The sequence below is a fragment of the Psychrobacter sp. APC 3279 genome (assembly GCF_030407795.1).
GTDB lineage: Bacteria > Pseudomonadota > Gammaproteobacteria > Pseudomonadales > Moraxellaceae > Psychrobacter.
Genome location: NZ_JASDCR010000005.1, coordinates 1 through 57671, shown reverse-complemented (window position 1 = coordinate 57671; position 57671 = coordinate 1). Strand labels below are relative to the sequence as shown.

The following is a 57671-nucleotide window of genomic DNA, read 5'->3' as shown; positions in this document are numbered from 1 at the left end:
TTTTGGCGGCACTTCCTGCAATTAGAGTCATGACCGTTAAGATAAGTAGTACTTCATACCATTGTTCACGTGCAAAAATCCACGCCAGTATCAGCCCAATAAAGCTAAGCTGTATAATCGTACGAAATGCCGCTATCAAAAGGGTCTTGCTGAGCTTTAAACGTAAGCGCCAAGAGATGAGCAGTACGATGATAATTAGGCTGCTAGCAAGAGCGATATCACCATAAGTGAGAAAAATTTGCATATCATTCGTACCACTCGTATGAGCTTATTTAGGAAGTAATTATGGTAATAATACAAGGTGAGGATTAAGGTTATTAACGTGCTAAATTGTCTGAGCAACTAAGCGACGACTTAATTATTTAATTAAGTATTCTTGAATAAAAGTTCTTCAAGAGTCTACGGTGAGTACACCTACTTGCATATGCCAATGTCTATTTGCCAAAGGCATGATATCTTTTGTGTCGTGGGTCACCCATAAGAGTGTGCGCTGTGCATCTGCGTGCAACCAGTTGATGAGCAAGTTGACTAGCTGTGCTGAAGTGTCCATGTCCAAAGCAGCAGTTGGTTCATCTAGCAATAACACTTGTGGACTGAGTTGCAATAGGCGCAATGTATTGACCAGTTGGCGCTCGCCACCAGATAAATGCTTGGCGTCTTGTTGCAAAAAATCTGCACTTCTATCTAAGTGTTCAAGTTGAGCGATATGCCAGTCTCTATCAAAAGTCTGCGATTGGTGAGCGTGTAATTGATAAGGCATTTGTAAGTTTTCAAGGACACTGCCATCTAACAACTGTGGATGCTGAGCGAGTAGGGCGACCTGCTTGCGCCACCGTATAGATGCAGTCTCATGCATATCGTGATAAACATTACTCGACGTGCCATCATCCAAACGAACAGTACCGCTGCTCATTGGCAATAATCCTGCCAATATTCGCAATAGTACTGATTTACCGCTACCAGACGCTCCTGTCAAAACAGTAACTTGCCCTGACAATAGCGTACCGCTTGCACCGCTTATTAGCGTTCGATCAGGAGTTGATAGCTCTTTATCCAGTGAAGCGTCTGCGGTTAGCGTGCTTGCCCATTTTTGATAAATACTAGACGGCATAGAGATTTTATTCGAGGCTTCTTTGCTATTTTTAATGCTTTGAGCATTTATCGTCCGTTGGCTATGTACCCATAGGTTATCAAATTCAAGCAACACGCTATCCGTATCTATGCTCATAGCAGTTCTACTGCTGACCATGCATTTGCTCGTCGATAGCTTGTTCGATCGTAACGCGCAGTTTTTTTGGTACGCGAATAGGACGCATTGGTGGCGTTGTCGCGGCAGTATTTGGTTTATCGCTGTCTATTTCGTCATTACTCATTGGCTCTGGTTTGACAAGGTTTTGTACGCAGGCAATAACGATTTTGGTGCTGCTTAGTAGCTGGCTATCATCTGTTTCGGTAGTGCCATGATTTGGTAGATTGCGATATATACTTTGATAAAATATGATGCTGGCAGGTTTTAGCTCAACTTTATCAATACGTACGCTAATTACCTCATCTAATAGAATGGCTCTTTTGTACTGCAAGTCCGCCTGACTCACGACAAAATGCTGTACTTCACCACTGTCAGTCTGTAAAAAGTACCCATTTAAGCCCAGTTCAGTAAACCAGTCGCGTCGGCAGTTTTCAAAAAACACCAAGTGATTGGCGTGATAGACTATACCGCCAGCATCAGTATGGTTAATATAGACGTTATAATCTTTAGCAAATAATGGTTTGGTGTCATCATTCATGGCTGATGTCGTATTTTTTTGCTTAATTGTTGTCATAGCGATGCTCGATATTTTTAATAAGTATTGTTGAATAAAAGTGTTTCAGATAGACCAATAATAGATAGTGCTTACAATATAGTTACTCTAGCTCAAGATATCAGGCCATGCAACCGCTAGAACCGCTTACATTTGTTATCATAGTCGTTTATATTTCACCCATTTATAGAGCGCTATATTCTAACCAATCAGTATAGGACAGTTTATGACCCGTTTTGTCAGTTTTAACATTAATGGTATCCGTGCACGTCAGCATCAGCTCGAGGCGGTGCGCGAGGTAATCGATCCTGATGTCATGGGCCTACAAGAAACCAAGGTTCATGATGATCAATTTCCGCTTAGCGATATAGAAAGCCTAGGCTACCACGTCGAGTATTTTGGGCAAAAAGGGCATTACGGCGTCGCACTATTATCCAAAGCTGCACCTGTATTTGTACAAAAAGGCTTTCCTGGCGAAGATGAAGAAGCCCAAAAGCGCTTTATCCATGCACGTTATGAGTTTGAAGGTCGTGAAGTAGATGTACTTAACGGGTATTTTCCGCAAGGAGAGAGCCAAGATCACCCGACCAAATTTCCAATGAAGCGCGCTTATTATGCCAATTTGATGGCTTATATTGATACGCTAAAAGCGGAAGGTCGTTCGATTATCGTCATGGGTGATATGAATATTGCACCAGAAGATATCGATATTGGTATTGGTGAAGTTAATGCTAAGCGTTGGCTGAAAAATAGAAAAACCTCATTTCTGCCAGAAGAGCGTGAATGGTATTCAGCATTGATGTCACGTGAGCTGACAGATACTTACCGTCTGCATTATCCAGAGAGCACCGAGTTATACAGCTGGTTTGATTATCGCAGTCGCGGCTTCAATGATGAACCTAAGCGCGGGTTACGTATTGATCATATCCTATGTACCTCAGACTTAATCGATAAATGTATCGATGCTGGTATCAGTTATGAGCTACGTGCTATGGAAAAACCATCTGACCATGCACCGATTTGGTCAGCATTTGACCTAAAGAAACCGTGATACTTATATACGGTGATACCTATATATAGTCAATCTCATGTCAATTAGATACGATGCTGAGTTCGCTAATTCTGTTGGTTGTAGTGCTGTAGCTAGTTCTTCTTGTATCTGAACTGTCTTGAACTGACTATAGTATTTATTACTTCGTATTTCATAAATAACGATAAAAATTGAGAAATAAGGATTTTATTATGGCTGTTGGAAATGTATCAGTACCTGACGTTATCTATCCTATCGATGGTATCAAGCTCAGTGCCACAGCGGCAGGCGTTCGCTACAAAGACCGCGATGATCTAGTAGTTATCGAAATATCGGATAAAGCTACTACTGCGGTTGTCACCACTAAAAATACCTTTTGTGCCGCGCCAGTGCGAGTATTGCGTGAGCACTTTGTTAAGGTTAGTCCGCGCTATTTAGTCACCAATACGGGTAACGCAAATGCAGGTACGGGCGCTGATGGCAAGCGCCGCGCTATTGATATCTGTACAGCATTGGCTGACAAGGCCGGTGTAGATACCAATACGATATTGCCATTCTCTACTGGCGTGATTGGTGAGCCGTTAAATAGTGATGCCGTCATCGCAGGTTTGGATAATGCATTGGCTAATCTAGCGTCTGATAGCTGGCTAGCCGCTGCTAATGGCATTCGCACGACAGATACTATTCCTAAATTAGCCAGCCAAAAAATTGATGTAGCAGGTACTAGCTATCATGTCACTGGTATGTCTAAAGGCTCAGGAATGATACGCCCAAATATGGCGACCATGCTAGGCTATGTGGCGACAGATGCCAATATCACCGCTGACTTACTGCAAGAAATGCTAAGCGCTATCAATGAGCAGTCTTTCAACCGAATTACTGTCGATGGCGATACCTCAACCAATGATTGTTGTGTGTTGATTGCAACAGGTGCTGCTAGCTCAGAGGTGATTGATAGTCCAGAGCATCCACATTATCAGCCTGTACTTGATGCATTAGCTGATGTGTTTGTTCGTCTGGCACAACTGATTGTGCGTGATGGCGAAGGCGCTACTAAATTCATGACGGTCAAGGTGACTGGTGGTCAAACCACGCAAGAATGCTGCGATGTGGCTTATGCAGTCGCACATTCACCCTTAGTAAAAACGGCATTCTTTGCCAGTGATGCTAACTGGGGACGCATATTAGCAGCAGTGGGCTATGCTGGTATTGAAGACCTAGATACAGAGCAAGTCGATGTGTATCTAGATGAGGTAATGATTTGCCAAAATGGTGGGGTTGCACCTGACTATACAGAAGAGGCGGGCAAAACAGTCATGAGTCGACCTGAGATTACCATTCATGTTGACCTTGCACGTGGCGATGCCAGTGATACCGTATATACCTGCGATTTATCATACGATTACGTCAAAATAAACGCTGATTATCGTAGCTGATCATTCTTAAAAAACAGAATTTGCATAGTTGTATAAGAGCCAGAACAATATTTGTTTTGGCTTTTTAATGTCAAACTTCTGCTCAGTAGCAAATAACTCTGCTATTCAATACGCTTCATTAACATCAGTTGCAAAAGCTGACGTTACTTTACAAAGCAGTTATAGAGGGTAAGACGAATAGCGGCCTATACTGGTTTCAGTAAAAAGCAAACAACCTTATTAGCTTGTAGCAAAGCAAGATAAGGTGTTCAAAACAATAAGTTTATCTAAGTAGCAATGAATTATTAGCTAAATCAATAAATAAGCCAGTAACTAAGCTATCAATAAAGAATCAATAACAATTATCTGAGGATTGAATAATGAAGAAATTAGCACTTGCAGTATTGATGACGACTTTTGCCCTTTCTGGTTGCTCTACGATGAGTATGGATGATGAGCGCACGATGGTTGTTGAAGGACAACCTATGAATGTAAAAGTAGTTAATATTCCAAGTTTTGAAGTGGAAATTGCACCGCGTAAAGCAGTATGTGACTTAACTGCTACTGATGGCAGCATGGTCGAATCACAGTGTTTGCAGTATCGTCAGACCTATCAGAAAAACTACACTACGCTGAATGGTAATATTCAAGGTTTTACCTATGAGCCGAACTATCGTTATGTCCTAGATGTACGCCAAGAAGCAGTAACAGCAGAAGGCTCAAATGTAGTGCAGCCAGTTTGGATTCTAAACGAAGTGGTATCAAAAACTGCTGAATAATATTAGTAATATATAGACGATAAAACAGTTATAGAAGCAGTTATACATGACAAAAAGGCCTCTAGTTCGTTAGAGGCCTTTTTGTTGTTTTTATTATCAGTAAATTATTTCTCGAGAAGTCAAATTAGCATTGACTGTAGTTTACACTGACGCCGCGCGTTGCCGTAGGAATTCTATTATCAGCATAGACTGCCAGACCGCCTCGTGCCGTCTCTTTATACTTATCAGACATATCGGCACCTGTTTGCTTCATCGTCTCTATCGCTTTGTCTAAAGAGACGAAGTGCTGACCATTACCTCTACAGGCTAGACGTGCTGCATTGATTGCTTTAACTGCACCCATCGCATTACGCTCGATACAAGGCACTTGTACCAAGCCGCCAATAGGATCACAAGTAAGGCCTAGATTATGCTCAATGCCAATCTCAGCTGCATTTAAGCATTTGGCTGGCGTGCCATTCATGATTTCTGCCAGTGCAGAGCCTGCCATTGCACATGCAGAACCAACTTCACCTTGGCAACCAACTTCAGCACCAGAGATTGAAGCATTTTGCTTGATAAGGCTACCGATAGCAGTGGCGTTTAGCAAAAACTTACGAACGCCATCTTGGCTGTAGTTAGGCAAAAAGTCACGATAGTAGTGCAGTACGGCAGGAATGATACCTGCTGCGCCATTGGTCGGCGCTGTGACTACTTTGCCGCCATTGGCGTTTTCTTCATTGACGGCGAGCGCGTACAAATCGACCCAGTCCATAGCTGCTAACTTATCAGTCTTGGTGATAGGTTGGTCTTTTTCCGCACACAGCTGCGTATGCAAATCTTGGGCACGGCGTTTTACATCTAATCCGCCCGGCAAGATACCGCCATTTTCACAGCCTTGTTTGACGCAGTCTTGCATCACTTCCCAAATGCTATCTAGATAAGCAAATACTTCTTCTTTGGCATGGAAGTGACATTCGTTTGCCAGTACCAATTCGCTGATGCTCAAGTCATGCTCACGACATTGCTCTAATAGCTCTGCTGCGTTATTGAATGGGTAGGGAACTCTATCGATGGTCGGGCTGGCATGATCTTCGTCTGGGTTAGTTGCATCTTCTTCATTGATGACAAAACCGCCACCGACTGAATAATAAGTCTGCTGATAGCGAACGCCTTCAGTTGAGATAGCGCGTAGCGTCAATGCATTAGGGTGATAAGGTAGCACAGTATCGTCATACCAGTAGATGTCTTGTTCTGTATCAAAAGTAATCGTATGCGTGCCTGATACATTGAGAATCTTGTCAGAGAAGATAGGAGATAGGTAGCTACTGGTCATACGTGTATCTATCGTGCTAGGCGTATGTCCAAGCAGTCCTAACAAGATAGCGGTATCTGTTGCATGGCCTTTTCCAGTCGCCGCCAAAGAACCATACAGTTCAATCTCAATGGTCTTAACAGCAGTCAGTTCCATCTGCTCAGTTAGCGAGGTCAAAAATAAGTTTGCAGCGACCATCGGTCCGACTGTATGCGAACTGGATGGGCCGATGCCGATTTTAAACAAATCGAAAACACTGATCATAATAAGTCACCAAAAATTTTAAGCGCTTTAGCCTATTTTATCTATGGCATTGGGCGCTTTTATGAAAAATATAATAGACAGCCATCGCTCCTAGTCACCATTGATAGGTGGGCGCGAGACACTATTTATGAAGGTTATAAGGTAAATGAGCACTGAGGGCAGTTGAATAATAACTTTTATTTATTTTGAAACTCCGTTATCATGCTCGCAGTCAACAACTATGTAACATCCTGTAAGTTGGTTATCATCGTAAAATAAGACGGATTAAAAAAGACTGAATTTTTTAGTCAGACACATCCGTATTCATACATCTAGCAAGATATGGCTATCATACCAAATAATACTTTTGGTTTGTCATATTACAACATAAATGAATGAATTAGGATGACATATTATAGATAGAAAGACTTAACGTTCTGCTATTTATACAAGTCCTTAGAAATATGTCCATTTATTAATATTCTTATTTTATCAGTTATTCTAGCCTATTACTTTAGCTTAGCTCACATAGGACAAGCGCGCATGCCATCTCAAAAAGACCCTTCATCAGCGTCAGACAATAGCGCTCAAGATCTATCGACTCAAAATGCCTTGGAGTCTGCAGGCGTTGATTCAGCCGCTATCAATTATCCGCATAATCCAGATTTTGAAAATGGCCGTTGGTTCCCGACATGGCGTCCTTATAAGGGCGACTTGGATCGTGATCCAGTCGGTATCAACGATTATCTACCTCCGTCAAAAAGCGTATTGCTCGGTATACAGCATACCTTTGCGATGTTTGGTGCAACCGTGCTTGCGCCTTTATTGATGGGGTTTGATCCTAACTTAGCTATCTTGATGTCCGGTATCTGTACGGTAATGTTCTTTATGATTACCGGGGGGCGCATGCCGAGCTACTTGGGATCAAGCTTTGCTTTTATCGGCCCAGTCATCGCGGTGACCGCTTACGCAGGCGCAGGATTCAATGACAATCTAAATGTTGCGCTAGGCGGTATTATGGCCTGCGGTATTATTTATGCATTGATTGGTCTGCTAGTGATGAAGACAGGTACAGGTTGGATTGAGCGTTTGATGCCGCCTATCGTGACGGGTGCGATTGTCATGATTATCGGTCTTAACTTGGCGCCAGTGACCATTCAAGGCGTGTCTGCCAATCAGTTCGATGCCTGGATGGCTACCTTGACCGTACTGCTCATTAGTGGTGTGGCAGTATTTACTCGCGGTATGTTGCGTCGTCTGTTGCTACTCGTCGGTCTGGTGCTGTCGTACGTTGCTTACTTTGTCATGACCAATATTCTAGGCTTTGGTACAGCGATTGATTTTAGTACAGTAGCTGCCGCTTCATGGTTTGGACTACCAAGCATTCATACGCCGCGCTTTGAGATGAGCGCTATTATTCTAATTGCACCTGTGGCCTTTATTTTGGTGGCTGAAAACCTAGGGCATTTTAAGGCAGTAGAGGGCATGACCAAGGCTCGTGTGACCCCTTATATGGGCCGAGCATTTTTGGCGGACGGTTTAGCCACGACCTTTTCGGCAGGATTTGGTGGTACAGGTGTTACTACTTATGCTGAAAACATCGGTGTCATGGCGGTTACCAAAGTATATAGCACGACGATATTTGTCGTAGCAGGATTGGTTGCTATCATATTGGGACTGTCACCAAAGTTTGGTGCGATCATTCAGACCATCCCAGCGGCTCTATTGGGCGGTGCTTCTATTGTTGTCTTTGGTCTTATCACGGTTGCTGGGATAAAAATCTGGATCGATAACCATATTGATTTTAGTAAAAACAGCAATCTAATCATCGCGGCAGTGACGGTCATTATGGGTACTGGTAACTTTAGCTTGCATTTAGGTGGCTTTGATTTAGGCGGTATCGGTACTGCTACTTTAGCTGCTATCGTGTTAAATGCCTTGTTTAACCAAAGTTCTGAGGCGAAATAAGTAATGCTTATGAGATTGAAGTTTGAGTCTGTCAAATAAAGATGGTCAAAGCATATCTCATCTAACAAAAAGCGCCCATGCTATCGATAGTATGGGCGCTTTTTATTGGATGAAATTGCCAAGATTATTTATATTTACGTTTATAAAAGCGTGCAAAAAACCGATAGCGGCGAAGGGCACGTGGTTTTGGTTTCAATGAGCCTAAGTAAATAGCAAACATCGTTAGTAGTGCGCCACTCCACTGCAAAGTATTAATCGGCTTGTCCAGCCAACTATAGTCAATGACAAGGGCTGCAATAGGTTCAGTCAATAATAGCAGTCCAGTCAGTGCCAGAGAAAGCTTAGGAATAGAGTAGGCAATCAGGCCCCATGCTAAACACTGCATCACTGTGCCGTAGATAAGAACCCAACCAATCTCCGACCATGTGTTGGGTAGGATATTACCTGTGTCAAATACAAACATCGGTATAATCATGGCTAAGACGCCACCGATACTGATTAGCTGCATTAGCATAAATATAGGTGTCGGTTCAGTGTCATGCGTTTTGCGGATAAATGTCATTGATGCAGCTAACATGGCACCCGATACAATACCAGTGACAAAGCCCCAAGTCGCCGCGTTGTTGTGTGCGAATTCAGGGCTACCTATCATCGCTACGCCTATCATGGCTAAAAACAAACTAATAAGCTGTACGATAGACTGACGCTCATTGAAATACATAAACCCAATCGCGGCCAAGAAAAATATTTGCAGACTATTAAGCAGCGTCGAAATACCAGGCCCAACCGCATAAATACTCTCATGCCACAGCGCCAAATCTAATCCTAAAAACGCCCCCGATAATAGCGCATAAAAAATAGCACGTCTTGATTTGGGCATACGTTGGCCCATTAGCTTAGCCAATACCGCAAATACAATACCAGAAACAGCCAATCGCCAAAACGACATGGCCCAACCACCAATATCGACGTGAGCGACAATTAAGCTGCCCAATCCAAAAATGATACAACCAATGACTAAGCCAATAGGTGCAGATCGCGTTGAAGCAATAGCCATAATTTGTCCTTATAACAGTATTTGAATAACAGCATTTTGAATAACAGCATTCTTATTATCATTGCATCATGTCAGAACTTATGTTGACATAGAGCCATATTGTCGTGGTTTTAAACGCAAAATGAAATGGTAAAACCACAATTTATTATGCTGAATACAAATACTATCGCTATGCGGAAAATTATTGGGCATGTTAGACGCAAATAAACAATCAAAGTATTTGATATGGCTGCGTTTTTAGAAATAGACTTATGACAGTTGGGTAATAGTACTTATATCAAAAAATTTGTATCAGGGCGACGATTCGTAGGAGTAGGAAAGCGCATAATGTATACAAGTGATATTTCTGCACGGAGGATATGTGTGTAGCACTTTAAGCGACATTAACGCTGCAACACATGTATAGTAGATTGACGATATAATGTACTCAACGTCTGATTTGTTATACCAAACAATCTATATTATTTGTCTAGGTTTATTTATGCTTCAACGATTGCTATCAAAAAAACAGCCACATACATTGTCTGGCTTGCTACCAAAAATATCGCGATACAGTGTCGTCGTGACGATGCTATCTAGCGCATTGTTTTTGATGCCTAGCGCACACGCCGCCAGTTGTAAAATCCCAAAAAGTTATTACAAAAACGTCTCCTGCACGGCCAGTAGCAGTTACTTTTTGGCGATCAAAGATTTTGGTGCGCCAGTGGCGTTAATCGATAAAAAAGGCAAACGAGTCGTTGATTTGTCACGTTATCAAAAAGTCGATGCCGATAAACTGTCAGGCGGTCTGTTGCCTGTACTGCGCAACAGTCGCGTCGGTTATCTCAATATGCAGGGCCGTGAAGTGGTGCCTGCCATGTACGATATATTGACAGAGAGTCAAGGTTGGGCGCGCCCTGTATCGGATGGACGTATCGTGGTAAAAAAAGAGGGTAACTATGGTGTGATTAACACAGCCAATAGTACTGTTGTCTCGTTTTCTGCAGCGATTGATGATATCGACAATTATCGTAATGGGGTGGCGCGTGTACGCAAAGGCCGTGCAACCAGTTGGGTAGATAAAAACGGCAATGCAGCGAATGACCCAAATGCCCAGACTGACGCTCAGGCAGTAAATAAATCTACTTCTTCTAACGAAAAATCTAGCAAAGCATCACAGTCTGTACCAGCGCGTTTTACGACGCTTCAATCGCGTCAGCAAGATGGCAAATGGGGTTTCGTCGATGACAATAATGTCACTATGATTACCTACTCATTTGACGAAGTGCGTCCGTTCTCTGAGGAATATGCTGGTGTGCGTATCGGTGAAGAGTGGGGCTTTGTCAATTTAGGCGGTGAGCTGGTGATTCCTTTTCGCTTTGCTAATAGTGGTGTGAACGCTAACGATAGCTATCAGGGTAAACCATCCTTTGTATTTACAGGTGGTAAGGCGTGGATTGGTAACCTAAAGAACGGGAATAAAATGTGTATTGATAAAGAAGGGGCTGGTGTTGCTTGTGATTGATACAATTACTAGGGCGTGTCCTCATTTTAAAAATGGTGATAAAAATGAGATAAATCGCAGTCAAACAAGGAAAATAGCGCAGATAATATCGAGATATTAGTCAGCTATTTGACGCCATTTGGCAAGATTTAGTCATTTTTAACCCATTTAGATAACTATCGATTGAATTGAGGACACGCCCTAGGATTAAATAGGCAATAAAAAAGAGTGTAAAACCTGTGAGTTAGCGATAGGTTTTACACTCTTTTTTTTGACATTGATGTTTTTAAAGCTAGTTGCTCGATAAATGATTACTGATTAAGTCAACCATATAAGGCTGATAATACTCTGGAATATCGTGTGCCATGCCTTCAATGAGATGGAACGTAGCATTAGGGATGGTCTTGGCAACGACTCGACCCTGCGAGGCAGGCAGGAGTCCGTCAGCGCTACCATGTAATACAATCGTCGGTGCTTTGACCTGCTTACTAAACCGACTGATAGATCCTGATGCCAAGATAGCATTGAGCTGCTGTACTGTACCAAGTGGGTGAAAATTGCGCTGATAGCGAATCTTGGCGATTTCACGCACCATACGCACATTCACATGACCTGGTGTACCAACGGTCTTCATAAACCAAACGCTATGACGCACGATATCACGCTCAGAGTGGCTCTCTGGACGATTAATAAGGGTATATAGCTGTTTAGGCTTGGGCGGCTTCAAAAACGCACGATTGGTCGTGGTAAACATAAGCGCCATTCGCTGCACTAAGCTCGGATAACGTGCTGCCACGATTTGTGCAATCATACCGCCCATCGAAGCCCCAAGCAGATGTGTCTTACCGAGCTTTAGTGCTTTAATCAAACGTGCTGTGTCTTCAGCCATATCCGTCAAGTTATAAGCAACCTGCGTGCTTTTGTTAGACAGCCCTGTCTGTAGACGTACCATCATTTTAAGCTGGCTAATACGCGGCAAGCCTTCTATCTGTACTTTAGAAGACAAGCCGATATCACGATTATCAAAACGAATCACAAAAAAACCAGCATCGATAAAGCGCTTAATAAAATTGTCTGGCCAAAATATCATTTGTGAGCCTAGCCCCATGATCATCAGCAGCGGCGGATTATTGGGGTTACCGCCAGCTTCGACACACAACTCAATACCATCACCGATGTCGATCATTGCTTGACGAAGGTGTTTACTCAAGTCAGAGTCGCGCCATTGATGCTCCCCAAATTTGCGCCACTCAGGAGTAGGGTAGTTATTCAGATGATCTTCTAGATTGTTATCTAGCGTTTCAGGCAATTTGGCACTATTGATGTCATTTGATTTTGTCATGAAGTGTCCTAATTAGAGGGTCATCTACTACAGCTCAAGCATCTCAAAATCAAGCTTGCCGACACCGCACTCAGGGCAAGTCCAGTCATCAGGGATGTCTTCCCATTTAGTACCAGGTGCGATACCTTCTTCTGGGCAGCCAAGCGCCTCATCATATATCCAGCCGCAGACAATACATTCATAACGTTTCATAAATAGTCCTATCGATCATTACCAGTATTACAGTTACAGCGTGCTATAAACGCTCATTTTTAATATTACAGCTATTATATTAGACTGCAAAAACGCACGTAGTTTAGCATATAACCGCAATTTTCATAGTTAAGTTTACACTTGTATATTGAGATGACTTTTCTTTTATCAAGTCAATCACATACGCGACCTTATTAGCGCTTAATAACAAGACTGGACGCCAGCCCGCCATACGAAAACCAATTATGCTATAATAATCGCCGCTAAATTCACAGTAATGCTTAGCATTTATCGCTAATATATCATTCAGTTGTTGTCTTATCTAAACTAACTAAACCATCTAAATACATAAGCTAAGGGTCATCATGAGTACCAATGCCGCCGCCACATCCGCTACCAACAATGAGACGTCACATATGCTCAATACTGATCATCCGTTTTGGCAGATTATTCGCACAGTACCAGACTTTCCAAAAGCTGGCATTGATTTTTATGACATTACCCCGTTACTGCGCAGTCATGTTGACGCTGTTATCGATGCGCTACTTGCCGCTTTGCCAGAAGGGCTTATGGACGAGGTAGATTGTCTGGGTGCAGTGGAAGCGCGCGGTTTTGTATTTGCCAGTATGCTAGCAGGTCGTCTGGGCAAAGGCATGATCTTGCTACGTAAACCAGGTAAGCTGCCGCCACCTGTTGCCAACAAAGCCTATGCACTGGAGTATGGTAAAGACACGCTTGAGATGCAAAACAATCTACCGCCTGAGCGCGTACTATTGGTCGATGATATCTTGGCGACTGGTGGTACGTTGACTACCGCTTACGAGCTGTGTCAATCGGCTGACCATACTGTGGTCGGTGCGCTAGTGTTATTGGACTTGGTCGATTTGCATGGCGAGTTCCCAGTACCTGTCTATACGGTACTAAAAGCTTAAAATGAATTGCTATTTCTTTGACTACTAGACACGTTGTATTGTCGATATAGTTAAACGATTCTCCAAATAATAAAGCGCCCTGATACTATGTCAGGGCGCTTTTTTGGTACTGTACTGATGTTTTTTAGTACTGTGTTAAGTAGGCTGTATTTATTGCTCTTCGTCTTGTTCGTAGTCCTTACAAGACTGCTCTATCACTGTACGACCGACTGTCTTTGGTGTGGTGACTTTAAAGTCTTTTGTGGTCAATATTGGTTTTTCTGACTGCCATGATTTGGTTACTTTGCCTTCAGCATCGTAGTTAACAAAGGCTCGTCTATAGTAACTGGCATCTTTACATGAAATGAGTAGTTGCTGCTCACTATGGTCAATATTGCTTTTTTCTTCCTTCTGGTCATCGGACTTGGTGTCTTTGTCTTTAGGATAGGTTCTAAGGATAGATACCGTGATATTTTCGACGTCTTTTTCATCTATGATATTGATGTCAGAGCTTTCAATAGAATCCAAATCTATACTAAAAATTGATCCAGAGCTGCTCTCGGACACCTCTACCCAGTTGACTGCCTGGGCGCTGATCGCTAAAGCACTGCCTGCCAATAATATTGATAGCCGTTTCATATAAGCCTTGCTTCTTGTCATTTGAAGTAGGTAATGATAGCCAACTTACTATTAGTAGGCAAATATCTTTTGTGCCAGCCCAGTATCCGTCGTGCTCTGTCGTGTGGCTATTATTGTCCGCGGATGGCTGCTAATGTCTTAGCCAGCTCGTCACGCGCCCCGATAAAACCGTCAATACCCTTAGGCAACAAGTCCTGTGTAACCTTGTCTTGCTGATACGCAGCGTTAAACTCTTCGTGCGTTAAGCTTACCTGAGTCATCGCCTTCATATCCATCGACATGCTTGGAGACAGTTGGCGAGTTACCTCGGTATCCATGGTTGCCAACTCATCAATGAGGTTGGGAGCTATAGTCAGTAAGTCACAACCTGCCAATGCCAAAATCTGCTCGGTAGAGCGGAAACTGGCGCCCATTACTTGCGTCTGGTAACCGTGCTGTTTGTAATACTGATAAATGAGCTTGACTGACTGTACGCCCATGTCATCAGAAGCCGGTACGTTTTGACGGCTTTGTTGGCGTTTTTGCCAATCTAGAATACGGCCAACGAAAGGCGATATCAGGGTCACACCAGCATCTGCACAGGCAATCGCTTGGTGTTGTCCAAACAGTAAGGTCAGGTTGCAGTGGATATTTTGAGTCTCAAGATAGCGCGCCGCCTCGATGCCTTGCCAAGTTGCCGCCATTTTGATCAATACTCGCTCTGAATCGACGCCCGCTTTTTGGTAAGCATCCATAAAAGCCAGTGCCTTATCTATCGTCGCTTGAGTATCATAAGATAAGCGAGCGTCCACTTCAGTAGAGACTCGGCCTTCAATCAGCTCTAAAATATCGCAGCCAACCTGAATGGTCAGCGCATCGATCACGGCATCCACGTCACCATTGTGACGACTCATGGTCTCTGACAGCATGCCTTGGTTGTCAGGATGAATCAGAGCCTTAGTGATAAGGCTTGGGTTGGTGGTCGCATCGATAGGTTTTAAACGGGCGATAGCGGCAAGGTCACCAGTATCAGCAACAATCGTGGTCATAGTACGTAGCTGTTGTAATGCGCTCATCAGGTATCCTTTTTCTTATTAATCACATGATGCTCCTCTTATATATAACAGGGTAGGGAGCTGAACTGGAACTGTAACACAGTTTTGGGCAGGTGTTGCCTCATAGTTATGCTATGCGTCACTGTTATCTGGCTCAACTGTGCTAATATTAATAACAGTTGGTATATTTATACGCATTTACGAATGGGCACTGACCTTAGTTTTTGCTATAGTAGAGCCGGCTATGTATCAAGCTGCTGTATTTGGCAGTAAATATAGCATTAACGCTAAATGGCACTAGCAATATAGGGTGTTTTTGATAGACTGTTTTGAGGTTGGTTTTGAATATGGTTTCTACTATCAGGCTTAGCCTTTAACTAAAAACAGAAAACAGTCAGATTTGGCAATAGTGCTACCCTACGTAATAGCAATATAGCAATGTAATAGCAATATTTAAATAATAGTAATATCTAACAGCGATAAAATCTAAAAAGGATGGGCGGTAATGAGCGAGCAGTCACCAGAGCAAACAATGGATAATCTAAATCAAACCACTACAGGCGCTAGCGATACCGCAACTGAAAAAGAGTTTTTAGACAATATTCGCCAAAATATTGACGCAGTAGACTGTGAGATCCAAACGTTAATCAACAACCGTGCAAAGTTGGCTCAGCAAGTAGCCATGGTAAAGAAAAATCATACCGCTGCTGATGACAATAGCAATCCTATCTTTTACCGCCCTGAGCGTGAAGCACAGGTACTAAAAGCTGTCATGGAGCGTAATGCAGGTCCCATCGCTGATGAAAAAATGGCGCGCTTGTTCCGTGAAATCATGTCAGTATGCTTGGATTTAGAAGCGCCGCAGCGTATTGCCTTCTTGGGCCCTGTCGGTACCTTTACGCATGCCGCTGCGCTCAAGCACTTTGGTAAAGCCGCGGATACCGTACCGATGACAACCATTACTGATGTCTTCCGCGAAGTCGAAGCGGGTACAGCGATGTACGGCGTGGTTCCTGTCGAAAACTCTTCAGAAGGCGTCGTCAACCATACTCTGGATGGCTTCTTATCTTCTACTTTGAAAATCATTGGCGAAGTTGAATTGCCAATTCATCAAAACTTCTTGGTCGCTGAGCATACTAAGATTGATGGCTTGAGCCGTATTTATTCGCACCAGCAGTCGCTTGCTCAGTGCCGTCATTGGCTAGATGTAAACTTCCCTAATGTCGAACGCGTTGCAGTATCAAGTAATGGAGAAGCTGCTCGCCGCCTTAAAAACGAATGGCATTCAGCTGCAATTGCAGGTGACGTCGCTGTTGCAGAGTACGGCTTGCATAAGCTTTACTCAAATATCGAAGACAATCCAAGTAACACCACACGCTTCCTTATTATTGGTCATGAAGCAATTGCGCCATCTGGTCAAGACAAAACTTCTATCGTCGTCTCAGCTCACGACAAAGCAGGCGCACTGATCGAGATCTTGAAACCTCTGTCATATCATGGCGTATCGATGACCAGTATTGAAACGCGTCCTGAGCGTCCTAACAAGTGGGCATACGTATTCTTTATCGATATGAATGGTCATGTTAATGATCCAAACGTTAGCGCCGCCATCAATGATATTCGTCCATTGGTCAAAGATTTGCGCATATTGGGCTCATATCCAAAAGCTGTCTTATAGACAACTACCTATAGGCAACTACAGGCTTACTCACTGGTATTCATACATAATAGATGGGTCTTAGCTTTTGCAGATAGCATTAAAAAAAGCATTTACAGATACCATCTAAGGATAAACCATGCAGACTACTCAATTGACCGCGTCAGATCTATCGCCGTTAACGCCAGCTTACGACAGTATTTTGGCATTGGCACCTTATCAAACCGGTAAGCCAATTGAGGAGCTGACACGTGAGTATGGTGTTTCAGATGTGGTCAAGCTGGCTAGCAATGAGAATCCAATGGGATGCTCACCACGAGTGACGCTAGCAGTGACTGAGCAGCTAGGGCAATTGTCGCGCTATCCTGATGGCAATGGCTACTATCTAAAGCAAGCGCTGGCTGATTTTAACGATGTCAATGCCAATCAAATTACCTTGGGTAATGGCTCTGATGATTTGCTCGATATTTTAGCACGTAGTTTTGTGGGTGCTGATGATGCTATCGTTTATAGCCAGTATGCTTTCGTGGTATATCCTATGCTAGCGAAGATGCAAGGTGCCACAGGAATTGAAGTACCTGCTCAGCGCTTCGGCCATAATCTAAAAGCCATGAGCCAAGCGGTACAAGATAATCCGAATACCAAAATCGTCTTTATTGCCAACCCGAACAATCCAACGGGTACGCAGCTAGAGCAAAGAGAGCTGCGCCAGTTCGTTGCCAGTGTGCCAAGCTCAGTCTTGGTGGTATTAGATGAAGCTTATATCGAGTATAGTCCTGAGAGTAACAACCGCGCCTTACTAGATGAGTTCGATAATGTCATTATTGTCCGTACTTTTTCTAAAGCTTATGGGCTGGCAGGTTTACGCGTCGGTTATGCTCTAAGCTCGGTGGCAGTGGCGGATTTACTAAACCGAATTCGTCAGCCATTTAACGTCAGCCGTGTCGGTTTAGCTGCTGCTGCTGCTGCACTTGCCGATCAAGACTTTATCGAAAAAACTCGTCTGATAAACGATGAGCAAATGCGTTGGTTAGAAAAGCAGTTTGACGCGCTAGGATTGGGTTTTGTGAAGTCGCATGCCAATTTTATTATGGTCGAAGTGCAGGTTGAGATGGAAGATATAACTGCTGCTTCGATTCATCAGGCACTACTTGAACAAGGCGTTATCGTCCGTCCGCTGGATGCTTATGGATTACCTAACTGGCTGCGTATCACAGTAGGTTTGGCTGAAGATAATCTGCGTTTGATTGATACTTTGCGTTCTATTTTGACTGAAGACTAAGCGCATCTATAAGTGCTTTGTAATTTAAAAATTGTTCTTAATCAGCCATTAAAATTTATAACACTAAGACTGGCTCTATCTATGTCTTAGTGTGTCCAACGAGAAAAGCCGTGAGTAGTCAGAAAAATAATAAACTTCAATCGTCTCTAAATACTACGCCGCCTATATTTAAACAAGTTTGTGTGATTGGACTTGGGCTGATTGGTGCCAGTTTTGCGCAAGCTATTAAAGATAATGGCTTGAGCGAGCGTTTAGTAGCAGTCGATAGACATGCGCCAAGTATTACAGAAGCTATTGAGCATGGTCTGCTAGATGCAGGTAGTGCAAACTTACAGGACGTCATCGCTGGCAGTGATTTAATCATTATTGCAGTGCCAGTACAGGCTGTTCAAGCAGTGTTTGTTGATATCAAACAGGCAATGGATAATGGACAGCTTGGCAGTGATTGCATCATGACGGATGTCTGTAGTACTAAAGTCAATATCATTGATGCCGCTAAAGCAGTGTTCGGTTCGCTGCCAATAGGTCTAGTGCCAGCGCATCCAATTGCTGGGGCTGAAAATTCAGGGTATCATGCGCGCCGCGCCAGTTTATTTGTCAATCATAGCGTCATTATTTGCGAGTTACCGACAACCAGTGCAACTGCTATTGTAAAGTTGCGACTATTATGGGAATCAGTAGGCGCAAATGTCATGTCAATGGATGCTGAGCATCATGACCGCATATTAGCGCACACCAGCCATTTGCCACATTTGCTTGCCTTTAATTTGGTTGAGCAACTGGCAAGCCATGATGATAATTTAGATATGTTTCGTTATGCCGCTGGTGGGTTCCGCGATTTTACGCGTATCGCTGCCAGTGACCCTAAAATGTGGCATGATATATTTTTTGCCAACCAAAGCGCGATTGTCAGCGCTCTTGATGAGTATGGTGTCTATTTACAGACCATGCGCCAGCTTATCATTGATAAAGATTCAACTGCCCTGATGGGACTTTTGGGCCGCGCGCAAGCCGCACGGCGACATTTCGGCCATATGTTAGCCAGCACCCCTTATACGGATACTTCTGCTATGTCAGCTTCTTATAATATTACCCCTAGCAATACTGTTTCTGGCACCATCGCGATTCCTGGTGACAAATCTATCTCGCATCGCAGCATTATGCTCGGCAGTCTTGCCACAGGCGTGACAAATGTGACTGGGTTTTTGGAAGGGGAAGATGCGCTAGCAACGCTACAAGCATTCCGTGATATGGGTGTGACTATCGAAGGCCCTGACAATGGCAACTTGACCATTCATGGCGTCGGTATGAATGGTTTAAAACCTAGCAAAACTCCACTGTACATGGGTAACTCTGGCACCAGTATGCGTCTGCTGTCAGGTATCTTGGCAGCGCAATCATTTGATAGCGTGCTGACAGGTGATACTAGCTTGAATAAACGCCCAATGGAGCGCGTGGCGGCACCGCTACGCACGATGGGAGCTGTGATTCAGAGCACTGGTCATAGTGGTACTGCGCCGCTTAGTATCACTGGTCGTGATACAGCTGGTAAGCCACTACAGGGCACTGAATATGATATGCCGGTTGCTTCAGCTCAGGTAAAATCTTGCTTGCTACTAGCAGGTCTATGGGCCGAGGGTACGACAACGGTCACACAGCCTGAGATCAGCCGTGACCATACTGAGCGTATGCTATCAGCCTTTGGTTATCCGGTAACCGTAGAAGGCAATCGTATCAGTGTCACTGGCGGCGGCACACTAACAGGCGGCGATATCGCGGTTCCTGCCGATATTTCATCTGCAGCGTTTTTTATGGTAGCAGCCGCCATCAGTCAAAACAGTGAGCTGACCTTGACCCAAGTAGGTATCAACCCTACGCGTACTGGCGTCATTGATATTCTAAAATTAATGAATGCAGATATTAGCCTAAGCAATGAGACACATGTGGGCGGCGAGCCAGTTGCTGATATTACGATTCGCAGCTCAAATTTGGTCGGTATTGAGATACCAGAGCATCTTGTACCACTGGCCATTGATGAATTCCCTGTATTATTTATCGCGGCTAGCTGTGCCCAAGGTCGGACGGTATTGACTGGTGCTAAAGAGCTGCGTGTCAAAGAATCAGACCGTATTGCTGTGATGGCAGAAGGGCTACATACACTTGGTATTGATTGTACTGTAACTGATGATGGTCTCATTATCGAAGGCAAAGGCGCCGCTACTGAAAGCGGTGAAGTCAACAATAGCCAGCCTGTCTTTGGTGGTGGTCATATTGTCTCGCATCATGATCACCGTATTGCGATGAGCTTCTCTGTAGCCAGTCTGCGTGCATCCCAGCAAATTACCATTGAAGGGGTTGAAACGGTTAATACCAGTTTCCCAGGATTTGCTGAACTTGCCAACCAAATCGGTATGTCTATCCAAGTGGATACTGGTGCTGAATAAGTCGCTAAGCTACCATTAACTCTTAAAGATTTAATCTAACATCGTTAGCAATGTACTCATGTCACTAATGGTATGAGTACATTGCTTTTTACCTTATAATCTCACTGTAGTAACCCTGCGCTTTCACGATTCGATTGACAATAATAATTAGAATTAGGTGGGAGCGCGCTTTGCTCTAAAAAGTTGTCCTATATTATGACTACCCAAAATGTCATCAAAAAACCCGTTGCCCCGATAACCACAACCAGACGCGGCATTATTACTGCGCTTATCGCGTTTTTTATCTGGGGTGGATTTCCGCTATACTTCAAACAGCTATCTGATTATGATGCGACAGAGATCATTGGTCACCGTATCGTTTGGACGTTTTGTTGCCTACTGATTGTGTTGGTGGCTACCAAACGTTGGGGGTGGATAGAAACACTCAAGCAAAACCCAAGATGGATTGCGCTATCACTCGTCTCTGGGTTAATTATCGCAACCAACTGGCTGACCTATGTATGGGCGGTCAATCACGACCGTATCCTTGAGGCCAGTCTGGGTTACTTTATCGGGCCATTGGTCGGCGTTGCACTATCCATGATCTTGTTCAAAGAGCGTTTGCGTCCTTTACAGTGGGTCGCTATTGGATTTGCACTGTTGTCTGTCGTCATTCAAGTGGTGATGCTTGGCAGTCTGCCGTGGATATCGTTGATTTTGGCGTTCAGTTTTAGTACTTACGGGACGATTCAACGACAAACGCCATTGACTGCTGTCGATGCCATGTTTGTCGAGACTGCAATGCTAGTACCGTTATGTCTGTGGTGGTTTTGGCAATCTGATGTGGCAAGTCATCAACTGAGCTTTTGGTTTAGCTCAAATATTTGGCTGCTTATGATCGCAGGTCCGATTACGCTAATACCGCTTTTATTATTCAATAAATCTACCAAGCTCGTGGCATACAGTATTCTGAGCTTTATGAACTATCTGACGCCGACCTTTATTTTCTTTTTGGCGGTGTTCTATTATAAAGAACCGTTCGATTTACAACGTTTGGCAGTATTTGGTTTGATTTGGTTAGGTCTGCTATTATTCAGCATTGACCTGTGGCGCCATCGTCCAAGTAAAGTGTTAAAAGCGGCGCGCCTACGTGAAGAAGCGCTACAATCGGTTAAGTAAACATTAAAAACACGAAAAAAATTAGCAAACAAGGATGAAAGCATGTTTCATACTCAGTCTGACGTGGTATTTATAAAAGGTCTAAAAGTCGATGCAGTAATCGGTGTGTTTGATTGGGAGCGAGCCATTACTCAGCCATTACTTATTGATATCGCGCTTGAGACTGACATTAGCCATGCTGCTGTGTCAGATGATATCAGCGATGCCCTGAGTTATAAAGAAGTCTGCGATGATGTGAGTGAGTGGTGCAAAGAGATTCAAGCAAAGCTGCTTGAGCATTTGGCTGGTCAGATCTCTGATAAGATATTTGCAAAATATGACTGTCAAAAAATAACGTTGAGCATTGCTAAGCCTACTGCTATTGCTAAAGCTGATGCGGTAGGGGTGCAAATAACGCGCTATGCGCCAGCATCAACCAACGAGCCAGCTACTAGAAAAGCTGCCAAAGAAGTTAATGACAGCCAAGTCGATGATGCATAAAAAGCCCGTGGATTTGAATTTGACAACGTTCACACAATGCGCACCTGAGACTGTGCAAGCGCAGCCCGTGGTAGAGCTAGTGTTAGCGCTAGGTAGTAACTATCAAGCCGACAAGTATCTCCCGCTTGCTAGGCAGCGATTAGCAGCGCTAGGTGAGGTGCGATTGTCTACGGCTTTTCAAAATCCTGATTTTACTACAACCTTGGAACAGCCAAAGCCTGACTATACCAATCAATGTGTCCATCTAGCACTGACCACACCTGTGAGCCTACAACAACTACAGCAAATCTTTAGAACGCTTGAAGGTGATTGTAATAGATGTCGACAGACTAAGCCGAATCAAGTACGGCGAGTGACGATGGATATTGATATTTTGATGGTTAAATTGGCTAATATAGAAAATAGCCTAAGCAAAGAATCGAAATCTAAATCAATGTCTAATTGGATTGTAATGGCCGATCGTTATCCATTTAAAGAGCACGAGGAAGCGGGAGTCAGGGAGTTGACCGTATCTACTGATTAGATATTTGAATAGCGTTTTGAGAAAAATTGATAATAAGTAGATAGATGGTAAATTAATTTATTTTAACTGACATTGACACTGACTACATCTAATATTTTTGCAGTACATAAAACTAAGGGGCGTACAGTATAGTGTACGCCCCTTAGTTTTATTTCTTTTACTGAAAGTTCTAGTAGTTATTTCTGCTCGTTATCTACGTCATCGATATCAGCACGACCAATCACATCTAAATCTTCTAGGCACAACTTATCGTATTCTTTTTTGCAAAAATTGGGATCGATATCACACATCGCTGACTGCAACTGATCTAGGCGATTCTCTGACTGTTGGATATGTTCGAGCATTTTAGCAAACGCTTCTGCGACAGGGTCTTGCGAATAAGGATCGATACCATAAGCACGGAAGGTATTGGTACGTTTTGCGGTAGAAGTGGTGTCAGCTGTTTGATCCTTGATGTTCTCGCCAGCTTGCGCGACTTTTTCTTGTTGCTTGGTATCTTGTACTTTTGTCGCGATGGGATTGCCTTTTTCATCGTGATGATCTGAGATCATACGAGCTGCACTGCCGACCATCGTAGCACCTGCTGGTACTGGCTTGACTACCACTGCGTTCGAGCCGATTTTAGCATTTTTACCAACAGTAAACGGCCCTAAGACTTTTGCACCAGCACCGACCGTTACACCATCTTCTAGCGTTGGGTGACGCTTGCCATTATTCCAAGACACACCGCCCAAAGTAACACCATGGTATAGCGTCACATCGTTACCAATCTCAGCAGTCTCACCGATGACGACACCCACACCATGATCGATAAAGAAGCGTCTACCAATCTTGGCAGCAGGGTGAATCTCAATACCTGTAATAATACGCGAGCCGTATGAGATGACGCGAGCCGCCAGTTTCTGTTCATGATTCCACAGACAGTGCGCACCGCGATGTAGAATGAGCGCATGGATACCTGGGTAGGTTAGGATGACTTCCAGACTATTGCGCGCTGCAGGATCACGGTTAAATACCGCATCGATATCTTCTTTCAGATCTTTTTTGATGCTGACAAGCGATCTGAACAATTTGGATGGCAATGACATAAAGCGTCCTATCTATTCGTCGGTAAAGTAGCGTTGCTAAAGTAGCAATGTCTTTATTTTATGGTCATGATGGTTAAATAATAATGAGAGTATGTTGTTGCTCATTTTTTCTAAGTTATAACAGCTTTGCACCGCAAAATATAGTAAAAAGCTGTCAAACAAAGGCAAGCTGATAAACTATGACTTGTTTTAGTCTTTTGATAATTTTGCAATCAAAGCGCTTAATAGCTGATACTCTTTTTGATCAAGCTGTAGACGTGATCCCAGTCTGGATAGGCGTGATGGTAATGACTTTAGATGTTCACTATTTGCCAGACCGCGCTGCACCATAAGATCAGTAGTACGCTGAGTAAGCTGTTGCAGCTGCTGCTGATTGATACCAGGCTCATCCCATTGTTGACGTAAGTTCACATTGATTGTCGATTGAGACGCAGTACTCTCGTCTAAACTGTCCGCTATCTGAGTATGCGTTTGAGCATAAGCAAAGATAAAGCTGGCAATGACTTGCACTGCTGAGGCAACATTTAGTACAGGGTAAGCAGGGTTAGCGTCGATTTGAATGTGATAATCAGCATAAGCCAACTCTTCATTGGTCAACCCACGATCTTCACGCCCAAATAGGATAGCGATATTTGGTTTGCCAGAAATAGCAGCTGATGAGGCGTCGATATTACTATCATCTGCACTTAAAGCCGACTGTGTATCGATAAAATCAAACATAATCTTAGCGGCTTGCGTGGGTGTCACAACAGGGCGCGGCATATGACGACTACGACTGCTGGCTGCAAATACCAGCTGACAGTCGGCAATGGCAGACTCTAGAGTAGGTGCGATCACGGCAGATGACAGCAGATCACTACCGCCTGCCGCATGAGAGACACTGGTCTCGTCAATTGGCAATTTGGGGTCGACAACGGTCAAACGGGACAAGCCCATAGTATGCATGGCGCGTGCGGCTGAGCCGATATTGGCAGGCAAAGTCGTATTGACCATGATGACTTGTAAGCAGTCGAGGTATTCATTCACTGTACGGGCTTGCTCAGTAGATGATAAAGCGTCGTTACTCATTATTGCCCCAATCTTTGATTGATTTCTTGTTCGGCGCGTTGTAATGCGGCGGCAATCTCTTCAATAAGATCAGCTTGTTCACTAATGCGGCGCTCACGGCAGCATTCTTGTAGCTGGCTGCTAAGACGAACCAGCTGAGTCGTACCCAAATTGGCACTTGCGCCTTTTAGGGCATGAGCGGTTTCAAAGCCATTGGCGTTATCATCTTCTTGCTGAGCGATTCGCAGTGTTGCAACGCGTTTTTGACTGTCATTGAGGTACACTTGTATCAGCTCGACAAAGTCTTCTTCTAGCAAGTCATGCATGTCTTCGAACTGTTCGTGATTGATAATCTCTTCATCAGTCTGACCAGTCATATTATTATTCGTCATGTCAGTCATGGCTTTTATCCAATTGTTAAAAGTTAAAGCAGTCAAGTTACTATAGTAGATTTTTGATGGGATTGTGCATTTTAGCTGTAATGAAAGTGTAAGTTATCTTCACTAACTAAAGTTTTCAGTTGTTGCAAATTATCATCGTTCGGGTAAACCCGCCAATGTTCGGATAGTCCCACATTTGCGATACCATAAACGTCATACACGCTCAAACCAAGTGGCAAGCAGTTATCATTGATAGAAGTATCTGTATTACTGAGCGCATTGTTTGCATAACTTTGGGGCATGCTATTTTGATTAAATGCGTCATGGTTCATATCGTTCTCTAGCGCCAATAAATCGTTACCATTTTCATCATATAAACTGCCGCCCATGGCAGGGTCGTAAGTGTTACTACCATTATTGCCTTGCTCATCTTGCTCTTGGTTATAAGCCAGACGCGGCTCAGGAATGATATCAGCTTGAGCTGATTTGAGTAATGGTTGCAAGCGTGTGAGCAAATTAATATCACTACCGTGGACTTTGATACTGATTTTTTTGAGCCAACGCAGGCGCGCATCGACCATACTCATGGCACTATCAAGACGCGCAAACAAGCGTCCATCACGCTCACGAATACTGCCTTTGATAATGACAACTTCATCGATTTTCAATTGCTCTTTGACGCGGTTGAAACGCTCAGCATAGCAGCTGACTTCCAATCTCGACGTGCCATCATCTAAAGTAATCACATTGCGATTACCAAAGTTGGCAATATCTATAATAAGCCCCGAGAAATAGCAGCTGCCGTTATAGCCAGTATCTGTTAACTTATCGAGACGTGCACCAGAGGTGTAGCGTTTCAACTCATCCAAATACTCATTGATTGGATGTCCCGTTAAGTACAGTCCCAAGGTGTTCTTTTCCGCTTTTAGACGGTGTTTGTCACCCCAGATGAGCTCTGGCGTCATGACTAACGGCGGCGCTGCGACCACACCGTCCATCTCACCAAACAAATCCATCATACCGATTTCGCGGTTTTGACGGTCTTGCTCAGCGGCTTGTACCGCGCTTGGCAATTGACTCATCAAGGCGCCGCGAATCTCGTAAGCTTCATCGGCTGGCAAGTCAGGTCGTAGCGTGGCGGCAAAGTCATCAAAACAGCCAGCGCTGACCAACGCTTCAAGGGTGCGCTTATTGACTTTTTTGATGTCGACACGGCGGCAGAAGTCATATAAGTCTTTAAAAGGACCATCCGTGCGACGTGCATCTACGATAGACTCTACCGCGCCTTCACCCACGCCTTTAATTGCGCCAAGACCATAGATGATATTGGTCGGAGTATCGGCAACGAAATGCCACTCACTACGATTGACCGAAGGATTGACTACGGTCAACCCAAAGTTTTCACGGCAGTCATTGATAAAGAACACGACGTTGTCGGTGTTGTTCATATCTGAAGTTAAGACCGCTGCCATAAATTCGGCAGGGTAGTATTGTTTTAGATAAGCCGTTTGATAAGCCAATACCCCGTAAGCCGCAGAATGCGAGCGGTTAAAACCGTAACCTGCGAACTTTTCCATCAAGTCAAATACGCCACCTGACGTGACTTCATCAATGCCTTGTGAGGTGGCACCCGTGACAAAAATATCGCGCTGCTTTGCCATCTCTTCAGGTTTCTTTTTACCCATCGCACGGCGTAGCATGTCAGCACCGCCCAGACTATAGCCTGCCATCACCTGTGAAATTTGCATCACCTGTTCTTGATAGACAATAACGCCATTGGTGTTTTCTAAAATCGGCTCAAGATTGGGATGGTCATAAATGACTTCTTCGCGACCATGCTTACGGTCGATATACATCTCTACCATGCCTGCATCAAGTGGGCCGGGACGATACAGCGCACACATGGCGATGACATCCTCGATATTGGTCGGTTGTAGTTTAGCCAGATACTTTTTCATACCCATACTTTCTAGCTGAAAGACCGCCGTGGTTTTGGCATCTTGCAGCAGCTTATAGGCTTTGCTGTCATCTAGCGGCAAATCTTCCAAAACTAAGGCAGGTACGTTTTCTTTTGCACGGCGCAAATTGATGTTTTCAACTGCCGCATTGATGACGGTTAAGTTACGTAAACCCAAAAAGTCAAACTTCACCAAACCAACAGCTTCTACATCGTCTTTATCAAACTGGCTGACGCGGTGACCTTCATCATCACAGTAAATGGCACTAAAGTCAGTGATTTTGTGCGGAGCAATCAATACACCACCAGCATGTTTACCGACATTTCGGCAGACGCCTTCAAGCTTAATCGCCATCTCCCAAATCTCGATAGCATCTTCATAATCCATATTATCAGGATTAGAGATCAAGTCTTTGAGCTGTGGTTCTTGCTCAAGCGCTTGGCTCAGTGTGATGCCAGGCGTTTTTGGAATCAGCTTGGATATTTTATTGGCCAAAAAGTACGATTTGCTTTGTACACGTGCCACATCTCGCACGACCGCTTTTGCAGCCATCGTACCAAAAGTAATAATCTGTGAGACGGCATCACGGCCATAGGTTTGCGCAACATAATCAATGACGCGGTCACGACCTTCGATACAAAAGTCGATATCGAAATCGGGCATCGATACCCGCTCAGGGTTCAAGAAGCGCTCGAACAGTAGGTCGTAATGAATCGGGTCAAGGTCGGTAATGTTTAGTGCATAGGCGACCAATGAACCTGCACCAGAACCACGTCCAGGGCCTACTGGTACGCCATTGGCTTTTGCCCAGCGGATAAAGTCCATGACGATTAGGAAGTAACCAGGGAAGCCCATGGATAGAATAATATCTAATTCATATGCAAGGCGTTCATCGTATCTCTGACGGAAATCGCTCCAATTATCAGTACGCGCTTCGACAGGAAACAGCTTGTCTAAGCGCTGCTCAAGACCGCGTTGTGACTCGGCACGGAAGAACGATTCAATCGTCTCGCCTTCAGGCACAGGAAAGTCAGGTAGGACGTTAATACCAAGCGTTAGGGTGACATTGCAGCGTGTAGCGAGGCGCAAAGTATTGTCAATGACCTGCGGAATATCAGCGAATAATTGCTCCATCTGAGCTTGTGTTTTTAGATACTGCTCATCCGAGTAAGTCTGCGGACGGTTTGGGTCAGCAAGGACATAGGAGCCTGCAATACACACGCGGGCTTCATGAGCATCAAAATCATCCTGCTCTAAGAAACGCACGTCATTATGCGCAATGATAGGGATGTTGTGTTTGGCACCTGAATGGATGGCTGCTCTAATAAAAGCATCTTCGCCTGAACGATTGGTACGCTTGATCGCAAAGTACAAACGATCGTCAAATTTTGCCTGCCATTCAGTAAGTAGTTCATCGGCCTTTTCTGGCATCGAGCCGACCAATGCTTGACCCACGTCTGACTTCTCTGTGAGCAGTACAATCACACCTGCCGCATGCTCTAAGATATGACTGCGCTTAATAACCGGCGTACCATGATTGACAGGATCAGCACGACCTTCGGTAAACCCGAGCGATACGATACGGGTAATGTTTTGATACCCTTCGTTATTCATCGCAAGTAAGGTAAGGCGTGTGTCTTCATTATCCATGATGACTTCACTGCCAATAATAGGCTTTATACCAGCACCTAAGCAGGCACGATAAAACTTCACCGTGGCATATAAATTGGACAAATCGGTCAATGCCAACGCGCGCTGATTGTCAGCCGCAGCAGCTTTTACCAGCGGTTTGATACGCACGATAGAATCGGTGATGGAATATTCGCTGTGAATGCCAAGGTGTACAAATGCCATAGAAGACTCTTACTGGTACGATCAAAGAAATAAGCTACCGATAAAATAACTGATGATTATCAATCAATTATACTGATATCTAGAGGCCGATAAGACCTCGATAGCCATATTGATACGTTTTAAATGGGGTCGTCAATAATAGCATTATTTGCCGCAGACAGCCACAGGTTCAAAGGGTTTAATCTGCGTAAGTTAAGTCATTACGTCATAAAAACTCGGTTATAGGCAACATCAAAAAGCCCTCAATACAACAAGGTATAGAGGGCTATGTGACTGATAATTAAAGACAGTTTTTTAGTAACCAACCACTGCCGCATCGACAATACGTGGGTCAGACGAGCCGTAAACACCGTTTGGTGTGAGCATGATCGACTGTGTAGATCCCATCGCAGATTTTGGACTGACGGTATGACCCATTGACTCGAGCTTTTTCACTGTGTCGATATTCAGTGCTTTTTCAACGCGAATCTCATCAGGTAACCATTGATCGTGGATACGCGGCGCATGTGTTGCCTCAGCGATATTCATATCATGGTCGATGACGTTAGAGATAATTTGAGTGACAGTCGTGATGATACGGCTACCACCTGGGCTACCCGTGACGATGTAAGGTTTGCTGTCTTTGAATACGAGCGTTGGACTCATAGAAGACAATGGACGCTTATTGGCTTCCACCGCATTGGCATCGCCACCAAGTAAGCCGTAGCCGTTTGGTACGCCCGGTTTGGCAGAGAAATCATCCATTTCATTATTAAGCAGAATGCCTGTACCATCCGCAACGAGACCAGTACCATAAGAGAAGTTCAACGTATAGGTGTTGGCGATGGCATTACCGTCTTTATCAACGATAGAGAAATGCGTGGTTTGATCGCTTTCATAAGGTAGCGGATTGTTTGCTTTGATAGTGGCTGCTGGCGTGGCTTTATTGGGATCAATCAACGTACGCAGTTTATCTGCATAGGCTTGTGAGGTTAAGCCGCTGGCAGGGACATCGATAAAGTCAGCATCTCCCAGATACTCAGCGCGATCTGCATACGCTAACTGCATCGCTTCTGCCATTAAGTGAATAGTCTGTGCGCTGTTCTGTCCGTAGTCTTTGAGTGGATAACCTTCTAAGATATTCAAAATCTGGACGATGTGAATACCACCAGAGGAGGGCGGCGGCATAGAAACAATCTCATAGCCACGGTAGTCGCCTTTGACAGGTTCGCGAGCGATAGCTTGATAATTGGCCAAATCCTCCAGGCTCATGCTGCCGCCTGCTTCATTGACTGCTTTGACCAGTTTTTGAGCGGTTTCACCCTTATAAAATCCATCTACGCCCTGTACCGCAATCCGCTTTAACGAACGCGCAAGCTCAGGCTGTTTTAAACGTTCTCCCGGCTGATAAGCGCTGCCATCAGGCTTAAAAAACACTTTTTTGGTACTTGGCCATTTTTGCAAGCGATCGCTCAACGCCGTGAGTGACTCGGACAAGCCAGCGGTGACTTCTATACCGTCTTCAGCCAGTGCTATCGCTGGTGCCATTACTTGCTCGCGGCTCATCGTACCATGCTCTTCTAATGCTTTTAGTAGTCCTGCTACTGTTCCTGGCACGCCCACTGCCAAGCCATGATAACGAGATAAGTCGCTGACAGCATTGCCTGCTTTATCGAGGTACATATCGCGTGAGGCGCTACTCGGTGCTTTTTCACGGTAATCAAGCGCCACCGTTTTGCCTTGTTTGGCATCATAAATCATCATAAAACCGCCACCACCGATATTACCCGCACGCGGCAAGGTTACTGCTAGGGCAAAACCCACTGCAACCCCAGCATCTACTGCATTACCGCCGTCCTTTAAAATCTGTAAACCGATGTCAGAGGCAAGCGCTTCTTGGGTAGCGACCATGCCGTTCTTTGCCCAAACTGGATGATGAATGGCGTCTTCAGAGTAAATAGCTTGGTCATTGTTAGCATTGTTAGCATTGTTAGCATTGTTCGATGTGGTGCTAAGGGTATTGGTTTTCGCTCGCGTGATGCGCTGGGTTTCAGATAATACCGTTGGACTATCAGCCATAATAGCCAAGTTTATGGCACTGGTATTGATTGATGTATTGTTGACCGTCGCATTACTTACTGAGGTCGTTGACTCTACAGCCTGTGCGGATATAGATAGCAGTAGTGTACTGGTAATGAGCACGAAGCTAGATTTGAGTAAGGTATTAATTTTCGGTTTACGCTGCTGAGCGGTTCGATGGTGGCGAGATAATAACTGTGACATCGCAAAGTCCCTTTTACGCGAGTGGAGAGAATAGAGCTAGGAAATAGATAAGCCTAAATAGTAACGAAAATATGAAATAGTAGAAAGTTGTTTATTATCTTTTGTGGTGTGCGTTTTTATAGCGTTTAGCTGTATCAGCTCTATTTCAAATAAACGGGGCTAATTTTCAAGTAAATGAATCTAATGATAAGAAAGCTGTTATACAGAGAAAATTATTTATGAATGAAGAAATTCTTTAAAAATATTCGCTAATATTACTAAGTTGTAACGTCTTGTGATATAAATAACGGTACCACTGTACACTCATTATCGACTGTCTATTCATACAAAGAGATTACTATGTCATCACACCATATTAATAACCGCAATCGACAGCGCTACTCTGAGACTGCGCCTGCTTGTTTATCTAACACTGATCATAAAAACTATAATGGTAAAAATAATAACGGTCATCTATATCCAGCCGGTAAATTGACTTCTATCGCCTTGATGGTTGGTAGTGCTTCACTTGTACTCGCAGGTTGCCAATCAACTCCAGCCAGCTCATCTTCCAATCTGTCGTCGAATAGCAGCGTCTCTAGTACCATGATGGACTTTAGTGTCGCAGATGCCGCGCAGAGCCAACGTCAGGGTCAAGCCTTTACTGCCAGTCAAAATGCTCAGGCCGCGCGTTATGAGCAGCTGTTTGATCAAGAGAAGTATCCAAGCACCGAAAACCAAGCTAAATCACACTTGCTTGCAGCCATTCGTCAGCACTTGGCGACCGAGCATGTCGCAGTCGCCACAGCCAATTATCGCTCAGCACCATTCATTGACCCAGATAGTATCGATGCAGGATCTAGTAGCTTGCTCAGAACGATTATAGAAACCTATGCGTATCAGCCTGAAGGTGCATATAGCGAAAGTGATGATGAGCCATACAATGATGACTATAATGATTATGATGATGCGAAAGGTTCGATAGAGTCCGACTATCCTAGTGACTATGATAAGTCTAGAGCAGAAGCTGAAGCAGAGAGAAGAGCCATTGCTGCTATATTGGCTGAAGCGGGGGAGAATGAGCCGACGAGCAGTGATACCAACAGCGATAACAAGTATGCTTACGATACAGCAGATTATGATAGTAATGACTATAGCAGCGATGATTACAGTAGTGACGACTATGATAGTTATGCTGAATACAGCAGCAGTGCTGAAGGTATGCTCTCAGGGATGTCGGGTTTAAGTCCCAAGTCAATGGCTGCAAAGTATGAAGCCATGCAAATGGCAAAACAGCAAGCTAAGACAGAGACGGTAAATCGTGGCAGCCTACCAATGTCATCTACAGGCATGATTGGCAATATACTTGATATGTTCCACCGTACTCCTGAGCAAATAGCTGCATCCAATGCCTATCAATATGAGCATTTAACGTTTAATAGCGTCAGTCAATACCGTCCCAAGCAGCGCCAACTACAAAGCGTCTATAGCTACGACTACGCCACACCAACGATTAGCTCATCGATACAGATACCGTTAGCATTTGATTTTAATAATAGCAGTGTCGTAGTAGATCCATCGGCCATCATGCCGATTGTCGCACTTGTCAACCCTGAGAATACGCCACTACCAGCACAGATGACCTCGCACACGGTGAGCTTTGGTTTGCCTGAAAGCATCACGGCACAGTTGCCACCAGCGGTGCTCTACGATGCGGTGCTCAATGCGATACAGAGCAGCATGGCTGAGCTCGCGCCCGAGCATTTTAGCGCAGTAGATATCAGTGTTGACGCGTTTGCCCAAGAAGTTGGTGCGACTCGCGCCGTAAAAGTCTATTTCGGTAGTCAGCAAAGCGGTGAAATGATTGGTAAGACGCTCAAATATGTGACTAAAGCACTGCAAGAATACGTAGATGCCAATCCAGATAAATATCCTGATGGTGCCGCACTAAAGACAGCACTTGCTAAAGTGCAGTTATACAATAAAGGCTATCAGAGCGCGGATGTCGGTTCGCTATTGCAGCTTATCGAAGCTATCGGTCCTATCTCGTTTAATCAAATCAACTACTATTACTTAGACAGCTCAGATCGACTGCTGGCCAAGCAGCAACGTGTCAATATCGGTGGTGATTTTATGGGGTCGACCACAACCATGCTAAACCAAGTACGTTACGATAAAGCCAGCTTTAACCGTCATGCCTTGACACCACTGCTTGCTGAGTCTTTTGGTCCAGACGCGATGCCTCCTATCGATGGCAATGCATGGATAGCTAAGCAGCGCGCGAAAAAAGACAGATTACAAACGGCCCGCTATGCACGCTACGACTATCAAGATAGCGGTGTCGAAGGTGCTTATAGCAGTGATGAATATAGCACTGATGAGTATGGTAACGATAATGACAATGGCGCAGACGCTGTCGATGAGAGCCGAGTTGACGATGCTCCAGATGATATGAATGAAAAATAGAAGTCGAATGACCTCATCTCATTGCATTTACGCTCATATCTATTAAGGATAAAAAATGAAAATAGTACATCACACCATTGCACAACGTCTGCCATTTAAGACTAAAAATAATCTGTTAATCACCAGCGCATTTTTGACAGGGGCACTGTTGTTAACAGGTTGCCAGTCTACCAGTTTGGGCCAGTCCAACACGGCGGCTGTAAAACAAGCACCTAGCATTGCCAAAAAGACACTAGAAACAGCCCTGCAAAAACAGCGTCGTCAGTCCTTTAGCTATCATAGCAATCTTGAGATTGGTAATAACCAACAATTTACAGATGCCGATACTAATACTAGTACGGAGAAAATGGCGGCATCAGACTACGTAGATGAACATTGCGAAGAGACACATGACCAAGCGTACGCCGCTCTAATCCTGCAAGCAGAACAGCAAAACAAAGATATCTTAGCGGTGGATTACGATACTAAGCGTGACAGCATAAGGCAGTCGTATTTTGAGTGCGTAGATGCCTATCATGCATGGGATGACCATCAATACGATAGTGATGTAAAAGTAGCACCAGATTATCAAGCGCTATTTGATAATTATGAGGATAAACAAAGACCGTTAGATAGGAAGAAAGCACAGTTATTAGATGAGTATTTACTAAAGTCGCTTTCTATCGACTCTCAAGGGATATATCAACCGATGGCAGGCAAGGCTACGATGCTCGCTAGTGCGCAATATCAAGCACGTAATCATCACAGCAGTATCAACCAGCCTATTTATATGGATTTTAAAAACGGTGATATTTACCTATGGGCAGATAATTTTGCGATTCTAAACTCAGAATTGTTGGACGATAAACTCGGTACAAAATGGCAAAACAAGTGGTTAAAAATAGCTATTGATGATGGTACATTGCCTAAAGGATTTGGTGGTGAAGTCATCAAAAGCCACTTTGCAGCGTTAGATGCGACTTATGATGCGGCTCCTGTCAGCCAGTTTAATTATGTTGCCCCTAACTCACTTGCTTCACTGTCTCCAAAACTGCCTGCGCACCAGTTATCGGCTATGCTACCAAGCGATCAAATCATTCGCCGAGTACAAAGCTTTGGGGATTATCAAGCGTCGCAACAGAAATATATGCAGATTTTCTACGATCGGATCAGTGAAAAATACCCAGAGTTGGTACAAGAACCCGAACCGATGACAGCGTTTGAGTCGATTCAAAATCCAAAGGCATTTACCAGTAAGTCTATTGTACAAAAAATACTGGCTATGATAGAAGATCAAATGAATGAGGAAGCCACGACAGGTGAGGCCGTTGCCAATACAGAAGTACAGGAACTGTACGGGTTTGATAAAAGTGGTCAACTCAAATGGGAGCACTTACGTCGTCAGTTAGATAACACTAGCGAAGCGAATAATGACAAAGGTATGAGATTAGATGTGTTGCAGCAGTATTCCACTATCAGTACTAAGGACTTGGCGTTTCCTAACTTACCAAGTAATGTGCAGATGCCGAACGCTAGCAATAGTATTGATTTACGAAAGTATGCTCCAGAGCTGCTGCAATACTACCAAGACGGTAATGGAACGGCAGTAGGTAAGATGGTCTTTAACATGTTGCCGATGGTCAGAGAGCGTATTGGTTCGGTTGAGTAACTGATTAGAGTATTAATGAGTAAATAGAAAGCATTATTAGTTTTTGAACAGGATAATTTTGCACTAAAAAAAGCGCACCTATTAACGGCGCGCTTTTTTAGTTTATACGTATACAGCTGGGTAAAATAACACTTTTCCGGAGTGGTTTATTACATACCTTGATGCTGTTTGTCATGGTCTTTACGATCTTTTGAATGCTTGCGACCTTTTTCTTGTCTCTCTGACTTCATCTGTTCCATCTTTGCACGTTGCTCAGCAGTCAACACTTGAGCGATGGCATGTTGGGTTTGTACACGTTCGATAAAGCGTTGCTTTTCTTTTGCCGCACGTTGATCAGCCAGACGGTTTAAAGCAGCAGTATTCAAAGTGCTGGCATTGGTCAGCGCTTGTATTTGCTGATCCATTTGCGCGCGTTCTGCTTGATGTTCTGCACGGTCAGCAGTGCGATCGCCACGTTTGTTTTGCATGATGGCTTTGATTTGCGCTTGCTGTGTCGCTGTTAGATCCAATTTTGACATTGGGCCTCTCATCTCACCTTTTTTCATGCCATCTTTGTGGTTCTTTTGCATTTGCGCAGTTGGCGTTGTATCAGTGGTTGCGTTAACGCTGGTGCAAGCGGTTACGGTAAATATGCTAGACGCTGCTAATACTGAGCCTAATAGTAATTTTTTCATCATAATATCCTTGATTACATTGAGTTTGATTTCATAAGTACTAAATTTTTATCTCGCAAGTAGCATCTGTTGAACGTTATCGCTCGTTATGGTCAGCCATCTTAGAAATGCAATACTTGCTGTTGATATGAGTATATTACGACAGTTAAAGGTTACGAACATTTATGAAGTATTAAGAAAGGTAACGTTTCTGGTGAATTGGCAAGTGCTTGCCTGATAATATGGTTAACTACAGTCTACCGGCAATAAAAATACCATGGCGACAATTCTGCTAACCATATATCACAATGACATTTGTACGTGGACTTATTGCGTCATGATTATTATAGAGTGATTGGATTGAGTAAATAGAGATAAATAAAAATTAAAGGAGAGAAGCATGCCAAACATCTTGATAGGCGACGACGACGAAGAGTTGACTCAGTTATTGCAAGAGTACTTGGACAATCACGGCATTCGCTGTGACTGCGTACATGATGGTGCAGCAGTCATACAACGACTCAAAGCAGTAGCACACGAAGATACGGTTTATGATTTACTCGTGCTCGATATTATGATGCCAAAACTAGATGGTCTAAGCGTCCTGCGTCAATTACCAAATATCATCGATATTCCAGTCATTATGCTGACAGCAAAAGGGGAAGAGATTGACCGTATCATTGGTCTAGAGCTTGGTGCCGATGACTATATCACCAAACCTTGTAACCCTAGAGAGCTGCTGGCGCGTATCAATGCAGTGATTAAACGTACCAATACGACCGCATCAGAGCATACTCCATTGCCAGAGAGTCGTTTGCATCTCGATCAAAACCAACGCGCCTGTCAGATAGATGGGGTAACGCTACAAGTCACTGGTACAGAGTTTGATCTGCTCGTGGCTCTGCTCAAACAAAAAGGGGAGGTGGTCAGTAAAGCATGGCTGTCAGAAAATGTCTTACAGCGTGAGCTGCAGCCATTTGACCGTAGCCTCGATGTACACGTATCTCGCTTACGCAAAAAACTTCAACCTTTCCACGATGAGCCAATAAAAGCGGTGCGTGGAAAAGGTTATCAACTGGTGCTGTAATGACGGACATATCGATGAAAGCTTCTGAGCAGACCCTCAAAAAAGCACCTAAGTTTAAGGTGCGCATTACTCTGTTTTGGCGTTTGTTCCTGAGCCTATTACTGACGATTTTAATCACCTCTGTACTGTCTATCGTAGTAGAGCGCTGGCTAGCTGAAAAAGAGCTAACCTCTCGTATGGACGTACAAATCGATAGCCTATTGATAAAGCGCGAAGAGATGGTCGCGTCACTACGGGCTGGTGATGTAGAGTCTGTCAGGCAGATGTATCGTCAAGACCGCCAGTTGATGAATCAAATCAGAGTCTATGATGAGCAGGGCGCTATTATATTCCCGCGTTACCGTGACAAAGATGAGCGCCCGCAAGGACAACTGCAAAGTGGTCGGCAAATAATGGATCGTGCGATACAACCGGTGCGACCAGTATCGCCTAGACCACCTAGAGTAGAGAATAATGTTTATGGCGTAGAAGGCCGCAATGCTGATAATAGACCGCGTGAACACGACAATGAGATACCAAAAGATGAGCCATCTTTTTGGCAAAAATTCCTAAAGCCAAGAACGGCAAGTAGTGCCGCAGTAGCTGATATCGATACTCGTCCTGAACTGGCCGATATGTCTGTTGAATTACCTGATGGTCAGTCAATCATCATACAGTTGCGTCCGCACTTGCGTTTCTCAGACGTGGTAGAGATACAGCACGGTAATTTTCCAATACGTTTGCTATTGATTGTCATCTTTAGTGTACTGGTCTGCATATGGCTCAGTCGTACGTTAACCCAGCGGATTGGCCGTGTACAAAATACCGTACACCGTATGATTGATGGTAATTATCAAGCCAACCCAGAACTGTCCAAGATGGGCGATGATGAGTTGGGGCTACTTGCCAAAGACGTCGCCCATCTATCGACGAGGCTCGTCGACAGTGAGCTGGCACGCAAACAAATGCTTAGTGATATCTCACATGAGCTGCGTTCGCCACTTGCTCGTCTGGATGTAGCGACTGAGCTGACTCGAGACTTTGCGCCCAATGCCAATCGCTATTTAGACCGTATCGATAAAGAATCTACACGAATGAATGAGCTGATTGAGCAAATCATTCATATTCAATCCCTACAAATGCAGCAATATACCGTCGATAATTTGGAGAGTGAGGCAGTCGATATATCCGACATCATTAGCAATATCGGAGAGGATGTCTGCTTTGAGTTTCAACATAAAGACGTACATTGGCAATGGCAACCGCCTGTAGCCTCAGCGTTGGATGATTTGGAAGGATTTTGGACAGTCCAAGGTAATGCAGAGCAATTGTATAGCGCGCTTGAAAACGTCATTCGCAATGCTTTTATGCACACGGCAGCGGGTTCGACAGTGATTGCTGAAATAAAGGCAATATCAATGGACAATAAGGCACCAGCTGTTCAAATTAATATAACAGACGAAGGTGGCGGTGTCGCAGACAAAGACTTAGAACGTATTTTCCATCCTTTTGTGCGGCTCGATACTGCTCGACACCGTGATACTGGCGGCTATGGTCTTGGATTGGCCATTGTTCATGCTGTAGTTATGGCGCATAAAGGATATATCAATGCTCATAACCGGCAAGATGGCATTCAAGGGTTGGTGGTTCAAATAGTGCTACCTAGCAGATAAAAAGATAAATAATGTAGAAACAATTTATGTAACTAACATGCGCTTATCCTGTATTTGTAATGTATATAAGCGCATATTTAGTAGTAGATAAAAGCTGACTCTTTTTAAAACCGACGTAATTTATTATAAATAGACAAAAATTAAAAGTAGTTATATTCGTTTATATGAATATAACCGACGAACGGTATAAAAACACGGATGAACGGTATTGTCTCTCTGTTTATATTCGGTAATACTAATATATACAGAGAGTGATAAAGATTATACAAAACAGAACGTCTTATTCCTTAAAGACTACTACAACTATTATTTGGACAAGGTCTCGTTACTATAAGCTTATAACCCGTTTTATTTTGTCACATCGTCTCTCTGACATAGATCTTATCTCTGATTTTTTAAATCTGACAAGTCTGTAAGGGAGTACGCATCATGAACCGCATCTATAAAGTCATCTGGAATGAAGCCTTAAGTTGTTTTACCGCCGTTGGTGAATACGCGAAGGGACGTGGCAAATCTTCCAAATCTAGCGTTAGCTCTAATGCTACCATAAATACAACGTCTAACCTGTCCGTTATCCATACGTTACGTCTGAGCACTATAGCGCTTGGGCTACTAGCTGCTGGCTTTGGCATGCAGGTGAATGCATTGGGTACCTACTTTGTTGGTGACGACCCAACGCCTAAAATACATACCAATTCATTCCTTCACCAAACACTAACGGTGCAGGGTGGAGAAACGGTCACTGGCGATCCCAATACCAAAAATATTAGCGTGACTGCCAATAGGCGTGATAAAGCGCTAACGATAAAGCTCGATGAAAATGTCGACTTAGGGACTGATGGCAGTCTCAAAACGGGTGATACTTTAGTTGATAATTCAGGCATTAAGATTACAGCCATAAATCCAGCCAATAGTGTCATTTTGAGCAGTAGTGGCCTAAACAATGGTGACAACAAAATCACCAATGTATCCAATGGTGCTGTGATGGTAGGGAGTAAAGATGCAGTTAATGGCTCGCAGCTATATAGGCTGGTTAATATAGTCAAGGATAACAAAACTAAATATTATAGTGTTGACTCTGAAGCTATTGGCAATGCCAACAACGATGGCGCAACAGGTTATAACGCTATGGCCATGGGTGGCAATGCAAAGGCGACTGGCAGCCAAACCATCGCTATTGGTAGCTCTGAATTTGGACAACAGACGCTGGCAAGTGGTGAACAATCTATTGCTATTGGTGCCAATGTCGTTTCAAGAGGCGGCTCTTCTATTGCCATCGGTGGCGATGACCTAAACTTAGCATCGATATACAATATCGACGGTAGTATCACTAGCACTGATCTAAACAGTGGCACAGTCAATACGGTTTTTAATGAATATGCGGGTCGAGATCTACTGGATGCAAGCGACCCATATACAGGAAATACTGAATCGGGCGGGGCAGCTTCCATAGCAATTGGTGTCAAAGCTCGTACGGCGGGTCATCTTGCAACTGCAATAGGTACGCATGCGAATGCTGCTGCAACCGCGTCATCAGCGTTCGGTGTGGCTGCCTCTGCTACTGAAAAAGGGGCCTTGGCACTGGGTGCTGGCGCTCAGTCTAATGCTCAAGATGGCGTGGCGCTAGGATCACAATCTGTAGCTAACGTTGCAGGTGGTGCGGTTGGCTTTGCTCCATCAAGTGCTAGTGTCATAGACAAAACAGCTATTACAGCAACTAATAGTACAGGCCTTGGTGCAGTTTCTGTTGGTAGCTCTACTAATGGTACTCGCCAAATTGTAAATGTCGCAGCAGGTACTCAAGACAGTGACGCAGTAAACGTATCTCAATTAAAAGCGTTAGATACTATCGTTGCTGGCATTGATTTTCCTATTCGTTCTAGCAGTGCACAGCCATACACCACGTCAGTAACAGGTACTGACGCTCTTGCCGTTGGCTCGAATGCCAATGCAAAAGGTAATAATGCAACCGCTGTTGGAGAGAGCGCATTTGCAAACGCAAATGCAACCGTTATCGGTGAAGGTGCGCGATCTTCGTTCAACGGCTTTGCTGGTGGTCAGGAGGCCAAAGCGGGTGTTAATTCAGTGGCGATAGGTCAAAGAGCCACAAACGGAAACGCAAGTCGTGCGGTTGCGATAGGCTATCAAGCAAAAGCCATGGCTCAAGACACCATTGCAATTGGTCTTGATGCACAAGCTAAAGCGCAAGGCGGTGTGGCACTCGGTAAAGGTGCTAGTGCAAATGCTCTAAACAGCGTGGCTTTAGGTCAAAACTCTATTGGGGCGGTACAAAGTGGCGCATCTTTCTTAACCAACGTCGCTGCTGATGTAAATAATGGCACAGTCTCAGTAGGCGCTGTTGCAAGCGAACGTCGTATCGTTAACGTTGCAGGTGGTTCAGCAGACACTGATGCAGTGAACGTATCTCAGCTAAAAGCTGTTACAGACATTGCTAATAGAGGCTGGGATATTAGTGCACAAGGTGATGCTACCACTGCAAGCACTGTAGGACCTGGTGACTCAGTTGACTTCAACAGTAAAAATAGCAATATCACTGTTTCTAAAGAAGCAACCAGTAATGATGTCTCATTTGAACTCAATAATAACTTAGACCTAGGTAATAACGGCAGTGTCAGTACAGGTAATATCTTCGGTGGCACTCAAGTTAATCGCTTGGGCATGATCACAGGTGGTCTAGCGATGGGCGGTGTAACTACAGTTAGTGGCGCTGGTGTGACCGTAACAGGTATAAACCCTTTTAACCCATCTAATGCCACGTTGACCAGTGATGGTCTAACCATTCTGAATGGTCCAAGCATGACCAGATCTGGTGGTATCGATGCTGGCAATAAAAAGATCACAAACGTTAAAGCGGGTGTCTTAGATAAAGACGCTGTCAACGTTAGTCAGCTAAATAGCTCATCTGCCGCTGCTAAAACAGAGGTCGCCGCAGGTACTAATATTGCGGGTGTTGTGAAGTCTACAGGTGGTAACGGTCAAGATGTCTATACCGTCAATGCAGATGGTGTTACTGCTTCAGCAGGATCTGCAGCTGTCACAGTTACTGCAGGTGAAAAAGATGATACAACTAACATGACAGATTATGCCGTTGACTTAAGTGCCGATAGTAAAGCCAGTCTGGTAAAAGCAGACAGTGCCATGCAGACCATTGTTGCTCAAATAGATGGTGTTGATGTTAAAACGCTTAACCAAACGGATAATACGGCTAATTTCCTAACGGGAGATAACATTGTTCTTAGTGCCGAGGATGGTGGCATTAAAGTTGCTACAGCAGAAGATGTCACTTTTACTAGTGCTAGCTTTGCTGATAGTACAGTTCGTGTGAATAGTGAAGGTCTTGATAATGGTGGCAATAGAATCGTCAATGTAGATGATGGTGATGCACCTATGGATGCTGTCAACGTCAGGCAGCTAAACGTCGTGACAGAAACAGCCAATAGAGGCTGGGATATCAGCGCACAAGGTGATAGTGCTACCGCAAGTACGGTAGGACCTGGCGACTCAGTTGACTTCAACAGTAAAAATAGCAATATCACTGTTTCTAAAGAAGCAACCAGTAATGATGTCTCATTTGAACTCAATAATAACTTAGACCTAGGTAATAACGGCAGTGTCAGTACAGGTAATATCTTCGGTGGCACTCAAGTTAATCGCTTGGGCATGATCACAGGTGGTCTAGCGATGGGCGGTGTAACTACAGTTAGTGGCGCTGGTGTGACCGTAACAGGTATAAACCCTTTTAACCCATCTAATGCCACGTTGACCAGTGATGGTCTAACCATTCTGAATGGTCCAAGCGTAACAAGGTCTGGTGGTATCAACGCTGGTAATAGAAAGGTTGTCAATGTTGATAACGGTGAAGACCCAAATGATGCTGTCAATGTCAGTCAGCTCAATAGTGCCTCCGCTGCCGCTAAAACAGAGGTCGCCGCAGGTACTAATATTGCGGGTGTTGTGAAGTCTACAGGTGGTAACGGTCAAGATGTCTATACTGTTAATGCTGATGGCGTTACTGCTTCAGCAGGATCTGCCGCTGTTACAGTTACCGCAGGTGAAAAAGATGATACAACTAACACCACTGATTACGCTGTTGATTTAAGTGCTGATAGCAAAGCCAGTCTAGTTAAAGCAGACAGTGCCATGCAGACCATTATTGCTCAAATAGACGGTGTTGATGTTAAAACGCTCAATAAAACGGATAATACGGCTAATTTCCTAACGGGAGATAACATTGTTCTTAGTGCCGAGGATGGTGGCATTAAAGTTGCTACAGCAGAAGATGTCACTTTTACTAGTGCTAGCTTTGCTGATAGTACAGTTCGTGTGAATAGTGAAGGTCTGGATAATGGCGGCAACAGAATCGTCAATGTAGATGATGGTGATGCACCTATGGATGCTGTCAACGTCAGGCAGCTAAACGTCGTGACAGAAACAGCCAATAGAGGCTGGGATATCAGCGCACAAGGTGATAGTGCTACCGCAAGTACGGTAGGACCTGGAGATTCAGTTGACTTCAACAGTAAAAACAGCAATATCACTGTTTCTAAAGACACTACTAGTAATGATGTCTCGTTCGAACTCAACAATAACTTAGACCTAGGTAATAACGGTAGTGTAGAAATGGGTTCAAGCTCTCCGTTCGGTTTTGGTGATACCACGACACTTGATCGCTCTGGTCTAACAACAGGTAACTCATACTTTAGTACAACTGTAGATGGTTTAGGTGTTAGAACCGGTAATGCACTGGCTAGTACATCAGTTAATGGCTTAGGAGTATTGGTGAATGGTCCACTAGGTATTCCTAGTACTGTTCTAACCATGGATGGTTTAACAATTATTGGTGGTCCAAGCGTAACAAGGTCTGGTGGTATCGATGCTGGTAACAAAAAGATTATCAATGTTGATAACGGTGAAGACCCAAATGATGCTGTCAATGTCAGTCAACTAAGTAGCTCGTCTGCCGCTGCCAGAACCAAAGTCTTAAAGGGAACCAATGTTTCTAGTGTTGATTTCTCAATCGACAGTGACACAGGACAAGATGTCTATACTATTAATGCGGATGGTGTGACTGCTTCAGCAGGATCTGCAGCTGTCACAGTTACTGCAGGTGAAAAAGACGAGACGACTAACACGACCGATTATGCTGTTGATTTAAGTACTGATAGTAAAGCCAGTCTGGTAAAAGCAGACACTGCTATGCAGACTATTGTTGCTCAAATAGATGGTGTTGATGTTAAAACGCTTAACCAAACGGATAATACGGCTAATTTCCTAACGGGAGATAATATTGTTCTTAGTGCTGAGGATGGCGGTATTAAAATCGCTACAAAAGAGGATGTTACTTTTACTAGTGCCAGCTTTACTGATAGTACAGTTCGTTTGAGTGGTGAAGGTCTGGATAATGGCGGCAATAGAATCGTCAATGTAGATGATGGTCAGGGAGATACAGATGCCGTCAATGTTAGACAATTAAATGCAACCAACAATACAGTGGACCTAGGACTGAACTTCACAGGAGATGATACAACCGTTGTCGTCAATCGCAAGTTAGGTCAAACGTTGACACTCCAAGGAGGTGCTACCAACGTAACTGAAAACAATATCGGTGTGATCGCTGATGAAGATGGCAATCTAAATGTTAGATTGGCTGAAGATGTCATGCTTGGTAAAAACGGTAGCGTGAGAATGGAAAGCACGGTGCTTAACAATGCAGGCGTCACCATCACTGATGGTCCTAATCAGACCATTACGTTAAGCAACGAAGGTCTTGATAATGGTAATAATAGAATTATCAAAGTTGATAAGGGAGTTGCCCCAACCGATGCCGTAAACTTTGCACAGCTCACTATGACTAATGATGAAATTGCTAAAGGTATCAAAATTGGTGACGGTAATGTTGCTAATGATCAGCAATTTGCCCTAGGCGATACCATCAATGTCACAGGAGATAACAATCTGACTACTGTCGCTTCTGCGACTGGCGTCCAAGTAAAACTGAATAATCAGTTAGACCTTGGAGATGATGGCAGTATACAGATAGGTAACAGCATCATGAGTGATGCAGGCTTTACCTTCGTTGGAAATGGCGTGAATAGAATGGTTTCTCAGGTCTCATTGAGTAGCCGTGGTCTAGACAATGGAGGCAACACCATTCGCAACGTTGGGGAAGGTGTGCTAAATACGGATGCTGTCAATGTTGGGCAGTTAAAAGATGTCGCCATTGCCTTGGATCAAGGTTGGGGCATCACCGCTCAAGGTGATATCGCTACGATGGTAAAACAAGGAGATGCTGTCGACCTTAGCAGTAAAGACGGTAATATCAAGGTATCTAGGAAATCAGTGAGTGATGTGGCTGCTTTCGATAGTAGTCCATCATTGCAGGCTGCAGCCATACCTACCAATGCTAATGATATTAGCTTTGATCTTAACCCAGATATTACTTTGAATAGCGTAACTACTGGTGGTACGGTCATGAATGACGATGGACTGACCATTGCAGGTGGCCCAAGCATCACAAAAATTGGTATTGATGCCGCTAATACCAAAATTACCAACGTTCAAAATGGAGAAGTTTCGGCAGAAAGCCAGGACGCCATAAACGGTGGTCAGCTTTACGCCCAAGGAGCTGGTATCAGTAGTATTATCGGTGGTGACACTGTTTACAATGCCGAAGATGGTACTTTCACCAACAGTGACATTGGTGGAACGGGTGAAAGCAATATTGATGGTGCGATTGCTTCTATCAGACAAGGCACGATTGAAATTAGTGAAAATGTGCAAATTAACACAGAGAGCATTACCACTAATACAACCAATATCGCGACCAATACGACAAATATTGCTACGAATACCAGCAATATCATGACCAATACTACGAATATCAAAACCAATACAGATAAGCTAGATGCTGGACTCAATTTTGGCGCAGACAGTGGCGCTAATATCAATAAACCAATTGGCGATGAGAGTGTCCTCAGCTTTACTGGTGGCAATAACATCACCACCACAGCAGATGGCAGTAGTATTAAGTTTGATCTAAACGGTAATATCAGCGTTGATAGTGTCACAGTTGGGACAACGGTTATTAATAGTGAGGGCATCAGTATGCAAGATGGGCCAAGTATGACGTCTCAAGGTCTATATGCTGGTAACCAACGTATGACTGGTGTCGCCGATGGGGTTGAAGCAACAGACGCCGTCAATTATAGTCAGCTTAGCGCGCTTGATAGTCGACTCAATAACAATATGAGCGATCTTGGCTACAAAATCGACGAAGTAGAAGACGATGCAAACGCAGGTATTTCAGCTGCAATGGCAATGTCGGCAATGCCTCAGGCCTATATCGCAGGTAAGTCATTGATTGGTGGCGGTGTCGGTACCTATAATGGAGAAAGTGCTGTAGCAATTGGTTTCTCTAAGTTATCTAATGACGGTCGCTGGGTCATCAAGGTAAATGGTACAGCAGATACTCAAGGCAACGTAGGCGGTGCAGTGGGTGCAGGCTTCCATTTTGACTAATAAAGCCTTTCAGCTGTAGTTATCGGAAGACTATAAAAAAGCAAGACATTGGATGTCTTGCTTTTTTACGGCTTAAAGATAAACAATTAAGGTAATAAAGCTATCGATAAATCAAAATAAGCGCTTGTAAGTTGTGTCTTACAAGTGCTTATTTCTTATAATTAAGACGCTGTTATATTCTAAACATTGCGCCATTCGGTTTCAGTCCAACATAGGCCATACCTGCTTGATTCATCCAATGAGGCTGAATAATGCCATGCTGCAAAATCGCATGAATGTCTCTATGTGCTCGTTCTATCTTATGTTTTTTATATAAGGAAGCCGTGCCTGCGACTGCGTAAATTTCAGATACCATATCACGAGCTTCTCTTGCGGCTTCACAAGACGCTGCCCATACATCTGCAAGCTGTATATCAGTAAAGGTGTTTTTTCGCTGAGATTCTTCCCATAGTACCTCGACACTATAATGCAGTTGGGCGCGTTTTGATGCTAGTATTGTTTTGCTCTTAGCAATGGTAGCTTGTACCGTTGCACGGTCGCGTAGATCTGGACTCTTACCAGGTGTTACTCTTTCAAGGCACATATCAACCAAGTCATCCATAGCGGCTTTTAATACGCCTAGCGCCATAGCTGCACAGCCAGCAGCATTGATACAACCAATAGGCAGACGACTGTAGGCAGTATCGATAGCTACAGGGCTATCGAAGTCAACTGCATAAGCCTCTTTGACAAAAGCGTCTTTGACAACGATATCGTGGCTACCTGTGCCATTTAGGCCGCCCACATCCCATGTATCAATGATTTTTACGTCTTTCTTGGGAATAAAAAATAGCTTTAAATTTGCACCTGGTCCAAGGGTCGTAGGAGAGCCTTCGGAGATAACGAGACAACGTAACACAAACCAGTCAGCCAATTGGCATCCAGAGACGAGTGTCCATTGTCCTGATACTATATAGCCATTATCTACTGTTTGGGCCACGCCTTCAGGACGTGCGGAATTGGCATAAATATGAGAGGGGTCGCTATATACTTCTTTCATGCTGGATTCATCCAAAAATCGGCCGAATGTACAGGCCAAATGGTTGTTCCAAACGATCCAAGCAACGGAGGCCTCAGCACTGGCCAACGTCTCATAAGTTTTTAGCGTTTCTATTGGGTTTCCTGCCCATCCTCCTAACGATTTAGGCAAACCCATTCTAAATAATGCAAATTCTGAAAGTTTATTGACTACCACGGGTGCAATTTTTCTAGCGCTTTCTGTTTCATCTCTAAACATGATTGCTGATGCATAAATCTTGTTTGCTGCATCCGATGGTAGGGTGGTTATCTCTGATGAGGATATATCATTCATATTGTTCAACCTTATTGTGATGAATAAGACAGTACTTTTTTCTATAGCTAATAAAGTACAAATTTGAGCGATGACAAATGCTTATATAAAGAATAACCAACAGCTGCCCACCATACAACCGTTAATATAAATATATTAAAAATTATATTGTAAAAATTGAATAAATAGTAATTAATGAGGCAAAGTTAAGCAATTAAGCTAGGAATTAAGCTGTAAAAATAGGTAGGGGTAAAGAATAGCGAAGAATAAAGCTAGACCAAATATTAAGTGTTAATTCTAAGTCACTTAATATTTGGCCGAGAAGATAAATATTCTATAAAGATAGGTATCCTATAAAAACTGTCTTAAATTAGGCATCACGTTTCGGCGCATCAGGCTGCATCATAGGATCCGCATCTGCGAATGCCTTTAGTGTACGGCAATGAGTATCAATGGCGACGATATTGGGATAAGCGCTCAAATCTACTTTGAAGCGGCGAGCAGAAGAGACTTGCGGAATCAAATAACAATCTGCGAGAGTAGGACTGTCCCCATAGCAGAACTGTCCGCGATTGTTATCCGTTGCCAAACGTGTCTCTAAAGCAGTAAAACCTTCACTGATCCAGCGATTGCACCATGCAATCACATCTTTCTCGTCGACTGACAACTCATTGCGTAGGTACTGTAAGATGCGGCGATTATTAATTGGGTGGATGTCGCAACCAATCATGGCGCTCAGCGCGCGTACCTGCATACGCCCAGCAGCATCGTTAGGTAGTAGTGCGTGCTCAGGGTAGACCTCTTCTAACCACTCCAAGATAGCTGGACTTTGATATAATAATAAATCGTCAGTCTGTAGGACAGGCACCAATCCTTGTGGATTAATTGCTTTGAAGGCAGACTCTAACTGTTCATCCTGTGCCAGATTGATCGTGATATCATCGTAATCTAAGCCTTTTAGGTTCATAGCGATACGAGTACGGTAAGACGTGCTACTACGAAAGTAGCCATAAAGTGTCATCATGATTCATGTCCTTATGTAGTTGTGTTTTTATAAAGATAAATATTATGAAGTAAGGTCTGTATCTCACTGGTATTTGATCGAGCAAGCCATTATTGAACAAACCACTAACAAGCAAAATTAAAAAATAACCAAGCACACCAGAATCGAGCAAATCATGCCAGCAGACAAAACCCTTGTAGACAGTTCTATCACCAGTAAAAACCAAAGTGGAGTTCAGTCGCTTGAGATTGGGCTGTCGATACTCGATGTGCTGATCGACCGCAATGAGCCTATGATGCTAAAAGATATCGCTGAAGCCATGCAAATGCACCCAGCAAAATCCCATCGTTACTTGGTCAGTCTCATCCGCAAAAACTATGCGCGTAAGCTTGATGATGGGCGCTATGGGCTTGGCGATAGAGTCAATGCATTGGCATCACTAGGACATACGGAACTCAACCAAAACAATCTTTTGGCACGTCTCACGCAAGTGGCTAATGAAATCAAAGACACCTTAAACTGCGGTGTGCAAATTGCCAAATGGTTTAGCGAAGGCCCTATTATTATTCAGTCCGTTGAGCCAGACAGTCCGATTAGTATCATCACTCGCATCGGCTCACGTATGCCGCTGACGACATCAGCTACAGGGCAGTTATTTGCCAGTTATCAACCTGATGCCGTCATTCAGCCATTGGTCACAGCTGAGTGGCATACGAGTAATACCACCGTAGATATGACCGAGAAATGGCAGGATTTTGCTCAGCTACAAGCTAAAATACGTACTCAAGGCTATGCGACAGTGACGGGCGATATGCTTATGGGAATTAACGCTATTACGATTCCTGTTATATTGCCACAGCTTGCCAATAGTGCTACTAAACCATCCACGAGTAGTGACAAAACTGCTGGTGAAGATTTACCGCTAGAATATGCTATCACTATCATTGGAACAACAGAGCAATTGCCAATAAGCGCGCAACATAATGTGGTTAAGCAAATACTGGCGATAGCGCAGCGTTATCAAATTGCATAATTAGAGTATCTTTAGAGAACTTATTTCTAAAGATACTCTAATGTTCTGTGTCACTTACCGACAGGGGCAACTTCGCGTGCTTCAGACAACTCATCACTATGCAAAAACTGCGTGTGTGCTGGGGCGCGTTTAGTACGAGACCACTCATCTAGCATGTCTTGCTTGATGGCATCTGTAATCATCGATACTTTGTCTTCTGAGGTTGGATCATCATAGGTCAGCTCGAGACGATGACCATTGGGATCAAAGAAGTAAATCGAGTGAAAGATGCCGTGATTGGTCACGCCAATGACATCAATGCCTGCATTTTCTAAATGCTCTTTGGCAACAATTAGCTCGTCACGGTCCTTAACCTTTAGCGCCAAATGCTGCACCCAGCTTGGGGTATTAGGATCAAAGCCCATCTCAGGTTGATTGGGTACTTCGAAAAACGCTAAGACATTGCCATTACCAGCGTCCAAAAAGACGTGCATATAGGGGTCAAAGGCTTTGGTCGAAGGTACATGGTCTTCTGCGAATGCTAAAATGAAATCCATGTTTAGGTGTTTTTGATACCATTCAACGGTTTCTTTGGCATCTTTGCAGCGGTAAGCCACATGATGTATTTTCTCAATTTGAAAGCTCATATCAAACTCCTTTTGATAAGACGTGTTACTCATTTGGCTTTATTCACATACCGATAAGCAGGTGAATGCGTTTGTCTTCCTATCCGCCTGCATGAGAATTTTCACGCCTATTTTGCTATTTCTCTGTCTATATTATTTTTAAATACTATTTATCAGTCACTACTTTCCAAATACTACTTATCAAAATCAAAGCTAAGCGCTGGTAGTACCTTGCCGCGTACTTCACCAAAGCCAACACGGATGCCGTCTTTTTCGCTATAGCCTTTCATGATGACCGTGTCACCATCTTCAATAAAGCTGCGCGTCTCGCCGCCTTTTAGCGTGACTGGTTTGGTAGCATTCCAAGCAATCTCTAGCATCGAGCCATAAGAATCAGGCGTTGGCCCTGAAATCGTGCCTGAGCCCATCATGTCGCCGACTTCAACTTTGCAGCCAGTGATGGTGTGGTGGGTAAGCTGCTGTGCCATTGACCAATACATGTATTTAAAATTGGTCTCGCAAATGACTGTCTCTGTTTCCGCATTTTCAGGCAGTAACTCAACCGATAGATTGATGTCAAAGCTGTTATCGCTCGCTTTTTCGTTTAGATATGCAAGCGGCTTGGGTTCTTGTGTCGGACAAGCTGTTTTGAACGGAGCCAACGCATCCATAGTGACAATCCAAGGAGAAACCTCGGAGGCAAAGGTCTTGGCATTAAATGGACCTAAAGGCACGTATTCCCATTTTTGGATATCTCGGGCTGACCAGTCATTGAGCAACACCATGCCAAAAATATGATCAGCGGCATCATCTACGGCGATTGGCTGACCGATATGATTACCTTTACCAACGACAAATGCGGTCTCTAGCTCGAAATCCAAGCGCTTACAGGCTGAGAAGATAGGACGCTCATCAGGGCTAGGCTTTAGCTGACCTGATGGACGTACGATATCAGTTCCACTGACGATAACGGTACTGGCGCGTCCATTATAACCAACAGGCATTTCGGTCCAGTTAGGTAGCAGGGCGTTGTTTGGATCGCGGAACATGGTGCCGACGTTGGTCGCGTGCTCTTTCGATGAATAGAAATCGGTAAAGCCTGGTACTTGCACTGGCAAATGCATGGTGACGTCTGCTTGCTTAAATAGCGCCTTTTTTTGCAAGTCTGTATTGTCACGTAACGTATCATTGTCATTAGACAGCAGTGTCTGAATGGTTGTGCGCGCCTGCGTCCAATTGTCTCGACCAGAATCAATAAAAGCATTTAGAGTGGATTGGTTAAAATAAGGACCACCTTCCAAACTTAATAGACCTTCGGCTTCGAGTACAGATAGATCCAGTACATGCTCACCGATGGCAACGCCTGCACGGCGCTTGTTATCACTAGCAGCGTCTTTGGTAACGCTAAAGATACCATAAGGAAGATTGTGGATAGAAAAGTCAGAGTCAGCAGCGATATCGATAAATGAGGTGAGGGTGCCGTCAGTCGTTGACATGATTTGCTCCTTGCTAATATACATTATGAATTACGTTATAGTTAACTACTTACGTATAATGTAATTTATTGATATATGGATTGCAAGTTTTTTATGAAACGTCCAACGTCTTTTGTGAAAAGCTACTTTGAAAAGTGGTTGTCGTTGTTTTGACTAAACGGTTCTGACTAGATGATTTTAATAAAATAATTTTGACGAAATAATTTTGATTAAATGCTAAGTACAAAAAAAGGCCGAGCAATCGCTCAGCCTTTCTTATACGCGTTTATTTTTTATCAAGTTACGTATTGATTAACATGTTAAGTAACTTGGACTAATTAGTCTTTTAAGACGTCTGCCATGGCATTGGCCACATAGTCGATGTTGCTGGTATTTAGGCCAGCCACACACATACGTGAGTTAGAGACCATATAGATACCAAACTCAGTCTGTAAACGCTCGACTTGCTCAGGCGTGAGACCAGTAAAGCTAAACATACCGTTTTGACGAGTGATGTAATCAAAGTTACGGTTAGGGATTTTAGCTTCTAATACCGATTTTAGCTTTAGGCGCATCGCTTTGATACGGTCGCGCATGGCATAAACTTCGCCAACCCACTGCTCATGTAGGGCTTCATCGTTCATGACGATATCGACCACACGTCCACCATGTGACGGCGGGCTTGAGTAGATACGGCGTACGGTTGCGTTTAGCTGACCGAATACGCGATCGGTTTCGTCTACGGTTGGGCAGACGACTGATAGGCCGCCGACACGCTCGCCATATAGCGATAAGTTTTTAGAGAATGAGTTGCTGACAAACAATGGCAAGCCCATCTCAACTGCTTTACGGATAGCGTAAGCGTCGCTGTCCATGTCTTCGCCAAACCCTTGATAAGCGATGTCCATGAATGGAATCAGCTCACGCGCCTTCACGACGTTGAGTACAGTATCCCATTGCGCTTGGGTCAAATCCATACCGGTTGGGTTATGGCAGCATGGGTGTAGCAAAATGACGTCGTTTTTGTTTAATGTTTCAAAAAACGCAATCATTTCATCAAATTTGATGCTGCTGTTGGCTTTGTCGTAGTACGGGTATTTACCGACTTCTACATCAGAGCCTTCAAAGATAGCGATATGGTTGCCCCATGTCGGATCGCTCACATAGCACTTAGCTTGTGGGAACCAGTCATGAATAAATTCAGCACCGACTTTTAACGCGCCAGAACCACCGATTGTAGCGATAGTAGCGACCAAGCCATCTTTTAAAATCTGAGCGTCTTTACCAAACAGTAATTCCTGACAGCCTTTACGGTGGCCTGGTAGACCTGCCATTGGTAGGTATGGACGCGGTGCGATAGGATCAGCAATACGCTCTTCGGCTGTTTTTACACAGTCGAGTACAGGCAATACGCCATTCTCATCATAATAAATACCAATACCTAAATTGACCTTGTTAGGATTGCTATCTGCTGAGTATTTTTCCATAAGACCTAAGATTGGATCACCAGCGTAATAATCGATACGTTCAAACATGCCATTTCCTTATAAAAATATAAATCGAGCAGCCGAAAATCATAGAGCAAATCGCGGCTGAACTCAACACGAGAGTGGGTTATATGCGGCAATTAATAAAATAAATAGCCAAATAGATTGTTTATCCATCTATCAAGCGCATTTGACATGCTATACGTCATTCGCTAGACGATGAGTCAGAGTGATGTAGGTCGTTATAATGGGTCGTAAAATACGTTTGCAAAAACTGCTTAAAAGCAATTGTCGCTGGAGACAACGCCCGTGAAGCACGTTGATAGATAAAAAATTGCCGCATTTTGACTGGTTGAGTGAGTGGTCGCATCAGTAGACCATTGGCGCTGACCCAATCAATAACTTCAGGCATGTAGGGTAGGCATAAGGTAATGCCGAAACCTTGCCGCGTCATCTCAAGCGCGGTGGACATAAAATTCACCTTGTAGCGGGCTTGTTGCACATGAGCGGAGATAGAGTCGTCGAGCTCTGCGGTTACTTGATCGAGGAACGGACCTTGTAAGGTAATCAGCGGCGTTTCTAATAAATCTTGCCAAGTGATTTCACCTCTTTGTGCCAGCGCATGATTGTCTGGCATAACCACGCAAAATGGTAGCTGATACAACAGATCAGCCCCGATATCATCTTCAGTTTCTATAAAACCAAGCTCGGTACCAACGCCTAAATCAACTTCGATATCTTGGATATGCTTAAGCAAATTCTCGGCTGAACAGTCCAATAGTGAGACGCCGATATTTGGATATTCTTTGGCAAATTGAGCGATGACGGCAGGTAGGGAAGATGCCGCAAACTGTGATACTGCCAAGCGCACCTGACCTTGGGCTAAGCTGGTCAAGCTACTCGCTTCATTTTCAAACAGTTGCATCTCATTCAAGATACGCCGCGCTTGGGGTAGTAGATGCCGTCCTACTGCTGACAGAGACAACTGGCGAGTGGTGCGATCAAACAACACGATACCTAGGCCAGTCTCTAACTCCTTAATCAATCCACTAACAGCAGATTGGGTCAAATACATCTGTTCGCTGGCACGAGTGAAGCTGCCGTTGTCAGCGACTTTTATAAATGCGGTCAATTGGCGAATGCTGATATTCATAAGTAAACCTGATAAATAAATCATAAAAAACAATTAGTCTTATAAATAAAGCTAATCTAATATAAATACAACGTCAACAATAAAGATTGATTATTAATCGTTTTATAGACTTTTACTATTAATCGACTTTTACTACTCATCGATTTTCTATTACCAATTGAAATTAAGGATAATTACAATGGCAGATTTATTTGACAACCCAATGGGACTAAATGGATTTGATTTTGTCGAGTTTGCTTCTCCGCAGCCTGATGCAGTCGATGCATTGTTTAAGCAGCTTGGTTTCGCCCATGTCGCCAATCACCGCTCGAAAGACGTTGCGCTATATCGCCAAGGTGATATTAACCTTATCCTAAACCGTGAGCCAAAAAGCCAAGCCAGTTATTTCGTTGAAGAGCATGGCGCAGGTGCTTGTAGCATGGGCTTTCGAGTAAAAGATGCCAAAAAAGCATATGAGCGTGCGGTAGAAATGGGTGCGCAGCCAGTAGATGTGCCAACTGGGGTGATGGAGCTTAGATTGCCTGCTATCAAAGGCATTGGTGGTTCACTGATTTATCTGATTGACCGTTATAAGGATGGCGAATCTATCTATGATGTCGACTTTGAGTTCTTTGCAGATATCGACAGAAACCCTGTCGGCTATGGCTTCAAAGTTATCGACCATCTAACGCACAACGTCTATCGTGGACGCATGGCGTACTGGGCAAAATTCTATGAGCGTATCTTTAATTTCCGCGAGATTCGTTACTTTGATATCAAAGGTGAGTACACAGGACTAACCAGTAAAGCCATGACCGCACCTGATGGAAAAATCCGTATTCCACTGAATGAAGAAGCCAAACAGGGCGGTGGTCAAATCGAAGAGTACCTAATGCACTTCAATGGCGAAGGTATTCAACATATTGCGCTAGCCAGTGATGACTTGTTTGCCAGCATCGATAAGCTAAAAGCGGCTGGTATTCCACTCATGACCGCACCAAATGCTGCGTACTATGAAATGCTGAGCGAGCGCTTACCGAACCATGGTGAAAATGTTGCTGACTTACAAACGCGCGGCATCTTATTAGACGGCACGACAGAAGGCGGTGCACCGCGTCTGCTACTACAGATTTTCTCTGAAACTATTTTGGGTAGCCCAGTATTCTTTGAGTTTATTCAGCGTAAAGGCGATTATGCAGATGGCTTTGGTGAAGGTAACTTTAAAGCGTTATTTGAGTCAATAGAGCGCGACCAAGTACGTCGCGGCACAGTCGGTCAGCCAGAGACTGAAACCCTATAATATTATCTAACGCTTAGACCACATCTAACAATTGGACAAGACAAAAGGAGTTTGTGTTGTCCTTAATAGGAGTATTACCTAATAGTATACTGCAAAGGTAATGCTCTCATTGCGATAAAAGGAATACAGGCATGGAACGCCTATCACAGATAGATTCTCTTAATACTGCCATCGGTACCAATAGCGTTGCTACTAGTAAGCAAAGCGACGATGCGTCCAGTCATTCTAACGCGACAAATAAAAAACAGCCGTATATCTCACACCAGCCAGATAGCAATGGTCATATTCACTATAGTGATGATGAGCATGCGATGTGGCAAGCGCTGCTGGCACGTCAAGCGGAACAAACGCCCAATCGTGCATGTACTGCATATCTAGGGGGTTTGACTAAGTTAAATTTACCGACGGCGCATATACCGCAGTTGCATGATATCGATGAGGTATTGCAAGCGACGACAGGTTGGCAAACCGCGGCTGTCCCTGCATTAATCAGCTTTGGTAAATTCTTTAAATTGCTGGCCAATAAGTCCTTTCCTGTGGCGACTTTTATTCGGCGATTTGAGGACATGGACTATATTGAAGAGCCTGATATTTTCCATGAAATCGTTGGGCATTGTCCGCTATTGACCCATCCTGCGTTTGCAGCCTTCAATGAAACGTATGGTAAGCTTGGTTTGAGTGCAACGAAAGAGGAGCGCTGGTTTTTAGCACGATTGTATTGGTTTACCATTGAGTTTGGCTTGGTTGGCAATCGCATAGAAAATCGTAGAATCTATGGCGGCGGTATATTAAGCTCACCTTCTGAAACAGTCTACGCACTTGATCGGATGCCGCAAGAGCTTTCAGTCGCTCAAAATAAGCCGCAGTCTCAACCAGAACATCGAGCGTTTGATTTGCTTGATGTGTTGCGTACGCCTTATCGTATTGATCAGATACAGCCGATCTACTATGTCATTGATGAATTAGATACGCTATTTGATATCGTCAATAGTGACATTATGGGTGCGGTCAAAAAAGCTATGTCGCTTGGACTATTTGAGCCGACCTATCCAGAAAAAACTCGTTAAAAACGTCAATTCAAAATTAAACCTGAAAACAAACACTTCAGTGCGGAATATTGAGGTAGCAGCAAAGCTATATCAACATGAACGTACGAGTATTAGAAACTAGCTATCAAAACAACCATTAAAAACTGACATCGAAAACAGCCACTATAAAAGGATTTTATTATGACAGCACTATCACAAAACAGCTGCGAAGCTTGCCACATTGGCGCACCGAAAGTTGATGAAGCCGAAGCACAAGAACTATTACCGCAAATTCCTGATTGGTCATTAATTGAGGTGGATGGTATTCAGCAGTTGCAGCGTCAGTATAAATTTAAAAACTTCGTCTCAGCAATGGCATTTGCCAATCAACTGGCAGACATCGCTGAAGCAGAAGGGCATCATCCGGGGATATTGGTAGAGTGGGGTAAGGCTACGGTCACTTGGTGGTCGCATAGTATCAAGGGTTTGCATCGCAATGATTTTGTCATGGCAGCTAAAACCGATGACTTAATCGGTAAGTAATAAGTTGCTTCACTAGCAAATCACTTTAACCATACTTCTACCATTAAAATTAAAATCAAACCCAATTTAGTGCCAGTATTTACTGGCATTTTAAGGATGTGTCATGCCACCAAAACCGCTTACATTAATCAGTGCCAAGCTCGCCTTTATCATATCCGCCATCGTCATCGGTATCATGGGCATCACCATGATCGGCTTTGGCTGGGTGCCGCACCTGTCTCTTATCTTGGCTATCTGTGTGCTACTGGCTATCGGTATGTACAAAGGACTCAGCTTTGATGACATGCAAGCGCAAATGGCCTCAGGTGTCATGCGCGGTATTGGTGCCATCTATTTGTTCTTCTTTATTGGACTGATGGTTGCGGCTCTGATGATGTCAGGAGCTATAC

Annotated in this window: 42 protein-coding genes and 1 pseudogene (1 of these 43 running past the window's edge); 22 read left to right on the top strand and 21 right to left on the bottom strand. The window is 43.9% G+C overall.

Annotated elements, in window-relative coordinates; genetic code table 11:
* The 3 genes from fetB to QL898_RS03625 all read right to left on the bottom strand — a co-directional run.
* Positions 1-244, bottom strand: the beginning of a protein-coding gene (gene fetB, locus QL898_RS03635) for an iron export ABC transporter permease subunit FetB (protein WP_290175828.1). 533 nt of this gene lie to the left of the window's left edge; 244 of the gene's 777 nt are visible here — the first part of the coding sequence; the start codon lies at positions 242-244; the stop codon falls past the left edge of the window.
* Between the two features lie 147 nt (positions 245-391).
* Entirely contained in the window at positions 392-1228 is an 837-nt protein-coding gene (locus QL898_RS03630; RefSeq protein WP_290175827.1) for an ATP-binding cassette domain-containing protein, read from the bottom strand.
* A 7-nt stretch (positions 1229-1235) separates the two neighbouring features.
* Entirely contained in the window at positions 1236-1787 is a 552-nt protein-coding gene (locus tag QL898_RS03625) for a thioesterase family protein (protein WP_356638500.1), read from the bottom strand.
* 241 nt (positions 1788-2028) lie between these two features.
* On the opposite strand from QL898_RS03625, the gene xthA reads away from it, so the two are divergent.
* From xthA to QL898_RS03610, 3 genes are all read left to right on the top strand, one after another.
* Positions 2029-2853 carry an exodeoxyribonuclease III gene (xthA, locus tag QL898_RS03620; protein ID WP_290175825.1) on the top strand — a complete coding sequence of 275 codons (825 nt, stop codon included), beginning with the start codon at positions 2029-2031 and terminating at the stop codon, positions 2851-2853.
* 191 nt (positions 2854-3044) lie between these two features.
* Positions 3045-4268, top strand: coding sequence for a bifunctional glutamate N-acetyltransferase/amino-acid acetyltransferase ArgJ (gene argJ / locus QL898_RS03615; RefSeq protein ID WP_290175824.1), 1224 nt, complete (start codon positions 3045-3047; stop codon positions 4266-4268).
* A 359-nt stretch (positions 4269-4627) separates the two neighbouring features.
* Positions 4628-5026, top strand: a complete 399-nt coding sequence (locus tag QL898_RS03610; protein ID WP_290175823.1) for a DUF4377 domain-containing protein — start codon at positions 4628-4630, stop codon at positions 5024-5026.
* A 124-nt stretch (positions 5027-5150) separates the two neighbouring features.
* On the opposite strand, the gene QL898_RS03605 is transcribed toward QL898_RS03610, so the two are convergent.
* Positions 5151-6584, bottom strand: a complete 1434-nt coding sequence (locus QL898_RS03605; protein ID WP_290175822.1) for an L-serine ammonia-lyase — start codon at positions 6582-6584, stop codon at positions 5151-5153.
* A gap of 522 nt (positions 6585-7106) precedes the next feature.
* On the opposite strand from QL898_RS03605, the gene QL898_RS03600 reads away from it, so the two are divergent.
* Positions 7107-8531: a solute carrier family 23 protein gene (locus QL898_RS03600; RefSeq protein ID WP_290175821.1), complete on the top strand. Its 1425-nt coding sequence runs from the start codon at positions 7107-7109 to the stop codon at positions 8529-8531.
* 124 nt (positions 8532-8655) lie between these two features.
* Here QL898_RS03600 and QL898_RS03595 read toward each other — a convergent pair whose 3' ends face one another.
* A complete protein-coding gene (locus QL898_RS03595) occupies positions 8656-9588 on the bottom strand; it encodes a DMT family transporter (protein ID WP_290175820.1) in 933 nt (310 codons plus the stop codon).
* 481 nt (positions 9589-10069) lie between these two features.
* Here QL898_RS03595 and QL898_RS03590 point away from each other — a divergent pair, with 481 nt between their 5' ends.
* Positions 10070-11092 (top strand): WG repeat-containing protein, encoded by a 1023-nt coding sequence (locus tag QL898_RS03590; RefSeq protein ID WP_290175819.1) that lies wholly within the window; start codon positions 10070-10072, stop codon positions 11090-11092.
* A gap of 271 nt (positions 11093-11363) precedes the next feature.
* Here QL898_RS03590 and QL898_RS03585 read toward each other — a convergent pair whose 3' ends face one another.
* Both QL898_RS03585 and QL898_RS03580 read right to left on the bottom strand, forming a co-directional pair.
* Complete coding sequence (locus QL898_RS03585) at positions 11364-12413, bottom strand: alpha/beta hydrolase (RefSeq protein WP_057759800.1); 1050 nt, start codon at positions 12411-12413, stop codon at positions 11364-11366.
* 27 nt (positions 12414-12440) lie between these two features.
* Positions 12441-12605: a rubredoxin gene (locus tag QL898_RS03580; protein ID WP_057759803.1), complete on the bottom strand. Its 165-nt coding sequence runs from the start codon at positions 12603-12605 to the stop codon at positions 12441-12443.
* Positions 12606-13021: 416 nt separating this feature from the next.
* On the opposite strand from QL898_RS03580, the gene QL898_RS03575 reads away from it, so the two are divergent.
* Positions 13022-13537 carry an adenine phosphoribosyltransferase gene (locus tag QL898_RS03575; RefSeq protein WP_290175886.1) on the top strand — a complete coding sequence of 172 codons (516 nt, stop codon included), beginning with the start codon at positions 13022-13024 and terminating at the stop codon, positions 13535-13537.
* 150 nt (positions 13538-13687) lie between these two features.
* Here the strand turns inward: QL898_RS03575 and QL898_RS03570 are convergent, their stop codons facing one another.
* Together QL898_RS03570 and QL898_RS03565 are read right to left on the bottom strand one after the other, a co-directional pair.
* Complete coding sequence (locus QL898_RS03570) at positions 13688-14155, bottom strand: hypothetical protein (protein WP_290175818.1); 468 nt, start codon at positions 14153-14155, stop codon at positions 13688-13690.
* A 110-nt stretch (positions 14156-14265) separates the two neighbouring features.
* Positions 14266-15210: a transaldolase gene (locus QL898_RS03565; protein ID WP_290175817.1), complete on the bottom strand. Its 945-nt coding sequence runs from the start codon at positions 15208-15210 to the stop codon at positions 14266-14268.
* A 484-nt stretch (positions 15211-15694) separates the two neighbouring features.
* Here QL898_RS03565 and pheA point away from each other — a divergent pair, with 484 nt between their 5' ends.
* From pheA to QL898_RS03535, 6 genes are all read left to right on the top strand, one after another.
* Positions 15695-16867 carry a prephenate dehydratase gene (pheA, locus tag QL898_RS03560; RefSeq protein WP_102092477.1) on the top strand — a complete coding sequence of 391 codons (1173 nt, stop codon included), beginning with the start codon at positions 15695-15697 and terminating at the stop codon, positions 16865-16867.
* 118 nt (positions 16868-16985) lie between these two features.
* Positions 16986-18128, top strand: coding sequence for a histidinol-phosphate transaminase (gene hisC, locus QL898_RS03555; protein ID WP_290175816.1), 1143 nt, complete (start codon positions 16986-16988; stop codon positions 18126-18128).
* 110 nt (positions 18129-18238) lie between these two features.
* A complete protein-coding gene (locus QL898_RS03550) occupies positions 18239-20572 on the top strand; it encodes a bifunctional prephenate dehydrogenase/3-phosphoshikimate 1-carboxyvinyltransferase (RefSeq protein ID WP_290175815.1) in 2334 nt (777 codons plus the stop codon).
* A 195-nt stretch (positions 20573-20767) separates the two neighbouring features.
* Positions 20768-21730, top strand: coding sequence for an EamA family transporter RarD (rarD, locus tag QL898_RS03545; RefSeq protein ID WP_290175814.1), 963 nt, complete (start codon positions 20768-20770; stop codon positions 21728-21730).
* Positions 21731-21772: 42 nt separating this feature from the next.
* A complete protein-coding gene (gene folB / locus QL898_RS03540) occupies positions 21773-22210 on the top strand; it encodes a dihydroneopterin aldolase (RefSeq protein ID WP_201547251.1) in 438 nt (145 codons plus the stop codon).
* A gap of 19 nt (positions 22211-22229) precedes the next feature.
* On the top strand, positions 22230-22733 hold the full coding sequence (locus tag QL898_RS03535) for a 2-amino-4-hydroxy-6-hydroxymethyldihydropteridine diphosphokinase (protein WP_227679194.1): 504 nt from the start codon (positions 22230-22232) through the stop codon (positions 22731-22733).
* A 176-nt stretch (positions 22734-22909) separates the two neighbouring features.
* On the opposite strand, the gene cysE is transcribed toward QL898_RS03535, so the two are convergent.
* The 5 genes from cysE to ggt all read right to left on the bottom strand — a co-directional run bounded on the left by cysE (position 22910) and on the right by ggt (position 31322).
* On the bottom strand, positions 22910-23821 hold the full coding sequence (gene cysE / locus QL898_RS03530) for a serine O-acetyltransferase (protein ID WP_290175813.1): 912 nt from the start codon (positions 23819-23821) through the stop codon (positions 22910-22912).
* Positions 23822-24010: 189 nt separating this feature from the next.
* Positions 24011-24889 (bottom strand): RNA methyltransferase, encoded by an 879-nt coding sequence (locus QL898_RS03525; RefSeq protein WP_290175812.1) that lies wholly within the window; start codon positions 24887-24889, stop codon positions 24011-24013.
* Entirely contained in the window at positions 24889-25269 is a 381-nt protein-coding gene (locus QL898_RS03520) for an Hpt domain-containing protein (RefSeq protein ID WP_201547246.1), read from the bottom strand. Before QL898_RS03520 ends, QL898_RS03525 begins: the two co-directional genes overlap by 1 nt.
* 71 nt (positions 25270-25340) lie before the next feature.
* The gene (dnaE, locus tag QL898_RS03515) at positions 25341-29060 is read right to left on the bottom strand and encodes a DNA polymerase III subunit alpha (protein WP_290175811.1); all 3720 of its coding nucleotides are present in this window, start codon (positions 29058-29060) and stop codon (positions 25341-25343) included.
* 294 nt (positions 29061-29354) lie between these two features.
* Positions 29355-31322, bottom strand: coding sequence for a gamma-glutamyltransferase (ggt, locus tag QL898_RS03510; protein ID WP_290175810.1), 1968 nt, complete (start codon positions 31320-31322; stop codon positions 29355-29357).
* 339 nt (positions 31323-31661) lie between these two features.
* On the opposite strand from ggt, the gene QL898_RS03505 reads away from it, so the two are divergent.
* Together QL898_RS03505 and QL898_RS03500 are read left to right on the top strand one after the other, a co-directional pair.
* Entirely contained in the window at positions 31662-33767 is a 2106-nt protein-coding gene (locus QL898_RS03505) for a hypothetical protein (RefSeq protein ID WP_290175809.1), read from the top strand.
* A 55-nt stretch (positions 33768-33822) separates the two neighbouring features.
* Positions 33823-35415, top strand: a complete 1593-nt coding sequence (locus QL898_RS03500) for a hypothetical protein (RefSeq protein WP_290175808.1) — start codon at positions 33823-33825, stop codon at positions 35413-35415.
* Between the two features lie 149 nt (positions 35416-35564).
* On the opposite strand, the gene QL898_RS03495 is transcribed toward QL898_RS03500, so the two are convergent.
* Entirely contained in the window at positions 35565-36089 is a 525-nt protein-coding gene (locus QL898_RS03495; RefSeq protein ID WP_290175807.1) for a Spy/CpxP family protein refolding chaperone, read from the bottom strand.
* 379 nt (positions 36090-36468) lie between these two features.
* On the opposite strand from QL898_RS03495, the gene QL898_RS03490 reads away from it, so the two are divergent.
* The 3 genes from QL898_RS03490 (at position 36469) to QL898_RS03480 (ending at position 46346) form a co-directional block, all read left to right on the top strand.
* A complete protein-coding gene (locus tag QL898_RS03490) occupies positions 36469-37155 on the top strand; it encodes a response regulator transcription factor (protein ID WP_057759848.1) in 687 nt (228 codons plus the stop codon).
* A gap of 14 nt (positions 37156-37169) precedes the next feature.
* Positions 37170-38807 carry an ATP-binding protein gene (locus QL898_RS03485; protein WP_290175806.1) on the top strand — a complete coding sequence of 546 codons (1638 nt, stop codon included), beginning with the start codon at positions 37170-37172 and terminating at the stop codon, positions 38805-38807.
* Between the two features lie 429 nt (positions 38808-39236).
* On the top strand, positions 39237-46346 hold the full coding sequence (locus QL898_RS03480; protein WP_290175805.1) for a YadA-like family protein: 7110 nt from the start codon (positions 39237-39239) through the stop codon (positions 46344-46346).
* A 172-nt stretch (positions 46347-46518) separates the two neighbouring features.
* On the opposite strand, the gene QL898_RS03475 is transcribed toward QL898_RS03480, so the two are convergent.
* Positions 46519-47697, bottom strand: a complete 1179-nt coding sequence (locus QL898_RS03475; protein WP_290175804.1) for an acyl-CoA dehydrogenase family protein — start codon at positions 47695-47697, stop codon at positions 46519-46521.
* A 349-nt stretch (positions 47698-48046) separates the two neighbouring features.
* Entirely contained in the window at positions 48047-48697 is a 651-nt protein-coding gene (maiA, locus tag QL898_RS03470) for a maleylacetoacetate isomerase (protein ID WP_290175885.1), read from the bottom strand.
* 157 nt (positions 48698-48854) lie between these two features.
* Between maiA and QL898_RS03465 the strand changes: the two genes are divergently transcribed.
* Positions 48855-49712, top strand: coding sequence for an IclR family transcriptional regulator (locus QL898_RS03465; protein WP_290175803.1), 858 nt, complete (start codon positions 48855-48857; stop codon positions 49710-49712).
* A gap of 50 nt (positions 49713-49762) precedes the next feature.
* Here QL898_RS03465 and QL898_RS03460 read toward each other — a convergent pair whose 3' ends face one another.
* From QL898_RS03460 to QL898_RS03445, 4 genes are all read right to left on the bottom strand, one after another.
* Complete coding sequence (locus tag QL898_RS03460; protein WP_290175802.1) at positions 49763-50338, bottom strand: VOC family protein; 576 nt, start codon at positions 50336-50338, stop codon at positions 49763-49765.
* Between the two features lie 173 nt (positions 50339-50511).
* Positions 50512-51813 carry a fumarylacetoacetase gene (gene fahA, locus QL898_RS03455; RefSeq protein ID WP_290175801.1) on the bottom strand — a complete coding sequence of 434 codons (1302 nt, stop codon included), beginning with the start codon at positions 51811-51813 and terminating at the stop codon, positions 50512-50514.
* A gap of 317 nt (positions 51814-52130) precedes the next feature.
* Positions 52131-53327: an amino acid aminotransferase gene (locus QL898_RS03450; RefSeq protein ID WP_114701101.1), complete on the bottom strand. Its 1197-nt coding sequence runs from the start codon at positions 53325-53327 to the stop codon at positions 52131-52133.
* Between the two features lie 157 nt (positions 53328-53484).
* Positions 53485-54432 (bottom strand): LysR family transcriptional regulator, encoded by a 948-nt coding sequence (locus tag QL898_RS03445; RefSeq protein ID WP_290175800.1) that lies wholly within the window; start codon positions 54430-54432, stop codon positions 53485-53487.
* A gap of 178 nt (positions 54433-54610) precedes the next feature.
* Here QL898_RS03445 and hppD point away from each other — a divergent pair, with 178 nt between their 5' ends.
* From hppD to QL898_RS03425, 4 genes and pseudogenes are all read left to right on the top strand, one after another.
* A complete protein-coding gene (gene hppD, locus QL898_RS03440; RefSeq protein WP_057759888.1) occupies positions 54611-55711 on the top strand; it encodes a 4-hydroxyphenylpyruvate dioxygenase in 1101 nt (366 codons plus the stop codon).
* 131 nt (positions 55712-55842) lie between these two features.
* Positions 55843-56778: a phenylalanine 4-monooxygenase gene (phhA, locus tag QL898_RS03435; protein ID WP_290175799.1), complete on the top strand. Its 936-nt coding sequence runs from the start codon at positions 55843-55845 to the stop codon at positions 56776-56778.
* Positions 56779-56940: 162 nt separating this feature from the next.
* Entirely contained in the window at positions 56941-57282 is a 342-nt protein-coding gene (locus QL898_RS03430; RefSeq protein ID WP_290175798.1) for a 4a-hydroxytetrahydrobiopterin dehydratase, read from the top strand.
* Positions 57283-57385: 103 nt separating this feature from the next.
* Positions 57386-57671 (top strand): annotated as a pseudogene (locus tag QL898_RS03425) (Na+/H+ antiporter NhaC); the annotation flags it as partial.

Bases quoted from the DNA above. Each gene is read 5' to 3' on its own strand.
- QL898_RS03630 (WP_290175827.1), bottom strand. From the start codon at position 1,228: ATGAGCATAGATACGGATAGCGTGTTGCTTGAATTTGATAACCTATGG.
- QL898_RS03625 (WP_356638500.1), bottom strand. From the start codon at position 1,787: ATGAATGATGACACCAAACCATTATTTGCTAAAGATTATAACGTCTAT.
- xthA (WP_290175825.1), top strand. From the start codon at position 2,029: ATGACCCGTTTTGTCAGTTTTAACATTAATGGTATCCGTGCACGTCAG.
- argJ (WP_290175824.1), top strand. From the start codon at position 3,045: ATGGCTGTTGGAAATGTATCAGTACCTGACGTTATCTATCCTATCGAT.
- QL898_RS03610 (WP_290175823.1), top strand. From the start codon at position 4,628: ATGAAGAAATTAGCACTTGCAGTATTGATGACGACTTTTGCCCTTTCT.
- QL898_RS03605 (WP_290175822.1), bottom strand. From the start codon at position 6,584: ATGATCAGTGTTTTCGATTTGTTTAAAATCGGCATCGGCCCATCCAGT.
- QL898_RS03600 (WP_290175821.1), top strand. From the start codon at position 7,107: ATGCCATCTCAAAAAGACCCTTCATCAGCGTCAGACAATAGCGCTCAA.
- QL898_RS03595 (WP_290175820.1), bottom strand. From the start codon at position 9,588: ATGGCTATTGCTTCAACGCGATCTGCACCTATTGGCTTAGTCATTGGT.
- QL898_RS03590 (WP_290175819.1), top strand. From the start codon at position 10,070: ATGCTTCAACGATTGCTATCAAAAAAACAGCCACATACATTGTCTGGC.
- QL898_RS03585 (WP_057759800.1), bottom strand. From the start codon at position 12,413: ATGACAAAATCAAATGACATCAATAGTGCCAAATTGCCTGAAACGCTA.
- QL898_RS03580 (WP_057759803.1), bottom strand. From the start codon at position 12,605: ATGAAACGTTATGAATGTATTGTCTGCGGCTGGATATATGATGAGGCG.
- QL898_RS03575 (WP_290175886.1), top strand. From the start codon at position 13,022: ATGCTCAATACTGATCATCCGTTTTGGCAGATTATTCGCACAGTACCA.
- QL898_RS03570 (WP_290175818.1), bottom strand. From the start codon at position 14,155: ATGAAACGGCTATCAATATTATTGGCAGGCAGTGCTTTAGCGATCAGC.
- QL898_RS03565 (WP_290175817.1), bottom strand. From the start codon at position 15,210: ATGAGCGCATTACAACAGCTACGTACTATGACCACGATTGTTGCTGAT.
- pheA (WP_102092477.1), top strand. From the start codon at position 15,695: ATGAGCGAGCAGTCACCAGAGCAAACAATGGATAATCTAAATCAAACC.
- hisC (WP_290175816.1), top strand. From the start codon at position 16,986: ATGCAGACTACTCAATTGACCGCGTCAGATCTATCGCCGTTAACGCCA.
- rarD (WP_290175814.1), top strand. From the start codon at position 20,768: ATGACTACCCAAAATGTCATCAAAAAACCCGTTGCCCCGATAACCACA.
- folB (WP_201547251.1), top strand. From the start codon at position 21,773: ATGTTTCATACTCAGTCTGACGTGGTATTTATAAAAGGTCTAAAAGTC.
- cysE (WP_290175813.1), bottom strand. From the start codon at position 23,821: ATGTCATTGCCATCCAAATTGTTCAGATCGCTTGTCAGCATCAAAAAA.
- QL898_RS03525 (WP_290175812.1), bottom strand. From the start codon at position 24,889: ATGAGTAACGACGCTTTATCATCTACTGAGCAAGCCCGTACAGTGAAT.
- QL898_RS03520 (WP_201547246.1), bottom strand. From the start codon at position 25,269: ATGACTGACATGACGAATAATAATATGACTGGTCAGACTGATGAAGAG.
- dnaE (WP_290175811.1), bottom strand. From the start codon at position 29,060: ATGGCATTTGTACACCTTGGCATTCACAGCGAATATTCCATCACCGAT.
- ggt (WP_290175810.1), bottom strand. From the start codon at position 31,322: ATGTCACAGTTATTATCTCGCCACCATCGAACCGCTCAGCAGCGTAAA.
- QL898_RS03505 (WP_290175809.1), top strand. From the start codon at position 31,662: ATGTCATCACACCATATTAATAACCGCAATCGACAGCGCTACTCTGAG.
- QL898_RS03500 (WP_290175808.1), top strand. From the start codon at position 33,823: ATGAAAATAGTACATCACACCATTGCACAACGTCTGCCATTTAAGACT.
- QL898_RS03495 (WP_290175807.1), bottom strand. From the start codon at position 36,089: ATGAAAAAATTACTATTAGGCTCAGTATTAGCAGCGTCTAGCATATTT.
- QL898_RS03490 (WP_057759848.1), top strand. From the start codon at position 36,469: ATGCCAAACATCTTGATAGGCGACGACGACGAAGAGTTGACTCAGTTA.
- QL898_RS03485 (WP_290175806.1), top strand. From the start codon at position 37,170: ATGAAAGCTTCTGAGCAGACCCTCAAAAAAGCACCTAAGTTTAAGGTG.
- QL898_RS03480 (WP_290175805.1), top strand. From the start codon at position 39,237: ATGAACCGCATCTATAAAGTCATCTGGAATGAAGCCTTAAGTTGTTTT.
- QL898_RS03475 (WP_290175804.1), bottom strand. From the start codon at position 47,697: ATGAATGATATATCCTCATCAGAGATAACCACCCTACCATCGGATGCA.
- maiA (WP_290175885.1), bottom strand. From the start codon at position 48,697: ATGACACTTTATGGCTACTTTCGTAGTAGCACGTCTTACCGTACTCGT.
- QL898_RS03465 (WP_290175803.1), top strand. From the start codon at position 48,855: ATGCCAGCAGACAAAACCCTTGTAGACAGTTCTATCACCAGTAAAAAC.
- QL898_RS03460 (WP_290175802.1), bottom strand. From the start codon at position 50,338: ATGAGCTTTCAAATTGAGAAAATACATCATGTGGCTTACCGCTGCAAA.
- fahA (WP_290175801.1), bottom strand. From the start codon at position 51,813: ATGTCAACGACTGACGGCACCCTCACCTCATTTATCGATATCGCTGCT.
- QL898_RS03450 (WP_114701101.1), bottom strand. From the start codon at position 53,327: ATGTTTGAACGTATCGATTATTACGCTGGTGATCCAATCTTAGGTCTT.
- QL898_RS03445 (WP_290175800.1), bottom strand. From the start codon at position 54,432: ATGAATATCAGCATTCGCCAATTGACCGCATTTATAAAAGTCGCTGAC.
- hppD (WP_057759888.1), top strand. From the start codon at position 54,611: ATGGCAGATTTATTTGACAACCCAATGGGACTAAATGGATTTGATTTT.
- phhA (WP_290175799.1), top strand. From the start codon at position 55,843: ATGGAACGCCTATCACAGATAGATTCTCTTAATACTGCCATCGGTACC.
- QL898_RS03430 (WP_290175798.1), top strand. From the start codon at position 56,941: ATGACAGCACTATCACAAAACAGCTGCGAAGCTTGCCACATTGGCGCA.